Source organism: Thioalkalivibrio sp. ALE23 (assembly GCF_000378545.1).
Taxonomy (GTDB): domain Bacteria; phylum Pseudomonadota; class Gammaproteobacteria; order Ectothiorhodospirales; family Ectothiorhodospiraceae; genus Thioalkalivibrio.
In genome coordinates this window covers 284,538-340,369 of the sequence record NZ_KB900033.1, presented here as the reverse complement: position 1 = coordinate 340,369, position 55,832 = coordinate 284,538, and the positions used below count along the sequence as shown (strand labels likewise).

General features: G+C 68.1%; 50 protein-coding genes and 1 pseudogene (1 of these 51 only partly in view). 39 read left to right on the top strand and 12 right to left on the bottom strand.

Translation table 11 applies throughout. From position 1 onward, the window contains the following. Positions 1-224 precede the first annotated feature (224 nt). From msrP to F573_RS0108310, 4 genes are all read left to right on the top strand, one after another. Positions 225-1,190 carry a protein-methionine-sulfoxide reductase catalytic subunit MsrP gene (gene msrP / locus F573_RS0108325; protein ID WP_019022185.1) on the top strand — a complete coding sequence of 322 codons (966 nt, stop codon included), beginning with the start codon at positions 225-227 and terminating at the stop codon, positions 1,188-1,190. Continuing rightward, complete coding sequence (locus F573_RS0108320) at positions 1,191-1,823, top strand: sulfite oxidase heme-binding subunit YedZ (RefSeq protein WP_019022184.1); 633 nt, start codon at positions 1,191-1,193, stop codon at positions 1,821-1,823. 64 nt (positions 1,824-1,887) lie between these two features. Beyond that, complete coding sequence (locus tag F573_RS0108315; RefSeq protein ID WP_019022183.1) at positions 1,888-2,511, top strand: hypothetical protein; 624 nt, start codon at positions 1,888-1,890, stop codon at positions 2,509-2,511. A 32-nt stretch (positions 2,512-2,543) separates the two neighbouring features. Then, positions 2,544-2,858, top strand: coding sequence for a DUF2007 domain-containing protein (locus F573_RS0108310; protein WP_018869615.1), 315 nt, complete (start codon positions 2,544-2,546; stop codon positions 2,856-2,858). A 7-nt stretch (positions 2,859-2,865) separates the two neighbouring features. Here F573_RS0108310 and F573_RS0108305 read toward each other — a convergent pair whose 3' ends face one another. Continuing rightward, positions 2,866-3,642, bottom strand: coding sequence for a lytic transglycosylase domain-containing protein (locus F573_RS0108305; RefSeq protein ID WP_019022182.1), 777 nt, complete (start codon positions 3,640-3,642; stop codon positions 2,866-2,868). 99 nt (positions 3,643-3,741) lie between these two features. Here F573_RS0108305 and F573_RS0108300 point away from each other — a divergent pair, with 99 nt between their 5' ends. Genes F573_RS0108300 through F573_RS0108290 form a run of 3 tightly spaced genes read left to right on the top strand, consistent with a single transcriptional unit; the run spans position 3,742 to position 5,688 of the window. After that, on the top strand, positions 3,742-4,569 hold the full coding sequence (locus F573_RS0108300) for a biotin--[acetyl-CoA-carboxylase] ligase (RefSeq protein ID WP_026300860.1): 828 nt from the start codon (positions 3,742-3,744) through the stop codon (positions 4,567-4,569). Next, positions 4,559-5,461 (top strand): type III pantothenate kinase, encoded by a 903-nt coding sequence (locus F573_RS0108295; protein WP_019022180.1) that lies wholly within the window; start codon positions 4,559-4,561, stop codon positions 5,459-5,461. Before F573_RS0108300 ends, F573_RS0108295 begins: the two co-directional genes overlap by 11 nt. Next, complete coding sequence (locus F573_RS0108290; RefSeq protein WP_019022179.1) at positions 5,458-5,688, top strand: hypothetical protein; 231 nt, start codon at positions 5,458-5,460, stop codon at positions 5,686-5,688. Before F573_RS0108295 ends, F573_RS0108290 begins: the two co-directional genes overlap by 4 nt. A gap of 7 nt (positions 5,689-5,695) precedes the next feature. On the opposite strand, the gene F573_RS0108285 is transcribed toward F573_RS0108290, so the two are convergent. Then, a complete protein-coding gene (locus F573_RS0108285) occupies positions 5,696-7,261 on the bottom strand; it encodes a DUF255 domain-containing protein (RefSeq protein ID WP_026300859.1) in 1,566 nt (521 codons plus the stop codon). A 170-nt stretch (positions 7,262-7,431) separates the two neighbouring features. Between F573_RS0108285 and F573_RS0108280 the strand changes: the two genes are divergently transcribed. The 3 genes from F573_RS0108280 (at position 7,432) to lysS (ending at position 11,094) form a co-directional block, all read left to right on the top strand. After that, positions 7,432-8,412: a hypothetical protein gene (locus F573_RS0108280; RefSeq protein WP_019022177.1), complete on the top strand. Its 981-nt coding sequence runs from the start codon at positions 7,432-7,434 to the stop codon at positions 8,410-8,412. 75 nt (positions 8,413-8,487) lie between these two features. After that, positions 8,488-9,586, top strand: a protein-coding gene (prfB, locus tag F573_RS0108275) for a peptide chain release factor 2 (RefSeq protein ID WP_099049988.1) whose coding sequence is annotated in 2 segments (ribosomal slippage) — positions 8,488-8,559 and positions 8,561-9,586 — 1,098 coding nt in all. Because the reading frame shifts where the segments join, the coding sequence is not laid out codon by codon here. A 17-nt stretch (positions 9,587-9,603) separates the two neighbouring features. Beyond that, on the top strand, positions 9,604-11,094 hold the full coding sequence (gene lysS, locus F573_RS0108270) for a lysine--tRNA ligase (RefSeq protein ID WP_019022176.1): 1,491 nt from the start codon (positions 9,604-9,606) through the stop codon (positions 11,092-11,094). 51 nt (positions 11,095-11,145) lie between these two features. Here lysS and F573_RS14220 read toward each other — a convergent pair. After that, positions 11,146-13,249, bottom strand: a pseudogene (locus F573_RS14220) (putative bifunctional diguanylate cyclase/phosphodiesterase). A gap of 162 nt (positions 13,250-13,411) precedes the next feature. On the opposite strand from F573_RS14220, the gene F573_RS0108260 reads away from it, so the two are divergent. Then, positions 13,412-13,792, top strand: coding sequence for a DUF2237 family protein (locus F573_RS0108260; protein WP_019022175.1), 381 nt, complete (start codon positions 13,412-13,414; stop codon positions 13,790-13,792). Positions 13,793-13,814: 22 nt separating this feature from the next. Here F573_RS0108260 and F573_RS0108255 read toward each other — a convergent pair whose 3' ends face one another. Further along, the gene (locus F573_RS0108255; protein ID WP_026300858.1) at positions 13,815-14,381 is read right to left on the bottom strand and encodes a CPBP family intramembrane glutamic endopeptidase; all 567 of its coding nucleotides are present in this window, start codon (positions 14,379-14,381) and stop codon (positions 13,815-13,817) included. A gap of 89 nt (positions 14,382-14,470) precedes the next feature. Further along, complete coding sequence (locus F573_RS0108250) at positions 14,471-14,854, bottom strand: magnesium transporter MgtE N-terminal domain-containing protein (RefSeq protein ID WP_019022173.1); 384 nt, start codon at positions 14,852-14,854, stop codon at positions 14,471-14,473. Between the two features lie 532 nt (positions 14,855-15,386). On the opposite strand from F573_RS0108250, the gene alaC reads away from it, so the two are divergent. The 3 genes from alaC (at position 15,387) to thrC (ending at position 19,140) form a co-directional block, all read left to right on the top strand. Next, on the top strand, positions 15,387-16,589 hold the full coding sequence (gene alaC, locus F573_RS0108245; protein ID WP_018869602.1) for an alanine transaminase: 1,203 nt from the start codon (positions 15,387-15,389) through the stop codon (positions 16,587-16,589). Positions 16,590-16,652: 63 nt separating this feature from the next. Further along, positions 16,653-17,960, top strand: coding sequence for a homoserine dehydrogenase (locus F573_RS0108240; RefSeq protein WP_019022172.1), 1,308 nt, complete (start codon positions 16,653-16,655; stop codon positions 17,958-17,960). A gap of 37 nt (positions 17,961-17,997) precedes the next feature. After that, positions 17,998-19,140, top strand: coding sequence for a threonine synthase (gene thrC / locus F573_RS0108235; RefSeq protein ID WP_018869600.1), 1,143 nt, complete (start codon positions 17,998-18,000; stop codon positions 19,138-19,140). Between the two features lie 46 nt (positions 19,141-19,186). On the opposite strand, the gene F573_RS0108230 is transcribed toward thrC, so the two are convergent. Both F573_RS0108230 and F573_RS0108225 read right to left on the bottom strand, forming a co-directional pair. Continuing rightward, entirely contained in the window at positions 19,187-20,065 is an 879-nt protein-coding gene (locus F573_RS0108230; RefSeq protein ID WP_019022171.1) for a peptidylprolyl isomerase, read from the bottom strand. Further along, positions 20,066-20,362 carry a YciI family protein gene (locus F573_RS0108225; RefSeq protein ID WP_018945870.1) on the bottom strand — a complete coding sequence of 99 codons (297 nt, stop codon included), beginning with the start codon at positions 20,360-20,362 and terminating at the stop codon, positions 20,066-20,068. A 114-nt stretch (positions 20,363-20,476) separates the two neighbouring features. On the opposite strand from F573_RS0108225, the gene F573_RS0108220 reads away from it, so the two are divergent. Genes F573_RS0108220 through F573_RS0108205 form a run of 4 tightly spaced genes read left to right on the top strand, consistent with a single transcriptional unit; the run spans position 20,477 to position 24,585 of the window. Further along, positions 20,477-21,097 carry an L-threonylcarbamoyladenylate synthase gene (locus F573_RS0108220; protein ID WP_038033269.1) on the top strand — a complete coding sequence of 207 codons (621 nt, stop codon included), beginning with the start codon at positions 20,477-20,479 and terminating at the stop codon, positions 21,095-21,097. Positions 21,098-21,099: 2 nt separating this feature from the next. Further along, the gene (locus tag F573_RS0108215; RefSeq protein ID WP_019022169.1) at positions 21,100-22,470 is read left to right on the top strand and encodes a DUF945 family protein; all 1,371 of its coding nucleotides are present in this window, start codon (positions 21,100-21,102) and stop codon (positions 22,468-22,470) included. Between the two features lie 49 nt (positions 22,471-22,519). Further along, positions 22,520-23,740: a tryptophan--tRNA ligase gene (locus F573_RS0108210; protein WP_018869595.1), complete on the top strand. Its 1,221-nt coding sequence runs from the start codon at positions 22,520-22,522 to the stop codon at positions 23,738-23,740. 5 nt (positions 23,741-23,745) lie between these two features. After that, on the top strand, positions 23,746-24,585 hold the full coding sequence (locus F573_RS0108205) for a ScpA family protein (RefSeq protein ID WP_019022168.1): 840 nt from the start codon (positions 23,746-23,748) through the stop codon (positions 24,583-24,585). A gap of 47 nt (positions 24,586-24,632) precedes the next feature. Here the strand turns inward: F573_RS0108205 and F573_RS0108200 are convergent, their stop codons facing one another. From F573_RS0108200 to F573_RS0108190, 3 genes are all read right to left on the bottom strand, one after another. Further along, a complete protein-coding gene (locus F573_RS0108200) occupies positions 24,633-27,803 on the bottom strand; it encodes an efflux RND transporter permease subunit (RefSeq protein WP_019022167.1) in 3,171 nt (1,056 codons plus the stop codon). Then, positions 27,796-29,112: an efflux RND transporter periplasmic adaptor subunit gene (locus tag F573_RS0108195; protein ID WP_019022166.1), complete on the bottom strand. Its 1,317-nt coding sequence runs from the start codon at positions 29,110-29,112 to the stop codon at positions 27,796-27,798. Before F573_RS0108195 ends, F573_RS0108200 begins: the two co-directional genes overlap by 8 nt. Positions 29,113-29,295: 183 nt before the next feature. After that, complete coding sequence (locus F573_RS0108190; protein WP_019022165.1) at positions 29,296-30,279, bottom strand: sigma-54-dependent Fis family transcriptional regulator; 984 nt, start codon at positions 30,277-30,279, stop codon at positions 29,296-29,298. A 282-nt stretch (positions 30,280-30,561) separates the two neighbouring features. On the opposite strand from F573_RS0108190, the gene F573_RS0108185 reads away from it, so the two are divergent. From F573_RS0108185 to F573_RS0108085, 20 genes are all read left to right on the top strand, one after another. After that, positions 30,562-31,710 carry an efflux RND transporter periplasmic adaptor subunit gene (locus F573_RS0108185; protein ID WP_019022164.1) on the top strand — a complete coding sequence of 383 codons (1,149 nt, stop codon included), beginning with the start codon at positions 30,562-30,564 and terminating at the stop codon, positions 31,708-31,710. A 42-nt stretch (positions 31,711-31,752) separates the two neighbouring features. Continuing rightward, positions 31,753-35,625: an efflux RND transporter permease subunit gene (locus tag F573_RS0108180; RefSeq protein WP_019022163.1), complete on the top strand. Its 3,873-nt coding sequence runs from the start codon at positions 31,753-31,755 to the stop codon at positions 35,623-35,625. 33 nt (positions 35,626-35,658) lie between these two features. Beyond that, positions 35,659-36,351 carry a hypothetical protein gene (locus tag F573_RS0108175; protein WP_019022162.1) on the top strand — a complete coding sequence of 231 codons (693 nt, stop codon included), beginning with the start codon at positions 35,659-35,661 and terminating at the stop codon, positions 36,349-36,351. A gap of 563 nt (positions 36,352-36,914) precedes the next feature. Further along, positions 36,915-37,352, top strand: coding sequence for a sulfur globule family protein (locus tag F573_RS0108170; RefSeq protein ID WP_019022161.1), 438 nt, complete (start codon positions 36,915-36,917; stop codon positions 37,350-37,352). An 87-nt stretch (positions 37,353-37,439) separates the two neighbouring features. Beyond that, entirely contained in the window at positions 37,440-38,078 is a 639-nt protein-coding gene (locus tag F573_RS0108165) for an AAA family ATPase (protein WP_018869586.1), read from the top strand. Positions 38,079-38,081: 3 nt separating this feature from the next. Further along, positions 38,082-38,723, top strand: a complete 642-nt coding sequence (locus F573_RS0108160) for a hypothetical protein (RefSeq protein WP_019022160.1) — start codon at positions 38,082-38,084, stop codon at positions 38,721-38,723. A gap of 53 nt (positions 38,724-38,776) precedes the next feature. Further along, the gene (locus F573_RS0108155; RefSeq protein ID WP_018869584.1) at positions 38,777-39,325 is read left to right on the top strand and encodes a hypothetical protein; all 549 of its coding nucleotides are present in this window, start codon (positions 38,777-38,779) and stop codon (positions 39,323-39,325) included. Between the two features lie 45 nt (positions 39,326-39,370). Continuing rightward, complete coding sequence (locus F573_RS0108150; RefSeq protein ID WP_018869583.1) at positions 39,371-40,942, top strand: dynamin family protein; 1,572 nt, start codon at positions 39,371-39,373, stop codon at positions 40,940-40,942. Between the two features lie 336 nt (positions 40,943-41,278). Then, on the top strand, positions 41,279-41,752 hold the full coding sequence (locus F573_RS0108140) for a DsrE/DsrF/DrsH-like family protein (protein WP_018869582.1): 474 nt from the start codon (positions 41,279-41,281) through the stop codon (positions 41,750-41,752). 130 nt (positions 41,753-41,882) lie between these two features. Further along, a complete protein-coding gene (gene cysM / locus F573_RS0108135; RefSeq protein WP_019022158.1) occupies positions 41,883-42,791 on the top strand; it encodes a cysteine synthase CysM in 909 nt (302 codons plus the stop codon). 7 nt (positions 42,792-42,798) lie between these two features. Further along, the gene (locus tag F573_RS0108130; protein WP_019022157.1) at positions 42,799-43,590 is read left to right on the top strand and encodes a 3'-5' exonuclease; all 792 of its coding nucleotides are present in this window, start codon (positions 42,799-42,801) and stop codon (positions 43,588-43,590) included. Positions 43,591-43,594: 4 nt separating this feature from the next. After that, positions 43,595-44,920 carry a 23S rRNA (uracil(1939)-C(5))-methyltransferase RlmD gene (rlmD, locus tag F573_RS0108125; RefSeq protein ID WP_019022156.1) on the top strand — a complete coding sequence of 442 codons (1,326 nt, stop codon included), beginning with the start codon at positions 43,595-43,597 and terminating at the stop codon, positions 44,918-44,920. A 41-nt stretch (positions 44,921-44,961) separates the two neighbouring features. Continuing rightward, entirely contained in the window at positions 44,962-45,600 is a 639-nt protein-coding gene (locus tag F573_RS0108120) for a MotA/TolQ/ExbB proton channel family protein (RefSeq protein WP_019022155.1), read from the top strand. Further along, on the top strand, positions 45,597-46,034 hold the full coding sequence (locus tag F573_RS0108115) for a biopolymer transporter ExbD (RefSeq protein WP_019022154.1): 438 nt from the start codon (positions 45,597-45,599) through the stop codon (positions 46,032-46,034). The genes F573_RS0108120 and F573_RS0108115 overlap by 4 nt, the downstream gene beginning before the upstream one ends. A 5-nt stretch (positions 46,035-46,039) precedes the next feature. Then, on the top strand, positions 46,040-47,188 hold the full coding sequence (locus F573_RS0108110; protein WP_019022153.1) for a glycosyltransferase N-terminal domain-containing protein: 1,149 nt from the start codon (positions 46,040-46,042) through the stop codon (positions 47,186-47,188). A 28-nt stretch (positions 47,189-47,216) separates the two neighbouring features. Further along, positions 47,217-48,230, top strand: coding sequence for a tetraacyldisaccharide 4'-kinase (gene lpxK / locus F573_RS0108105; RefSeq protein WP_026300857.1), 1,014 nt, complete (start codon positions 47,217-47,219; stop codon positions 48,228-48,230). Between the two features lie 7 nt (positions 48,231-48,237). Then, positions 48,238-48,432 carry a Trm112 family protein gene (locus F573_RS0108100; protein WP_018869574.1) on the top strand — a complete coding sequence of 65 codons (195 nt, stop codon included), beginning with the start codon at positions 48,238-48,240 and terminating at the stop codon, positions 48,430-48,432. Positions 48,433-48,439: 7 nt separating this feature from the next. Further along, on the top strand, positions 48,440-49,207 hold the full coding sequence (kdsB, locus tag F573_RS0108095) for a 3-deoxy-manno-octulosonate cytidylyltransferase (RefSeq protein WP_019022151.1): 768 nt from the start codon (positions 48,440-48,442) through the stop codon (positions 49,205-49,207). Then, positions 49,204-50,541 carry an efflux RND transporter periplasmic adaptor subunit gene (locus tag F573_RS0108090; protein ID WP_019022150.1) on the top strand — a complete coding sequence of 446 codons (1,338 nt, stop codon included), beginning with the start codon at positions 49,204-49,206 and terminating at the stop codon, positions 50,539-50,541. Before kdsB ends, F573_RS0108090 begins: the two co-directional genes overlap by 4 nt. Further along, positions 50,538-53,642: an efflux RND transporter permease subunit gene (locus F573_RS0108085; protein ID WP_019022149.1), complete on the top strand. Its 3,105-nt coding sequence runs from the start codon at positions 50,538-50,540 to the stop codon at positions 53,640-53,642. Before F573_RS0108090 ends, F573_RS0108085 begins: the two co-directional genes overlap by 4 nt. 30 nt (positions 53,643-53,672) lie before the next feature. Here the strand turns inward: F573_RS0108085 and F573_RS0108080 are convergent, their stop codons facing one another. Both F573_RS0108080 and F573_RS0108075 read right to left on the bottom strand, forming a co-directional pair. Continuing rightward, positions 53,673-54,947 (bottom strand): HD-GYP domain-containing protein, encoded by a 1,275-nt coding sequence (locus tag F573_RS0108080; protein WP_019022148.1) that lies wholly within the window; start codon positions 54,945-54,947, stop codon positions 53,673-53,675. A 22-nt stretch (positions 54,948-54,969) separates the two neighbouring features. Then, positions 54,970-55,698 (bottom strand): HAD family hydrolase, encoded by a 729-nt coding sequence (locus tag F573_RS0108075; protein WP_019022147.1) that lies wholly within the window; start codon positions 55,696-55,698, stop codon positions 54,970-54,972. A 62-nt stretch (positions 55,699-55,760) separates the two neighbouring features. On the opposite strand from F573_RS0108075, the gene F573_RS0108070 reads away from it, so the two are divergent. Then, on the top strand, positions 55,761-55,832 hold the 5' portion of the coding sequence (locus tag F573_RS0108070) for a cytochrome c (protein ID WP_019022146.1). The gene runs 444 nt beyond the window's last position; the window shows 72 of its 516 coding nt (coding positions 1-72); the start codon lies at positions 55,761-55,763; the stop codon falls past the right edge of the window.

Here is a 55,832-nt window from a genome sequence, read left to right as displayed (position 1 = left end):
GCGATCTCCATCCGAAGCCGCCTGTGCCAGGGTGCAGGCATCTTTGGCCGATTGCCGCGTCGCCTTCGGCTCCTCGCAATGACGGGGTGGAGGGGAGGGCAGAGCTTCGGTTCCTCGCAATGACGGGGTGGGCGCTTCGCGGCTTGGTCGGTATTGTCCGGGCGCGCGAACTCACACGCCGCTGCGGGGTCGATTGGTTCAGATCCCCGGACGAGGAAGACCCCATGCTGATTCGTGTTCGCCGGCGCAGTGACATCCCGCGCAGCGAGGTGACGCCCGAGGCGGTCTACCGGCGCCGCCGCGAGTTCATGAAGGGCGGTCTGGCCCTCGGGGCGGGGCTGGGCCTGGGGGCGCTGGGGCTTGCGGGCCCGGCGGGTGCCGACCTGCGCGACGAGCTTAAGCCCCTGGACGCGGAGCCGGGCGAGTTCTCCACCGACGAATCGCTGACCCCGTTCGAGGACGCGACCACCTACAACAACTTCTTCGAGCTGGGTACCGGCAAGGAAGATCCGCACCGCCTGGCGGACAAGCTGCAGACCGATCCCTGGAGCATCCGTGTGGAGGGGCTCTGCGACAACCCCGGGGAGTATGCGCTGGAAGATTTCATCGACCCCTGGTCGCTGGAAGAGCGGATCTACCGCCTGCGTTGCGTGGAAGGCTGGTCGATGGTGATCCCGTGGATCGGTTTCGAGCTCAACCGCATCATCGACCGTGCCGAGCCGACCGGCAGCGCCCGCTATGTCGCCTTCGAGAGCATCCATGATCCGGACAACCTGCCGGGGCAGCGTCGCAGCGTGCTCGAGTGGCCGTACGTGGAAGGGCTGCGCATGGACGAAGCGCGGCATCCGCTGACGATCATTTCGGTGGGGATGTACGACCATGTGCTGCCCAACCAGAACGGGGCGCCGATCCGCCTGGTGGTGCCGTGGAAATACGGCTTCAAGAGCATCAAGTCGATCGTGCGCATCCGCTTCGTCGAGGACGAACCTCCGACCTCGTGGAACCGCATGCAGCCGAACGAGTACGGCTTCTACAGCAACGTGAACCCCGACGTGGACCACCCGCGCTGGTCGCAGGCCACCGAGCGGCGCATCGGCGAATTCCGCCGCCGGCGCACCGAGATGTTCAACGGCTACGGGGAAGAAGTTGCCTCGATGTATGCCGGAATGGACCTGACCGAGAAGTTCTGAGTGGAAAGGCGCCGGCGCGCATCGGCCCGGCCTCCGCGCGGGGTGTGGACTCTGGTGCTGGCGGCCTCGCTGGCGCCGGGGGTGTGGATCGCGCTGCGCGCGGCCGGGTGGTTCGGCGGTCTCGGGGTCAACCCGATCGAGCGGCTGCTGGCGGATACCGGCACCCACGCGATGATCGCGCTGCTGGTGGCACTGGCGGTCACGCCGCTGCGCCAGTGGACGGGCCTGGCCTGGATCAGCGCGCTGCGGCGGATGCTCGGGCTGGTGGCCTTTGCCTGGGTCAGCGCGCATCTGCTGGTCTGGGTCGGGCTGGATCTGTTCTTTGACTGGGTGCTGATCCTGGACGACATCCGTCACCGGCCGTATGTCACGGTCGGCTTTGCCGCCTGGCTGATCCTGCTGGTGCTGGCGCTGACCTCCACTCGGGGTGCGCAGCGGCGGTTGCGGCGCTGGTGGCCGCGTCTGCACCGCCTGGCCTATGCGGCGGGCGTTCTGGCCATCCTGCACGTGCTGTGGCTGACCCGCGGCGCGGACTACGTCGAGGTGGGGATGTATGCCGCAGTGCTGGCGGTGCTGCTCGGCTGGCGGCTGTGGCGGGCCCTGCAACCGGCGCGAAGGCCCCGGGCGGGATGAAAGATCTCCCCGCGGTCGGCGTCGCATCGCTACAATGGGGAAAACGTCAGACTGGAGCAGTTCCTTGGCCACCTTCACCCTCACCCTGCATGCCCCCGACGCCGAGCAGCCCGAGCTGCAGACGGTCTCGGTGGACGAATCCGGCGACGAGCTGCCCGAATACGGGCAGGTGTGGGTGTGGGACATCCTCTACGCGCAGCAGCTGTTCGCCCTGGGTGACACCCAGCCGGCGCAGGATCTCAAGGAGATCCTCGAGCTGTGGGCGGTGAACATGTCCAGCAAGGTGTTCCAGCCCCACCAGCACATCCTGAACAAGGGGTATCTGGATCTCTCCGAGAACCTGAAGCTGGTGACCGACGAGGCGGAGCGCCCGGCGCCGGCGGACGGCGACCGTGTGATTGAGGTGCAGGTCACCGGGCAGGTCGGGCAGATGCCGGAGGTCTCGGTGTCGCCCGAGTCGCTGGAGGCGAACGATCGGGTGCATCTGGTGCTGGGACTGGCGCAGCACTTCAACTACGCCAACGACAAGTTCGGTCGCGAGCTGCCGATCCACGTGCTGGCGCTTCGCAAGTACCACGCCGATATCCAGTTGCCGCACACCCGCGAGGCGATGGATGACGGGCCGATGTACGCCATCCAGAAGGCCATGGAGTACTTCCAGGCCGCCAACCAGGGCACGGTCCAGTAGCGCCGCCGGGCGGGCATGGGAAACACTGATCCATGAAGACCGTCTACCACAACGCCGATCCGGTGATGGCCGAGTTCATCGGCGGCATGCTCAACGACGCGGGGATCCCCGCCCACGTGCATCAGGCCGGGCTCTATGGCGCCTCGGGCGAGATCCCGCCGAACGAGTGCTGGGCGCGCATCGTGGTGGTGCACGAGGAGCAGGCCACCGAGGCGCGGGAACTGGTGATGGAATATCTCGAGGGCGATCCGGTGGGTGACGCCACCGAATGGACCTGCCCGAGCTGCGGCGAGCGGATCGAGCCGCAGTTCACCCAGTGCTGGAACTGCGGGCGCGAGCGGCGCTGAAGCGACGTCAGCCGGAGCCGGCGCGGACCAGCGGCTGGTCGCCGTTGTAGTGCCGACCGATGCGGCGGATGTATTCGCGGGTTTCCTCGTAGGGCGGGACGCCGCCATGGCGTTCCACCGCACCCGGACCTGCGTTGTAGGCCGCCAGGGCCAGGTCCAGGTCGCCGTCGAAGCGCTGCAGCATGGCGGCCAGATAGCGTACCCCGCCGTGGATGTTCTGGACCGGATCGAAACGGTCGGTCACACCCAGCTCCGCCGCGGTGGCCGGCATCAGCTGCATCAGCCCGTGGGCGCCCACCCGTGACACGGCCTCGGGATCGAAGCAGGACTCTACGTGGATCACCGACAGGACGAGTTCCGGATCCACGCCTTCGCGGCCGGCGGCGTCGTGGATGATGTCGGCGTATTCCCCGCCGCCGCTGGCCATCGCCCGTTGCGCGTTGCGGCCGCAGCGGGCGCGCGCCGGCGGACGGCCGTACTGGGCGATCAGCTCCATGCCGGGCCCCTGATTGCGCAGGTTGGTGACCAGACGTTCGCCGTCGGGCCCCTCGAAGACGAAGATCTCGGTCGGCGACCAGCCGTCGTCACCGCCGGTGGCCGTGTTGCCGCGCGTGGACGAGGGACCGGGAACGTCCTCGTAGTCGCCGTGTTCGGGCGGTTCGTCACTGATGACGCGAGCGCCATCGTCATCGATCCAGGTGTAGAAATCGGCCTGCGCCGGTACCGGGGCCGCGAGACCCCCTGTCAGGGCCAGTGACCCGACCACGAGGGTCAGGGCGGACAACCCCCTGCGCAACGCCGTAAGATGATGGACCGTGTTCAAGCCGGTTCTCCCGTCGATCTGCCGATCCCCATGACCGCCTTCTCTTCGACTGCCGCCATTATGAGGCCGGAAACCACGGCGCTGGAAGGCCTTTTGCGCGATGAATCCGCGCACGCGGGGCCGGCCCGGGTGGAAGTCCTGGATCGGGTGGATTCCACCAGCCGCTATCTCCTGGAGGACGTGTCCGCCGAGGCGCTGCCGCGGGCCGGACGGGTGTGTCTGGCGCGCGAGCAGACCGCCGGTCGGGGCCGTCGTGGCCGGGACTGGGTCGGGCACCCGGAAGACGGCATTGCACTGTCCGTGGCGTGGCCGCTGGAACCGGGTGAGCAGGTGCCGCCGGCGTGGCCGGTGGGCGCCGGACTGGTGCTCGGCGAGACCCTGCACGAACTGGGCTACGCCGCCGTCGGCCTGAAATGGCCCAATGATCTGGTGGTCGGCGAAGCCAAGCTGGGGGGCATCCTGGTCGAGCAGCAGGCGCCGCGTGTCGCGAACGGGGTCGGCGGGCGCCTGGTGGCGGGAGTGGGACTGAACCGCGCCGGGTCGCAGCGTCTGCAGCTGGGGCGTGCGGTGACGGACCTGGCCGCGCAGGGTGTCCCGCCGCCGGGCTGGCTGGAACTGGCGGGGCGCCTCGCCGCGAGTCTGCTCAGGGCGCATCCATGGCTGATGGCACACGGTCTGAGTCAGGCCGGCGAGCGGCTGGGTGCCGTGGATGTACTGGCGGGGCAGCGCGTGGAACGCCTGGAGACCGGCGAGCGATTCCTCGCGCTGGGGATCGATCCGCAGGCCGGCACGCTGCGGGTGCGCGACGAACAAAGCGGAGGACGGGGCGGGGAACAGGCTCTGCATTCCGGTGAGGTCAGCGTGCGCAGGTGGAATCATGCCGAGTGACGGGAACCCGAGTCTGACGCTACTGCTGGATCTGGGCAGCAGCCGCCTCAAATGGTCCCTGCGCGACGCGTCCGGGGTGGAACAGGCCAGTGGTGCCGACGCCGATATCGTGGCCGGCGTGGCGGAGCTGGCGCAAACGGTGTCGGTTCCGCCGGTGGCCGCATGGCTGGCGCGGGTCGGGGCACCGGAGCGCTCGCAGCGCCTGCGCGAGGCCCTGGCCACGGCCTGGCCCGGTCTGACGGTCGAGGAGGTGGAACCCCGTCTGGAGGCGGAGTCCGGCGTGGGCCCCGGGGCGGCGGCGCAGTCGGGCGTGCTGGTGTCGCGGTATGCCCACGGCCAGCTGGGCGTGGATCGCTATTGTGCCCTGCTGGCGGCGCGCGCGCGTGATCCGGGGCGGCCGGTGGTGCTGGTGGATGCCGGAACCGCCGTCACCGTGGACGTGCTGCGCGCCGACGGTGCGCACCTCGGGGGTTACATCCTGCCGGGGCTGCACAGCGGCTGGGCCGGGATGCAGAAGCTGCTGAGCGACCGCATCGTCCCGCGTGCGCCGGGCGCGGGTTTTGATCCGTGGCCCGAGCGCTTGCCGGGGCAAAGTACGGTCGCGGCACTGGACCGGGGCTGGGCCACGGCCTGGGCGGCGGGCGTGGCGGCCGTGGTGGCGGCCGGCCGTGAATCGCTCGCGGACACCCCGTACCCCGAGGAGGGGGGCACCGGCTCTGCGGGGGTGGCGCGCGTGCCGGTCTGTCTCCTGACGGGGGGGGATGCCCGGATGCTGATGGAGGATCTGCCGGGGCCGGTCAGAATGGATCCCCGGCCCGTGCTGGAGGGGCTGGCCGTGCTCGCCGGGCTGGATCAGGCGGATGAGTCACGGACGGGGAGGGCGGGCGAATGATGCGGTGGACGATTTTTGCGTTGCTGCTGGCCAACCTTGGCTATCTGGGCTGGGCCTACCAGAGCGGACACCTGGACCCGGATCCCTGGTCCGATGCTCCGCCCCCGGAGGCCGGGGGCGAAGGCATCGAGGTGCTGGAGGTGCGCACCGGGGCCGACGCGGAGCGTTTGCGCCAGCGCCTGGAGGCCCGGGAGGACCCCTCCGCGTCGGTCCAGGGCGGGGAATGATCGCTTCTTAATCCTCGCCCGGCATGCCGCGCTGCAGGGCGTCGAATCCGAGCGCGATGTCATCGGGGTCGGCACCGGGATGGATCTGCAGCTGGGCTTCCACGGCCGCCGGGTCCACGTGGCTGGCCGCCACCGCCTCCGCCGGCAGGTAATGCAGCCACCAGGCCAGTGCGGCCTGGGTGGGCACCTCGGTCCAGGGTTCGAGTTCCCCGCCCAGCCGTTCGGCATGAGCGTTCAGATCCTCGTTGAAGAACGGCTGCAGCCGGTCCAGGCGCGCCTGCGGGTCGGGTTCGCCGGCGGCGGTGTCCGTCGGATCGCGCTCCAGCGCCCGGGCGGCCCGGCGCAGTTCCAGACGGGCGATTTCCGGCCAGATCTGCGCGGGCAGATAGCCTTCCAGTTCGGGCTGGCCCTCGTCGGTGACCGCATGCAGGAAACCCGCCGGGATGCCCAGATAGGCATCCACGCCGCGCAGGGCGGTGTCGGACCACTCGAACAGCTCGTCATCGTCGAAGATCCGCGCACTGGCGGCCAGTGCCGCGATGGCCTGCCCCGAGGTATGGGCGTAGGTCGTGCGGTCGACCCGCGGCGGATCGGTGGCGCGGCGTTCATCCGGATCCAGTCGGTAATAGGCATTGTCGGCATACTGGGAGTTGCCGAAGCGCCGCTGGTCCTCGTCCCACATCGCATCGCGCAGCCAGCGGATCACGTCTTCCGCGATCTCGCGGTAGCGTTCATCGCCGGTTTCTTCCCAGGCGCGGGCGAACAGCCACAGGAACGCGGCATTCTGATCCAGGCGTTTGGAGGTCTCCAGGGCCCGGTCCGGGTCGCGCTGGTCGAAGTCATAGAAGAAAAAGAAGCCGCCATCCACCGGGTCGTGGAGGTCTTCGGCCACCTGATCCAGCAGACCCGGCATGCGCCCGGTCCATTCCTCCTGATCCAGCAGGAAGCGGTAGGTCCAGGGTTGCGGGCGCTTGCTCAGGGTGCCGAACAGCGCGCTGCCGCTGAGGCGGTCGGCGTCGGCGACGTACACCTGGTCGAGCATCTCAAGAAAACCGCCGACCGTGGTGATCGGCTCCTCGGCGGGGGTTTCCTCGCGCCCCGTCACCGACACCACCCGCTGCTGGCGCTCCAGGATCCGGTACAGGCCGTCGGCGCGGATATGCCCGGTGAAGCGCGAGATCACGTCATCGTCCGGGGTGGTGATGACCACGAAGGGCAGGCCGCGGCCGCCATAGCGCGTGAAGAGGTCGGCGCGCCGATCCAGGTCGATCAGGACCGGGATGTACTCCTCGTTCAGGATGTCCACGACCATGGGGTTTTCCAGCGACTCGTTCTGGAAGTCGATGCACCAGGTGCACCATTGCCCGTGGAAGTAGAAGAACAGCGGCTGGTTCTGATCCTCGGCCCGGTCGAACAGTTCGGGGTCGAAGCTGTTCCACTCGATCTGCGAATCCGCGGGGTAGTCTTCCGCCGGCGCCGCACCGACGAACAGCCACAGCGCCGCGATCAGCAGGGTACCCGCGGCGCGCAAGCCGTTGCGGGCGGATGAAACGTGTTGAGTTGCGGTTCCCATGTCGGGCTCCCGGACCGCGTTGCGGTCGATTCTTTCGTAAAGCATAGACCCTGGCTGCGGGGCTTCTCCATGATCGCCGCGCTCGGCTGCTACCATGCCCGGGTTCATCCGAGGGGGCCTTGCATGAGAGACGAAAGCGCGCGGTTGGCTGTTCCGCGGAGGTGGCTGCGATGAGCGACGTGCGGATTCTGGTGCCGGGGCTGCGCGATGCCCTGGTGGCGGCACGCGCCGCCGGGGGCGGCGGGCTGGCGGTACGCTGGCTGCGGCAGCTGCTCGCGCGTTCGCGCGCGGCGACGCCCGCTGAAACCGTCACGGGGGTGCGACCGGACGAACCGCCCGGCTGGGAGCGGACCCTTGCGCAGGCGCTGGGATATACGGAACCCGGAAACGGAGGAGAGACGGGGTCCGCCTTGCGTACCTGGCTGGCCAGTCCGGTAGCACTGAATGCCGGCATGCGGGACCTGACCGCCCGCCCGGTGGACGGGGTCGCCGATACCGATCGGGAGGCCCTTTGGGCGGCCGCCGCACCGGAGCTGGAAAAGGTCGGGGCGCGGCTGGATCAGTCGCCGCAGGGCTTGTGGCTGCTGTCGATGGCCGCCGCGGGTGCCGACGGCGCCCGCAGCCCGTCGGCGGGCTGGGGCCGGCCGATGCCGGCCGCCGGCCTGGACAGCGAGGCCGCCCGCAGCCTGCAGGTGCTGGGCAACGCGATCCAGATGGCCTGGTTCCAGCATCCGGTCAACCAGCAGCGCGAACAGAGTGGTCTGGACCCGGTGCAGGGGCTGTGGTTCTGGTCGCCGGGCGACCCGGCGCCCGTCGCGCCGGCCGTGCAGATCGCCGGTGGCGGCATCCACGCCCGCTGGCTGGCGGAGACCGCGGGGGCGGACTGGAATCCCGATCCGGCGTCGGGTGGCGACGTGATCGTGATGGATTCGCTGGACGGTCCGGCGAGCCCGGAACGCATGGCCGAGCTGCTGTCCTCGCTGGTGCTCGAGGTCATCGCCCCGCGCGCCGCCGGCCTGCGCTTCGGTCGCACCGGGCGTCTGGAGATCGAGGATCCGCTGCTGCCACCGGCGGAGGGCCCGCGTCGCATCCTGCGCGGACGCGATACCTGGGCGCTGTGGCGCCGGCGGATGCCGTGGCCCGGTCTGTAACTCCATGCATGAGTGATACCACGCAGGCGGCCGGGCTTGGTATACTCCCGGGCTTTTTCCGCACGGGGAAACACCATGGAACTGAGTCCGCTCTACAGCCGGATCGAAGACCTGCAAGGCCGCATCGACGGCCTGAGGGGGTATCTTTGACTACGCTGGCAAGGAAGAACGGCTGGAAGAAGTCCAGCGCGAGCTGGAAGAAAACCCGGACATCTGGAATCAACCGGAGCAGGCCCAGGCCCTGAACAAGGAACGGGCCCAGCTGGAGGGCATCGTCCTCAACATCCGCGAGATCACGGATGCACTGAAGGACAGTCGCGAACTGCTGGAGATGGCCGAGGCCGACGATGACGCGGAAACCGTGTCTTCGGTCGAGGCGGATGTCGCGGGGCTGACCGCGCGCGTCGAGGCCCTGGAGTTCCGCCGCATGTTCTCCGGCGAGATGGACGAGGCCAATGCCTACGTCGACATCCAGGCCGGTTCCGGCGGCACCGAGGCGCAGGACTGGGCCAACATGCTGCTGCGGATGTATCTGCGCTGGGCCGAGAGCAAGGGCTTCAAGGTGGAGGTCACCGAGCTCTCCGAGGGGGAGACCGCGGGGATCAAGAGCGCGACGGTGCGTGTCGAGGGCGACCATGCATTCGGCTGGCTGCGCACCGAGACCGGCGTCCACCGCCTGGTGCGCAAGTCGCCGTTCGACTCCGGCAACCGCCGCCATACCTCGTTCGCGTCGGTGTTCGTCTCGCCCGAGGTGGACGAGAACATCGAGATCGAGATCGATCCGTCCGACCTGCGCGTGGATACCTACCGTTCCTCCGGGGCCGGCGGGCAGCACGTCAACACCACCGACTCGGCGGTGCGTATCACCCACGAACCCACGGGCATCGTGGCCGCCTGTCAGGCCGGACGCTCGCAGCACAAGAACCGCGAGATGGCGATGAACCAGCTGCGGGCCAAGCTGTACGAGCAGAAGATCCAGGAGCAGAACGCGGCCAAACAGGCCCAGGAAGAGACCAAGTCGGACATCGGCTGGGGCAGCCAGATCCGTTCCTATGTCCTGGACCAGTCGCGGATCAAGGATCTGCGCACAGGCGTGGAGGTCGGCAACACCCAGGGCGTGCTCGACGGCAACCTCGATCCCTTCATTGAAGCCAGCCTGAAGAGCGGGCTGTAACCCCCGGAAAACCCTCGATGACCGAAACCACCGACGAGAACAAGCTGATCGCGCAGCGCCGCGCCAAGCTCGACGAGCTGCGCACGGCCGGCAACGCCTTCCCCAACGACTTCCGCCGTGATGCCCTTGCGGGCGAGCTGCATGCCGCGCACGGCGAGACCGAAGGCGAGGCGCTGGAGGCCGAGGGTATCGAGGTCTGCGTGGCCGGGCGCATGATCGGCAAACGGGTGATGGGCAAGGCCAGTTTCGTGCGCCTGCGGGACATGAGTGGCGACATCCAGCTGTTCGTGCAGCGCGATGCCCTGCCGGAAGGGGTTTATGCGGCCTTCAAGCAGTGGGATCTGGGCGACATCGTCGGCGCGCGCGGCACGCTGTTCCGCACGAAGACCGGCGAGCTGACCGTCAACCTGACCGAATTCCGGCTGCTGACCAAGGCCCTGCGGCCGCTGCCGGAGAAGTTCCACGGCCTGACCGACCAGGAGGCGCGCTACCGCCAGCGCTACGTGGACCTGATCACCAGTCCGGAATCGCGCGAGCTGTTCCGGCGGCGTACACGGATCATCCGCTTCATCCGTGACTACTTCGAGGACGCGGGTTTTCTCGAGGTGGAGACCCCGATGATGCAGGTGATCCCGGGCGGGGCCACTGCACGTCCGTTCGTCACCCACCATAATGCGCTGGACATGCCGCTGTACCTGCGCGTGGCCCCGGAGCTGTTCCTCAAGCGCCTGGTGGTGGGCGGGTTCGAGAAGGTCTTCGAGATCAACCGCAATTTCCGCAACGAGGGGCTGTCCACACGGCACAACCCCGAGTTCACCATGCTGGAGTTCTACGAGGCCTTCGTGGATCACCATGCGCTGATGGATCGCACCGAGGCGCTGCTGCGCGGGCTGTGCGAGCACGTGCTGGGGACCACCACCGTGGAATACCAGGGCGTGACCTACGAGTTCGGCCGGCCCTTCGCGCGCATGACCGTGCGCGAGGCGATCCTCGCCCACAACGACGACATCGCGGACGCCGACCTGGACGACATCGAGCGCGTGCGTGCGCACTGCGAGCGCAAGGGCATCGAGGTGAAGCCGGGGGTCGGGCTTGGCAAGCTGTGGACCGAGCTGTTCGAGGCCACCGCAGAGAATCAGCTGCACGACCCGACGTTCATCACCGCCTATCCCACCGAGGTCTCGCCGCTGGCCCGGCGCAACGACGACAACCCGTTCGTCACCGACCGCTTCGAGCTGTTCGTCGGCGGGCGCGAGATCGCCAACGGCTTCTCCGAGCTCAACGACGCCGAGGATCAGGCCGAGCGTTTCCGTGAGCAGGTCGCGGAGAAGGACGCCGGTGACGACGAGGCGATGCACTTCGATGCCGACTTCATCCGTGCCCTGGAGTACGGCCTGCCGCCCACTGCCGGGGAGGGCATCGGGATCGACCGCCTGGTGATGCTACTGACCGACTCCAGCTCCATCCGCGACGTGCTGCTGTTCCCGCACATGCGCCCGGAAGCCTGATTCCGCCGGCCGATGCTCGGGCGAGGGCGTGACCGGAGGGCGGTGCGCGGGTCAGGGTTTGTCCGGGGTAATGACGCCCCGCGCGAGCAGCCCGGCGCACTGTGCCGCGGGGGCCGGGCGGGCGAGCAGGAACCCCTGGAGCGTGTCCACAGCCGGCGGCTTCCAGGAAACGCTGCTGTCCGATGTTTTCCACCCCTTCGGCGACGGTCTCCAGGTTCAGGTTTGTGGCAAGGCTGAGGACCGTACGCACGATGGCCTCGCCGCTGCCGCCATTGTCGAGGTCGCGCACGAAGCTGCGGTCGATCTTGAGCACGTCCAGCGGGAAACGCTGCAGGTAGGCGAGTGACGAGTACCCGGTGCCGAAGTCGTCGAGGGCCACCCGCAGCCCCATGTCGCGAAATGCCCCCAGGGTGTGGATGACCCGCTGAATGTCGGCCATCAACATGCTCTCGGTCACCTCGAGCTCCAGCGCATCGGCCGGCGTGCCGGTTTCGGCGAGGATCCGGCGGATCCGCCGCGGCAGGTCCCGGTCACGGAACTGCGGGGCGGCCAGGTTGATGGAGATCCGCGGCGAGGGCAGTCCGCTGGCCTTCCAGCGCTGATGCTGGAGGCAGGCCTCGCGCAGGATCCATTCGCCCAGTTCCCGAATCAGTCCGGTTTCTTCCAGTACCGGGATGAAGGTCCCCGGCGACAGCACCTGTCCGTTGGGATCCTGCCAGCGGAGGAGGGCTTCGAGACCGGTAATGCGCCCGTTCCCGGCCTCGACCCGCGGCTGATAGTGCAGGAAGAAGCCTTCCTGCCGGTAGACGGCGCGCCGGAGCTGGCCTTCCAGGGCGACCCGTGCACGCGCCGTGGTGTTGCGTTCGCCGGAGCAGAAACGCAGTCCGTTACCGCCTTCCCGTTTGGCCTGATCCATGGCGGCACCCGCGCGGCGCAGCAGCTCCTCGGGTTCGCTGCCATCGTCGGGGTAGAGGGCCGCCCCGGCCGAGCCGGGAACGTAGACCTCTTCGCCATCCATCGCGAAGAGTTCCTTCAAATGATCCACCAATCCGGCCGCCTGGCGGACCAGGGTTTCGGCCTCGGCACTGTGGCCCAGCACGATGCCGAATTCGTCGCCACCGATCCGGGCCAGGGTGTCGTCTTCCTCGAGGGCGCCTGCCAGACGCTGGCTGACCCGCTGCAGCAGTGCGTCGCCGGCGGCGTGGCCGAGCCCCCCGTTGATCCCCTTGAAGCGGTCGAGGCCCAGATGGAGGATCAGCAACGGCGAACCGCGGTCGCGGGCGTATTCCATGCTTTCGTTCAGACGCTGCAGGAACAGTTCGCGGTTGGGCAGCCCGGTCAGGGGGTCGTGCCAGGTCAGGTATTGCAGCCGGTCTTCGGTCTCGCGGCGTTCGGTGATGTCGTGCACGATTCCGGCCATGCGCCGTGGACGGCCCTGCTCGTCGAAACGCACGGTGCCACGCTGATAGACCACCCGCGTGGTGCCGTCCGGGCGGCGAATGCGGTGTTCGATGTCATATTCCGGGCCGTCGGGGCGCAGGGCGGCATTGACGGCCTGCTGGACCCGTTCCCGGTCGTCGGGGTGAACGGCCGCCATGAACGACTCGTGGTTGGCACCCCACTGATCCCGGGTCATGCCGAAGATGCGATAGACCTCGTCCGACCAGCGGATCTCGTCGTTTTCGAAATCCGAGATCCAGGAACCCAGATGGGCGATGCGTTGCGCCTCGGCGAGTTCGGCCTCGCGCTGTTCCAGCGCTTCGCGGGCCTGGTGGCGCTCGGTGGAGTCGATGCCCAGGGTCTGCAGGTGGGTGAGCCGCCCGTGCTCGTCGAAGAAGGCGCGGGAGGTCCATTCGACCCAGCGCCGGGTACCGTCCGCCCGAATGACCGGGTTTTCGATGATCCGGACCGGCTGTTCCGGCGTGAAGCGCGCCAGGTCGGCGAGGTTGGCCTCCTGGTGTTCGGGGGGCAGATCCTCGATCCAGCGCCGGCCGACCAGATCCGCCCCGAAGTATTCCCGCGCCATGCGGTTGGCGAACAGGATCGTGGTGTCGGGCCGGTAGACCGTGATGATGTGCGGGTGGTCCTCGATCAGGCTGCGGTAATCGATGACCAGCGTATCGTCGGGCCCGTATTGATGTTGATCCGTTTTCATCCTTGATCCCTGCCTGGTGCCCGATCGCCATTGGCTCATTATGGCGATGGAAATTCGCCCGGTGCAATCGCGCCGGATCCGCCCGGCGAGTCCGGTTGCGCGAAACACCATGCGCAGATCGGGTATCCTTGTGAATCTGAATCCGTACTCAGGGAGCCATCAATGCAGCCCTTTGCCTCGCGCAATGTCTTCGGTGAGGAACTCGAGCCCTGTGGCCGCGACCCGGTGACCGGGTTCTATCGCGACGGGCGCTGTGCCACCGGGCACGACGACACCGGCATCCATACGGTCTGTGCCGAAGTGACGCAGGCGTTTCTCGATTATTCCCTGGCGCAGGGCAACGATCTGGTGACGCCGATGGAGGCCTTCGGCTTCCCCGGGCTCAAGCCCGGAGACCGGTGGTGCGTGTGCGCCGGCCGCTGGGTCGAGGCGTATCGGGCCGGTGTGGCGCCGGGGGTGTATCTGCGGGCGACCCACGAAGAAACCCTGGCGATCATCCCGCTGGACGTGCTGCAGGCGCACGCCCGCGATCCGGCAGAGTAGCGCGGACGCGTTCGCGGGCGCCTCAGACGGGGCGGGCCAGATACCAGCGGATGACCGCCCAGTCGTAGGCCGCGTGCGCGATCATCACCACCACCAGGTTCTCGGTCACGTGGTAGACCCAGCCGAGATAAAGGCCGATGAGGGTGGCGAAGACGAAGTACAGGTGGCTGACGTAGTGCGCCAGCCCGAACAGCACCGAGGCCAGCAGGATCGCGGCCCCGGGCGGCAGGTGCAGACCCAGCCACTGCTGTAATACGCCGCGTACCAGGAGCTCCTCGCCGACCCCGGCGAGCACCGCGATCAGCACTACCGAGCCGGCCGGGGCCCCGCGAAACAGCAGATCCAGGAATTCATGCAGCTGTGCCCGAATGTCGCGAAACGCCGGGTGGTCGGTCCAGCCTAGCACGGCGACCAGCAGGAACATCGGGGTGGTGACCAGCAGGCCCAGGGCCACGGCCTCGATGCTCCAGTCCATCGCGCCCAGAAGCGGCACTCCGGCGAGCGCCGCCAGCGCGAACGCCACGGGGATGAGTGCACCCTGGAACAGGGCTCCGGCGAGCAGTGGATGACGGGCGATGAACGGTCGCAAAGTGGCGGGAGGGGCAATGGTTGGTTGCGGGTGAGGGGGTCGGCCGGCCGGGCGATCGCCGCGGCCGGCCGTCCGCCCGGGGCTTTGCCTCAGGCCAGGCGCGCGCGGTGGTCGAGGATCACGCGCACGCCGTGACGCTTGCCGCCGGGCAGGGCACCGAGCACGTCACGGCGCTCGGACTCCGCCAGGTGTTCGCAGGCCTGCGCCAGACCATGGCTGGGCAGACGGTCGGCCAGCCGCGCCAGGGTATCGGGATCCAGCGCCTGCAGCACCTCGGCCTGCGCCCGTTCGGTCAGCTTGAGGAAGCGCATGCGGGCGGCGGCCAGCTGGCCGGCCTCCAGCGCGCCCAGGATACCCGCCACGGCGGGGTCGGGACGCATGTCGGCCCAGTGCACGCCCCCAGCGGCATGATCTCCGCGGAATTCAGTGGCCGTGGGGAAATCCTGCACGGTGTCCATTGCCAGTTCGGTCATCTTCGGTCTCCTCGCATCGATTCAGTGAAATCAACCAACAACACGATGCGAAGGCCGTCCGGAGGTCCCCGATCGGGGAGCGGGCGGTGGGGCAGGCACGACCCGGTCACTACCGGGATGTGCGGGAACCCGTGATCCGGCGTGTATCCAGGTCACGACGGACCGGGTTCCGGGGCCTCGTTCAGACGAGGAGGCGGCGGGTCCGGGTCCGACGGACAGCTGGATACACGTCATCCGCCGCGCCGGCGGCCTTCGTGCATCGGCAACTGCAACTGTCCATGGGTGTCGTCATACCTCGTATGGCTCAACATGCGCTCGTGGCACCCGGCCACGAACGGGCGCGAATCATAGCGAAAGCGCGGGTGGCGAAACAAGCCTTGCGGCGGTGTGCGTTGACAGGTTCCGATGCGGGTTATAGTTTGACCCGTTTCCCGGCGCGCGCCGGATCAGGGTGCGCGTATCCTGATCGCGCCGGTTGCCAGCGCCGCAAAGCCTACGCCCGGTGATCCCGGGCCCAATCAGGAATCGACCCGTGACCGACGTCTTTCCCCGCATCGAGCGACTGCCCCCCTACGTCTTCAACATCGTGAACGAGTTGAAGGCCGAGGCACGAGCTCGCGGCGAGGACATCATCGATTTCGGCATGGGCAATCCGGACCAGCCGACGCCGAAGCACATCGTCGACAAGCTTACCGAGGCGGTACAGCGCGGCGACACCCACCGTTATTCGGTGTCGCGCGGGATCCCGCGCCTGCGCCGTGCCGTCACCCGCTGGTATCAGGATCGTTTCGACGTGGAGCTCGATCCGGAAACCGAGGCGATCGTGACCATTGGCTCCAAGGAAGGTCTGGCGCATCTGGCGCTGGCCACCCTGGGGCCGGGAGATGCGGTGCTGGTGCCGAACCCGGCGTATCCCATCCACCCCTATGGCTGCGTAATCGCCGGCGCCGACGTGCGCCACGTGCCGCTGACGCCGGACGTCGATTTCTTTGCCGAGCTGGAGCGCGCGATCCGCGATTCCTGGCCCAAGCCGAAGATGCTGATCCTGAACTTCCCGGGGAATCCGACCACGCAGTGCGTGGATCTGGAGTTCTTTGAACGGGTGGTGGAGATCTGCCGCGAGCACGGGATCTGGATCGTGCACGATCTGGCCTACGCCGAGATCGCGTTCGACGGCTATCGGGCCCCGTCGATCCTCGAAGTGCCGGGCGCCAAGGACATCGCGGTGGAGTTCTACACCCTGTCCAAGACCTACAACATGCCCGGCTGGCGGGTCGGGTTCATGTGCGGCAATCCCACGCTGGTGGCGGCCCTGGCGCGCATCAAGTCGTATCTCGACTACGGCACCTTCACGCCCATTCAGGTGGCGGCGATCTCCGCACTGGAAGGGCCGCAGGACTGTGTCGACGAGATCCGCGAGACGTACCGCGTGCGTCGCGACGTGCTGTGCGACGGCCTGAACAAGCTCGGCTGGGCGGTGGAGAAGCCGAAGGCGACCATGTTCGTCTGGGTTCCGATCCCGGAGCCCTATCGCGAGATGGGGTCGCTGGAGTTCGCCAAGAAACTGCTGCGGGACGCGAAGGTGGCGGTCTCGCCGGGCATTGGTTTCGGTTCCTACGGGGATGATCACGTGCGCTTCTCGCTGATCGAGAACGAGCAGCGCACGCGCCAGGCCCTGCGGGGGATCAAGGCGATGTTCCGGGCGGATTCCGTCCTCGCCGATGCCTCCGCGTAACCAGGCATTCGAAGACCAAAACCCGGATGCGGTGCATCCGGACGATCAGGGAAACAGGATCATATGACGCCGGTAAAGATCGGAATTCTCGGACTGGGAACGGTGGGCTGCGGCACGGTGAACGTGCTGGCCCGCAACGGGACCGACATCGCCGGGCGCGCCGGCCGCGGCATTGAAGTGGTGGCGGCCGCTGCCCGCGACATCGAACGGGAGCGTGACTGCGACACCACGGGGATCCGCCTGACCACCGATCCGGCGGCGGTGGTGGACGATCCGGAAGTGGAGGTGATCGTCGAGCTGATGGGCGGGACTGATGCCCCGCGCGACCTGGTCCTGCGGGCGATCGACGCCGGCAAGCACGTGGTCACCGCGAACAAGGCGATGATCGCCCTGTACGGCAACGAGATCTTCGAACGCGCCCATTCGCGCGGCGTGATGGTGGCGTTCGAGGCAGCGGTCGCCGGCGGCATCCCGATCATCAAGGCGATCCGCGAGGGCCTGGCGGGCAACCGCATCGAATGGCTGGCGGGGATCATCAACGGGACCGGCAACTTCATCCTGACCGAGATGCGCGACAAGGGTCGTGACTTCGAGGACGTGCTGGCGGAGGCTCAGTCACTGGGTTACGCCGAGGCCGATCCGACCTTCGACGTGGAGGGTATCGATGCCGCCCACAAACTGGCGATCCTGGCGTCCATCGCGTTCGGCATCCCGCTGCAGTTCGACCGCGTGGCGGTCGAGGGCATCAGCGGGATCACCCGCGAGGACGTGGGCTTCGCTGCGGAGCTGGGGTACCGCATCAAGCATCTGGGCATCGCGCGTCGCATGCCGGACGGCTACGAACTGCGGGTGCATCCGACCCTGATCCCGGAACGCCGGCTGATCGCCAATGTGGACGGGGTGATGAATGCCGTGCTGGTGCAGGGCGACGCGGTGGGGCCCACGTTGTACTACGGCGCCGGAGCCGGTGCCGAGGCGACCGCCTCGGCCGTGGTCGCCGATCTGGTGGACGTGGTGCGCGCCCTGACCACCGACCCCGAGAATCGCGTGCCGCATCTGGCGTTCCAGCCGGACGCGCTGTCGGAACGCCCGGTGGTGGCGCTGGAGGACGTCCAGACCTCGTTCTACCTGCGCCTGCGTGCCCAGGATCGTCCGGGGGTACTGGCCGACATTACCCGGATCCTGGGCGAGCATGGCATCAGCATCGAGGCGATCCTGCAGCGCGAGCCCGACCCGGAGCGGGGCGAGGCGACCATCATCATGCTGACGCACGCCGTGCGCGAGGGCGCGATGAACCAGGCGATCACGGCGGTGGAACAACTGCCGCACCTGCTGACTCCGATCACGCGTATCCGCATGGAAGCGCTCTGAACAACCAACTGATCCGATCCACGACACGAGAATCCGCATGGCCCACGGACACCGCTACACCGGACTGATCGACCGCTACCGCGATCGGCTGCCGGTCCACGACGACACCCGCGTGATCTCCCTCGGCGAGGGAGCCACGCCGCTGATCCGGCTGAACAACATTCCCCGCGAGCTGGACAGCGAGGTGGAGATCTACGTCAAGTACGAGGGCCTGAACCCCACCGGCTCGTTCAAGGACCGGGGCATGACCATGGCGGTCACCCGCGCGGTGGAAGAGGGTTCGCGGGCGATCGTTTGCGCCTCCACCGGCAACACCTCGGCCGCTGCCGCGGCCTATGCCGCCCGCGCGGGGATCACCGCGTTCGTGGTCATCCCGGACGGCAAGATTGCGATGGGCAAACTGGCGCAGGCGATGATGCACGGGGCCACGGTGATCCAGATCGCCGGGAATTTCGACGACGGCATGCGGCTGGTCAAGGAAGTGGCCTCGAATACCCCGGTGACCCTGGTCAATTCGGTCAACCCGTATCGTCTGCAGGGGCAGAAGACCGCGGCCTTCGAGATCATCGAGGAGCTGGGCCGGGCACCGGATTATCACTGCCTGCCGGTGGGCAATGCCGGAAACATCACCGCACACTGGATCGGCTACAGCGAGATGGCCGCCCGCAGCAGCGAGGACGTGACCGACGCCTGCGCCTACTGCCAGGGGCACTGCAAGTACGCCGGGGGCGGCATGGTCGGGAACCGGCCGCACATGGTGGGCTATCAGGCCTCGGGGTCGGCGCCGTTCATGCGCGGGGCCATGGTGGACGACCCCGACACGGTCGCGACCGCGATCCGCATCGGTCACCCGCAGTCCTGGGACATGGCGTGGAAGGTGCGCGAGGAATCCGGTGGCTGGTTCGACGAATGCGCGGATGACGAGATTCTGGCCGCGCAGAAACTGCTGGCGGAAAAGGAGGGGGTGTTCTGCGAGCCGGCCTCCGCCGCCTCGCTGGCCGGCGCCCTGCGCGACATTCGCTCGGGGCGAATCCCGGCGGGGTCCACCGTGGTCTGCACGCTCACCGGCAACGGCCTCAAGGACCCGGACACCGCGATCAGTCAGAGCGTGGTCCAGCCGACGCGGGTGCCCGCGGAGCTGGACGCCGTGTCGCAGGCGATCCGCGACAACCTCGCCTGAAGCCGTCGGCCTGAACCCGGGGGCCGCTTCCGGCCCCCGGGCAGGGTCAGTTTGCCGGTCGTTCGGGGATCTCGATCCGGGCGGCCTCGCGCAGGCGTTCGATCTCTTCCTGAATCGCGCGGCTTTCCAGGATCTCGATCAGTTCGGCCCGCACGTCTTCCATGGGCGGCGGGTCGACCGGGCGCGTCTCTTCCAGCCGGATCAGGTGCCAGCCGAAGCGGCTTTCCACCGGATCCGTCGTCGTCTCGCCGGGTTCCAGGCGCTGCACGGCATCGCTGAAGGCCGGCACCATGCGGCCGGCTTCGAACCAGCCCAGGTCACCTCCGCGTTGGGCGGAGCCGGGGTCGGTTGAATGCGTTTCGGCCAGCTCGGCAAAGGAGGCCCCGTCCTCGAGTTCGGCCAGCAGGTCCCGGGCGGTCTCCTCGCTCTCGACCAGGATGTGGCGGGCGCGGTACTCCTCGGCGGCCATCTGCTCCACCTGCCGCTCGTATTCGGCGCGCAGGTCGTCCTCGGTGAGTTCCAGCTCGGCCGTCAGGCGTTCCATCATCTCGGAGGCGAGGAAATTGGTGCGGACCATCTCGAGGATCCGGCGCGTTTCTTCTTCCTCGTGCAGGCCACGCCGCTCGGCTTCCTGGCGCAGCAGCCGCAGGCTGATCAGCTCGTCGAGTACGCCATCATCGCCGGCCATCCCGGGGTCGTCGTCCAGGCCGGAATAGGTGAAGACATCGGCCCGGGTGATCGGTTCGCCATCGATGCGCGCGAGGATTTCGGCGTCTTCGGTCGTCGTGGCGGCATCGGTTTCGTGGCCATTGCGTTCGTCAGACGGACCATCGTTGCCGCAGGCGGCAAGCGAGGTGACGGCGGCCAGGATCGCGGCCGCGAGCAGGCCGCGGGGTGCGGGCAGTGGAAACGTTGATGCGGCCATTCAGAACACCTGCTTGAAGGGGCGGACATCCACCGAGGCATACACCCCGGCCCGGACATAAGGATCGGCATCGGCCCATTCGCGGGCCGCTTCCAGAGACGGGAATTCGGCGACGATCAGGCTGGCGCTGAAGCCGGCCGGCCCCGGATCGGGGCTGTCGATCGCGGGGCACGGCCCGGCCAGCACCAGGCGTCCGGTATCGCGCAGGGCCTGCAGGCGTTCCAGGTGTTCCGGACGCGCCGCCAGGCGGGCGTCCAGCGAATCGGGGGCATCGTGGCCCTGGATCATGTAGAGCATCGGCATTCCGTGTCGGGGGGACAGGCGGGCATTGTAACGTCACGGGCGGGTGCGGCGTGATGGTCGGGTCACAGTTGCGCTACACTGCGCGCTTTGTCCGATCTGCGGTTCCCCATGAGTACGTTCGCGATCCACCCCGAGAATCCCCAGCCACGGCTGATCCGCCAGGTCTGCGACCGGCTGCAGGAAGGTGCGGTGATCGCCGTGCCCACCGATGCCTGTTATGCGCTCGCGTGCCTGCCCGGTGACAAGACCGGCGCCGATCGCATCCGCCGCATCCGCGAGGTGGACGAGACCCATCATCTCACCCTTCTGTGCCGTGACCTGTCCGAACTGGGGGTGTACGCCAAGGTGGACAACAGAGCCTTTCGGCTGATGAAAACCCTGACGCCGGGGCCCTACACCTTCATTCTCCCCGCCACCCGCGAAGTCCCGCGGCGGTTGCAGCATCCCAGGCGCCGGACGATCGGACTGCGGGTGCCGGACAGCCCCATCGTGTCCGCGCTGCTGGCGGAACTCGGTACGCCGCTGATGTCCGCCACCCTGCAACTGCCGGGGGACGATACCCCGCTGACCGAGGTGTGGGAGATCGAAGAACGTCTCGCGCATGCGGTGGACGCGATCCTGGACGGCGGCGCGGGAACGCTGGAGGCCACCACGGTGCTGGACCTGAGCGGTGACGGCGTGGAAGTGGTGCGACAGGGCCTCGGGGACGTGGCCTTTCTGGAAGAATAGCCATGCGTAAATGGATCATCCTGGTCGCTCTGCTGGTCGCCATTGGTGCGGCGTGGCCCTGGTATGTCGGGGGACAGGTGGAAGGCACCCTCGACGCGCGCATGGATCTGCAGGCGGGTGGTCTGGAACTGCGTCACGAGCCCGTTCGCTACGAGCGGGGCTATCGCGAGGCGCGTGCGGAAGGAACACTGCACCTGCGTCGTGGCGAGGACGCTTACGAACTACCGGTGGTACACGAGGTGCAGCACGGGGTGCTGGGCGCGAGGATCGCCACCCGCCTGGATCACGCGGCCCTCGACGACGCCCTCGCGGAGCATGACGGGCTGGCCGCGATCCTGCAGCGTCTTGCGCCCGAGGCGGAGAGCCGGACCGGCCTGGGTGGCGGCGTCACGACCCGCCTGCGCGTGCAGGATGCGCGCCTGGATGTTGCGCAATGGCCGGCAGTGGCACCGCTCCGGGACGCGGAGGGCCCGCTGTGGCTGGAGTTCGAGGACGCGCTGGGGCAGTTCGCCTGGTCGGACGAGCAGGCGATGGCGAGTCTGTCGATCCCGCGTCTGCGACTCGATCAGGCGGACGGAACCCTGGTGTTCGAGGGGCTGCGGCAGGTCCTGGCGCTGGAGCCGGACGCTGACGGGGTCTATGGCGTGCTTCCGGATTATGAAGGCGGCGTGGCGGCCGACCGGATGGAATGGACGGGTCCGGGATGCGAGGGCAGTCTGCTTCTGGAGCGTGCCCGGATCAATGCATTCCAGAGCACCCATGGCGACCGGCTGGACTCCCGCGCGCGTCTGGAAATCGACCGGATGACGGTGACGCGGGGCACGCAGCGTCTCGTGCGTCAGAGCGGGCCGATGGATCTGCAGCTGGGGCTGGAGCGCTGGGACCGCGCAGCCATGGAGCAGCTCGCCGGAACCCTGCGTGACCCGGCGCACCGGCGCCAGGAGGCCGAGCAACGCCGCGATCTCACCCATGCCGCGATGATCGATGCCGTGAGCCAGTCGCTGGAACGCAGCCCGGCGGTGACGCTCGGGGCGATCATGAACGACGAGCCGGAGCAACGGCTGGAGCTGGAGGGCAACCTGGTCTTTTCCGGTACGCCCGAAGGCTTCCGCATGCGCCCGGTGGAGGCGATCGCGCTGGACATGCAGGCCGCGGTCGGGCTGCAATGGCCGGAGTCGCTGGCCGGGCTGACCGACCCGCAGCCGTTCGGCCGGGTGCTGGCCGCGGCCGAGGCGGATGCCTGGCTGGAACGCGACGGCGAGATCCTGAGCGGGACTCTGGCGATGCGTGACGGCCGCATCCACGTCAACGAGCGGGACCGCACCGCCAGTGCCCTGGGCCTGCTGTTCGCCGCCGCCGGCGGCATGTTCTGACACCGACCATCTCAGCCTCATCAGTCAACCATCAGGAAGGATCGCGACCGTGACCACCAATCAGGGGACGAATCAGCGTGTCATCTCGGGGATGCGGCCCACCGGGCGTCTGCATCTCGGGCATTATCACGGAGTCCTGAAGAACTGGATCGAGCTGCAGCATAACTACGAGTGCTTTTTCTTCGTTGCGGACTGGCATGCGCTGACCACGCATTACGAAGACCCGGGCGACCTGCAGCAATACGTGACCGAGATGGTGATCGACTGGCTGGCCGCGGGGGTGAGTCCGGGATCGGCCACCCTGTTCGTGCAGTCGCGTGTGCCGGAACATGCCGAGCTGCATCTGCTGCTGTCCATGATTACCCCGCTGGGCTGGCTGGAGCGGGTGCCGACCTGGAAGGACCAGCAGGAACAGCTGCGCGAGAAGGATCTGGCGACCTACGGGTTTCTCGGGTATCCGGTGCTGCAGAGTGCCGACGTGCTGGCCTATCGCGCCGGCATGGTGCCGGTGGGCGAGGACCAGGTCTCGCACCTGGAGGTCACGCGCGAGCTGGCGCGGCGCTTCAACCATCTGTACGGGCGCGAACCCGGGTTTGCCGAAAAGGCCGAGCAGGCCGTGGACAAGATGGGCAAGAAGGCAGCCAAGCGCTACCGCGATCTGCGCAAGCGCTTCCAGGAGCAGGGCGAGGACGAGGCCCTGGAGGTCGCCCGGGCGATGCTGGAATCACAGCAGAACATCTCGCTGAAGGACCGCGAACGGCTGTTCGGCTATCTCGAGGGCGGGGGCAAGATCATCCTGCCCGAGCCGCATCCGAAGCTGACGCCCACCGCGAAGATGCCCGGGCTTGACGGGCGCAAGATGTCCAAGAGCTATGGCAACACCATCAGCCTGCGGTCCGAGCCGCAGGAGGTGGAAAGCCAGATCCGGACCATGCCCACCGATCCGGCGCGGGTGCGCCGCACCGATCCGGGGACGCCGGAAAAATGCCCGGTGTGGGAGCTGCACCAGGTCTACACCGGCGAGGACAAGCGGGGCGAGCTCTACGAGGGCTGCACCACCGCCGGGATCGGCTGCCTGGACTGCAAGAAGCCCCTGATCGCGGCCATCCAGGAGGAGCTGGAGCCGATCCAGCAGCGCGCGCGCGAATACGCCAGTGATCCGGGGCTGGTGCGCTCGATCATGGTCGAGGGCTCGGAGGCCGCGCGCGAAGAGGCGCGCGAGACCCTGGAGGAGGTCCGGCGCGCGATGGGGCTGGACTACCTGCGGTAGAGCCGGTGAGCGAACACGCCGAAGACGCCAGCGTCGACCCCGTTGATCCGGCCGCCGCCGGGGAGGGCGAGCACGTCTGGCGTGTTCACGGCGAACCGGTCGCGGAGCTGCCCGAGGACCTGTACATCCCGCCGGATGCACTGGAAGTGTTCCTCGATTCCTTCGAGGGGCCGCTGGACCTGCTGCTGTACCTGATCCGCCGGCAGAACCTCGACATCCTGGCGATCCCCATCGCCGAGATCACGCGCCAGTACATGGCCTACATCGAGGTGATGCGTGCCCTGCGCCTGGAACTGGCGGGCGAATACCTGGTGATGGCGGCACTGCTGGCCGAGATCAAGTCGCGCATGCTGCTGCCACGCCCGGCGGAGGCGGACGCGGAAAACGCCGGTGATCCGCGCATGGCCCTGATTCGGCAGCTGCAGGAATACGAGCAGTTCAAGACCGCGGCCGAACGCCTGGACGCACTGCCGCGCATGGAGCGGGATTTCTTCGCCGCCGGCGCCGCGACCGACGCACTGGAAGGCCCGCCGCCCCCGGCGCCGTCGCTGGATGCCCTGATGGATGCGCTCGCCGGGGTGATGCGGCGTGCCAGCCTGAACGCCCACCACCACGTGGCCACCGAACAGCTGTCGGTGCGCGAGCGCATGACCCGGCTGCTGCACGAGCTGGACAGCGAGACCTTCACCGACTTCGTCGGCCTGCTGGAACGGGCCGAGGGCCGCCAGGGCGTGGTGGTGTCGTTCCTCGCCATCCTCGAGCTGGCCAAGGCGGGGCTGGTGGAGTGGGGGCAGAGCGAACCCTACGCCCCCATCCGCCTGCGTCGGCGCGGCGGCGACGCCTGACCCCGACGCGCCCCGCCACCCCGTGCCCCCCTTCCGCGGGGCTGCGGTCAGCTCGCGTGGTGGGTGGACGTGGCGCCGCGATCGAATGCCCCCTCGTACAGGCGCAGCAGCGCCGGGATCACGAACAGTACCAGCACCGTGGCCACTGCCAGCCCGAACACGATCGAGATCGCCATCGGGATCAGGAACTGCGCCTGCACCGAGCGCTCGAACAGCAGCGGGGTGAGGCCCGCGATGGTGGTGACCGAGGTCAGGATGACCGCGCGCAGGCGCTGGCAGGAGGCCTCGATGATCGCCTCGCGCAGGGCCAGACCGCTCTCCCGCAATCCCTGGTAGAAGCTGACCAGGATGATGGAGTTGTTGACCACGATCCCGGTCAGGCCGAACAGGCCGAACATCGACAGCACGGTCAGCTCCACCCCGAGGATCCAGTGGCCCAGCAGGGCCCCGAGGATGCCGAACGGGATGATGGCCATCACGATCAGCGGCCAGCCCCAGGAGGCGAAGACCCAGGCGAGGATGATGTACATCAGGCCCAGCGCCAGCACCAGGCCCGTGCGCATGTCGGCAAACGTCTCCTCCTGATCCGCCGCGCGGCCCTCGAAGGACCAGTCCACCCCGTGGCGCTCGGCGACCGCGTCCAGCGGACCGTCTTCCAGCGCGGCGCGGATGCGCGCGGCATTGTTTACCGAGCGGTCGACTTCGGTGGATACCTCGATCGCGAGGCGGGTATCGGCATGCCGCAGGGTCTCGAAGCCGGGACGGGATGCGAGTTCCGCCACGTTCTCCAGCGGGGTCAGCTCGCCGTCCGGCAGGCGGATCTGCAGGCGGTCCAGGCTTTCCGTCGCGTGGCGTTCGTCGTCGGGCAGACGCACGCGCACCTCGACCTCCTCCAGGCCATCCTGATAGATCTGCGCCAGATGGCCGTCGTAGGCGTCGCGCAGCTGCGCGCCGAGCTGCTCCGTGGTCAGTCCGAGGGCGCGGCCTTCCGGCAGGATGCGGAAGGTCAGCTGCTCGCGGCCGAACGGGGTGTCGTCCTGGGTGGCGAAGGTGCCCGGGAACTCGTCGAACAGATCGGCCACGTCCAGTGCCGCGTCCTTGAGGATATGCGGGTCATCGCCGGTCAGACGCACTTCGAGATCGCGCCCGGGCGGGCCGGCCTGACGCTCGTCAATAGAAAAGGTCTCGATGCCGGGGGCCTCGCGGACGTTGTCCCGCCATGCCTGGATGAACGCCCGGTTGCGCACCTCTCGGGCCTCCGGCGAGATCAGCTCGACCTGGATGTTGCCGAACTGGTCGCCCTGCGGGGCGTTGCCGTCGCCGGGGTCGATGCCGCGTCCGAGCCGGGTCACCGAGGCACGCACCAGGCCGCCGCCGAGTTCCTCGTCGGTTTCCTCCAGCGCCTGTTCGACGTGGATGAGGAATTCTTCGACCCGTTCCGGCGGGGTGCCGGCCACGAAGTTCACGCCGGCATGGACGACCGTGCCCTCGGGCGAGGGGAAGAAGGTGAAGCCGATGCGCCCGGATGCCGCGAGGCCGATGGCCAGGATCACCGCGCCCACCGCCAGGGCGAGGGTGACCCCGGAGTGGTCCACGGCGCGCGTGACGGCACGGCGGAACGGGCCGTTGCGCAGGTTTTCGAAACCCCGGTCGAAGCGCGCCCGCAGGCTGCCGGCCGGCGGTTCCTCGAGGCGATCCATCACGCCCTTGAGATGGGCTGGAAGGATCAGGAAGGCGATCAGCAGGGTGGCCACGATCACGCAGATCACCACCAGCGGGATGTCGAACAGGATATTGCCGATGATCCCGCCGATCAGCATCAGTGGCATGAAGGCCGCGACGGTGGTCAGTGACGCGGCGACGACCGGGCCGACCATGCGCTGGGCGCCCTGACGCGCCGCCCGACTGGCCGACAGGCCCCTCTGATGCAGGCTGTAGGCGTGCTCGGAGACGACGATGGCATTGTCGACGATGATCCCCAGCGACATGATGAAGCCGAACAGCGACATCATGTTGATCGAGCCTCCCACCAGCCACAGCACCACGAATGCGGCGGTGAAGGCGATCGGGATGCCGAGGGCGACGCGCAGGGCGATGTGGCGGTTCAGGAACAGGAACAGGATCCCGAGCACCAGCAGGAGTCCCCCGGCACCGTTTTTCAGCAGCAGGGTGATGCGCTCGGACAGCAGCTCCCAGAAGGCATCGGTCTCCTGGAGCTGGACACCCGGGGGCAGGGCGGGCCGGGTGCGCTCCAGCCACTGTTCGAGGGTGCGCGCGGATTCCAGGGCGTCGCCGGTCTCGCTGCGCATCAGCTGCATCTCGATGGCCCGCGTACCCTGGGAGCGGACACGCACCTCGCCGTCGCGGGGGCGCAGGTCGATGTCGGCGATGTCGCCCAGCAGCACCCGACCACGTTCGGGGTCGCCCTGCAGCACCAGGCGTTCGAAAGACACGATGTCGCGAGCCTGTTCCAGGCTGCGCAGCTGTCGGGCGGTGTCGTCGCGTCCGACCGAGCCGGCGGGCATGTCGCGGCTCATGCCGGCGATGGCCGTGCCGATGTCGGCCAGGGTCATGTCCAGGCGGTAGAGATTGAAGGCCGGCACCTGGATGGCCATCTCGTCTTCCGTGAGGCCGGTGAACTCGACCCGCGCGATGCCGGCGTCCAGCAGTTCGCGTTCGTACTGCCGGGCCAGCGTCCGCAGCTGCTCCGGGTCGTCGGGGCCGGTGATCAGCAGGCGCGAGACCGGCTCGTAGTTGATCACCTGATTGACGATCGGGGTCTCGGCATCCGCCGGCAGGTTGCGCTGCTGATCGACCCGGTCGTTGACCTGTTCCAGCGCATGCGACATGTCGGCGCCGGGTTCGAACTCCAGGGTGATGGTCGCCACGCCCAGCGCGGAGGTGGAGGTCATCTCGCGCAGGTCGTCGACCGTGCGCAGGTCCTGCTCCAGCGGGTCGGTGATCGACTGTTCCACGTCTTCGGCGGCAGCACCCGACCACACGACCTGGACCGTGATGATGTCGAGATCAAAATCGGGGAAGAACTGCGAGTTCAGCTGGTTCAGGGCATAGGCGCCCGCCAGCAGCATCAGCGCGATCAGCAGGTTGGCGGCCAGGCGGTGTTCCAGGAACAGCCGGATCGGACCGCGCCCGGCCGCGCCCTCCGCATCGCCCCCGGCCGGGGCGCCGCCCGGCATGGGTGCGCTGGTTTCACTCATCGCCGGCGTCCTGCGGCTGGAGGTCCGGGTCGCCTTCGCGCACGGCTTCGGCCGCGGTGGGCAGGTCCTCGCGGTCCTCGACCTCCACGCGCAGGCCATCCACCGCATTGGGCAGGCGGGTGGCGATCAGGACGTCGCCGGCCGACAGGTCCGGATTGCGAACCAGCGCCAGGGTGTCCCCGGCCTCGCTGCGGTATTCGCCCAGACGTTCGACGTTCAGGGACTGCAGGCGGCCGTCGATTACGCGGAACATGGTGTCGCGCCCGTACAGGGCCTCGAACGGAACGGCCAGGCTGTCGTCTTCCTCGGGCAGGCGCAGGTTCAGCTCAAGGAAGCGGTTCAGACCCAGCGAGCGCCCGCCTTCGCGGATCGCGAACACACCGTGCGAAGCGCTGGCGCCAGGCCGGGTTTCGCCTTCGATGCGGACCAGTTCGCTGGTGATCTCGCGCCCGCCGTTGCGGGCCGAGGCTTTTAGCGTTGCCCCATCGGCCAGCAGCGCCTCCAGCCGCGGTTCCAGCGACACGGGAAGTCCGGCCCGGATCTCCAGGTCGTCGACGTCGAACAGGCGTACCAGTTCGTCGCCCACCCGGGCGCGTTCGCCCGGCGAGGTCCGGACCGCGGTCACGCGGGCATCGAACGGGGCGCGGATCTCGGTGCGTTCCAGGTCCAGTTCCGCCTGTTCGGCCGCGGCCCGCGCCCGGTTCAGCCGGGCCTCGGCCCCGGCCAGCCGCATGGGGGCGTCGGCGATCGCCTGTTCCCGGTTCTGGATGGTGAGTTCGGCCTGCTGCAGCCGCTCCTGGGCTTCATCCACGTCACTGTCGGATGCCATATCGCGTTCGCGCAGGTTGCGGGTGCGTTCGAGGTTGCGGCGAGCAATCTCGCGCAGTTCGCGTTCGCGCACCAGGGCCTCGCGATCGAATCGCGCGCGCAGCTGTTCGCTTTCCAGCGCGCCTTCGAGTTCATCGACCTCGGCGCGCGCCTGCCGCAGGGCCAGGCGCGCCTCGGCGGGGTCGATCCGGATCAGGACGTCGCCCCTGGCGACCCGCTGGCCTTCGCGCGCGGAGACCCGGGCCACGTCGCCCTGTACTGCGGCTCGCAGGGTCGCGTCGTGGGCCGAGGCACTGCGCCCGTAGAGCATCACCGAGGGCTCATGGGTCCCGGGTTCGGCGACGAAGCCGCGCACCGGCCAGGCACGTTCCTCGCCCTCGGGGGCGGGGGCCTCCGGGCCGGTGGCGCGCAGGATCATGAATCCGGCCACGCTGAGCGCGACGATCAGTACGGGGATGAGGGCACGGCCGACTCGCGGCATGACACGGGACATGCAGTTCTCGCTCGGGTCCTGGGCTGGATGGGGCGCGGGCCTGATGCCCGGGCCTTGGAGACGGTGCACCGGATGAAGTTCCCGTCCGCGGGAGACCGGTATCAGTGTCTCCTGATATGGCCAATCCTAACATCGGCGGCACGAGGGCCGCAGGCGTGGGGAATGCCTTTCTCAGGCCAGGTTATAGCGATGCAGCTTGCGCCACAGGGTCGTACGGTCGATTCCGAGACTGCGCGCGGCCCGCGAGCGGTTGCCATTATGAGCGGCAAGGGCCTGACGCAGGCGCCGCGCCTCTTCGGACTCCCTCGGGGATACCTGCGGGGCCGCGTCCGTGGGGGGCCCTTCCGGGAAAGCCGTTGCCGGGGCGGCGGCCTCCGGCTGTGGTGAAACGGTCCCGGGAGGGCGGCCTTCGGGCAGGGGAAAATCCTCCACGCGACCGTTGACCGCGTGCAGCTGGAGGCAGGCGAACACGTTTTCCAGTTCGCGGAAATTGCCGGGCCAGGGGTGGGCTTCCAGTTTGCGCCTTAACGCCGGCGCCAGCTGCAGCGCGTGTTCCTCGACGAAGCGGTCGAGGGTGGCGGCCAGGTCACGCGGCCGGGTCCTCAGGGGCGGCAGCTCCACCGTGGCGACAGCCAGGCGGTAGAACAGGTCGGCGCGGAACTGTCCCGCATCCACGCGGGCCTGGAGGTCCTGATTGGAGGCGGAAAGGATGCGTACGTCCACCTGCCGCGTGGTGTTCTCGCCCACGCGTTCGAACTGTCCGTCCTGCACCGCGCGCAGCAGCTTGGCCTGCAGACGCAATGGCAGTTCGCCGATCTCGTCGAGGAACAGGGTGCCGCCGTGGGCGGATTCGAAACGGCCCTCGCGATCGTTCACCGCGCCGGAAAAGGCCCCGCGCACATGGCCGAACAGCTCCGATTCCAGCAGCTCGTCGGGGATGGCCGCGCAGTTGACTTCGACGAACGGTCCGGCGGCACGCGGGCTCCATTCATGGATGCCGCGGGCCAGGCGGGTCTTGCCGGTTCCCGACTCCCCCAGCAGCAGCATGCGAATGTCGCTGCCCGCCGCCCGGCGGGCGAAGACCATCTGATGATGGCATTCCGGATCGGCCGAACGGAACGCGTCCGGCAGCCCCTCCCCACGATTCATTTTCATGGCCTTCCTCTCCGGGAAACTCACCGGGAGTATGGCAGCGGCGTTGCAACGCCGCCACCGCTGTTGCAACAAAAAAATTTCTGCAGCAACAGATGCTTATATTCGAATTCCCGGGTAGCGCGTGTTGCAACACCCTGAGTGCGCGGTGTTTTTTTCACGAGGACAAATATCTGAAATTTAATAATATTCTAATATTGGCATTTCTCTTGCTTGTATCGGGGCGTGCTTTTCTCTACAACGAAAAAAGACCAACGGAACAGGCACGCTGTCGGGGAGGTGCGAATGACGCTCATGCGAACGGCCAGCCTGATGCTGTCCATGGTCATCGTGGTTGGCACGGCCGGTGCACAGACCGCCTGGACGCCGGCCCAGAGCCCGGGAACCACGAGTCCGGGCAACACCGGGGTCCATGTTGCGCAGCCGCTCGCCGCGGAGCGCCACACCGTCAGCGGCACGGTGATCCCGTTCAGTGAAGTGACCCTGCGGGCGCAGTCGGGTGGCCGGGTGATCGCGGTCGAAGGGGTCGAGGGCGACCGCTTCGAAGCGGAAGAAGAACTGGTCGCGATCTCCGACGATCGCCTCCAGGCTCAACGCCAGGCGGCGCTCGCCGAGATGCGCACCACCGAGGCGGCGATCCGCGAAGCACGCATGCAGTACGACCGCGAGGTCATTTCTCCGCGTTCGCAGGACATCGGGCAGATGCCGGGCATGGGCATGCCGTCGATGTTCGACCAGATGTTCACGCGCAACATGGGGCAGTTCATGGGATTCGGTGACCCGACCCTGGACCGCACCACGGATCTCTTTTCCCGTCACATCGGCGTCGATCAGGCCCGAGCACGCTGGGAGCAGGCCCGGGCCCGAGTCGAGGAGCTCGACGTCGCGCTGGAAGACACCCGCTCCCGCGCTCCGTTCGACGGGGTGATCATGCACAAGCACGTGGAACAGGGCGATACCGTCCAGCCCGGGCATCCTCTGGTCACCTTCGGGCACCTGGATTATCTGCGGGTGGAGGCCGCCGTGCCCGTTCGCCTGGTGCGTCAGCTGGACGTGGGCGACATCGTGCCGGTGACGCTCGACGGCCATGCGGAAGAAGTCAGCGCGCGGGTCTCGCGGATCTTCCCGCTGGCCGACCCGCAGCGCCATACCGTAACCGTGAAATTCGATCTGCCGCAGGAGGTCCGCGGCGGCCCGGGCATGTACGCCGAAGTGCATCTGCCGGGCGAAGTGACGCGCGAAGACCGGGTGGTGATCCCGGAGAGCGCGATCATTCCGGGCGGGGCCCTGCCGCGCGTGGCCGTGCTGGATGCCAATGACGAGGTGCGCATCCGCATGGTCCGGCTGGGGGCGTCGCGTGATGGGGGCGTGGTCGTGACCTCGGGGCTGGAGCCCGGAGCGCGGGTGTTGCAGCACCCCGGCGGCCGTCATTGATGCGCTTCGAACACGGACAATGACAGGACGTTCGCGCCAGACATGAGCGATCAGGAACCTCGCAATCAGGAACGGCCCGGCGCTCACGCGACCGATCCCGGCATCGCCGGGCGCATGGCCCGCGCATTCGTCCATTCGCCGCTGTCGCCGCTGCTGCTGCTGGCCAGCATCGCGATCGGCATCCTCGGCCTGATCGTGACGCCACGCCAGGAAGACCCGCAGATCTCGGTCCCGATGGTCGACATCATGGTGGAGTATCCGGGCGTACCGTCGGAGCAGGTGGCCAGTCTGGCCGCGCGGCCGCTGGAACGCCTGATGAGCGAGCTCTCGGGGGTCGACAACGTATATTCGGTGTCGCATCGCGGCGAAGCCATGGTCACTGTGCAGTTCGACGTCGGCGAGGAGATGGAATCCTCGGTGGTGAAGGTCCACGACAAGCTGATGTCGAATCGCGACCTGATGCCCCCTGGCGTCAGCGAGCCGATGGTGAAGCCCAAGGGTGCGGACGACGTGCCGGTGGTCACGCTGACCTTCTGGTCGCACGAGGTCGATGACGCGATGCTGCGCCAGATCGCCCTGGACGCGAAGCAGCAGCTCAACGAGGTACCGGACACCGCGCAGAGCTTCGTGGTCAGTGGCCGCGAGGAAAAGCTGCGCATCGAGGTGCGGCCGGAACGGCTGGAAGGTTACGGGGTTACCCTGGATCAGATCGCGGGCGCGGTGCGGCAGGCCAATTCCGAACGCGGCGCGGGCGCGATCGAGGCGGGTGGGCGACACATGTCGGTGCACACCGGCTCGTTCCTGACCAGTGCCGAGGATGTCGAACGCCTGCTGATCTCGGTGGAAGACGGTCGCCCGGTCTATCTGCGCGACGTGGCCGACGTGAGTTATGGCCCGGGGGAGGTGGATCGCTTCGTGCGTCACTATTCCGGCCCGGCTGCCGAGGCACCCGATGCCGCACCGGAGGGTGCGTCCGCCGTGACCCTCGCGATCGCCAAGAAGCCCGGCAGTAACGGGGTCACGGTCGCCAATGGCGTGCTCGAACGCCTGGAGCGCCTGAAGGGCTCCGCCATCCCCGACAACGTGGGCGTCGAGATCTCGCGCGACTACGGCAAGACGGCCAACGAAAAGGTCAATGAGCTGATCTTCAAGCTCTTTGTCGCGACCTTCGCGGTGACTCTGCTGGTCGCGCTGTTCCTCGGGCTGCGCGCCGCGCTGGTGGTGCTGATCGTGATTCCGGTGGTGATCCTGTTCACCGTGTTCAGCGCGTGGCTGCTCGACTACACCATCGACCGGGTGAGCCTGTTCGCGCTGATCTTTGCGATCGGGATCCTCGTGGACGATGCCATCGTCGTGGTGGAGAACATCTACCGTCGCTGGCTGATGAAGCGCGGCCTGGATGCCGAAACCAACGTGGACGCGGTACGCGAGGTCGGCAACCCGACGATCCTGGCGACCTTTACCGTGATCGCGGCGCTCCTGCCCATGGGTTTCGTGTCCGGGATGATGGGTCCCTACATGCAGCCGATCCCGGTTCTGGGGTCGGTCGCCATGCTGTTCTCGCTGGTCGCGGCCTTCGTGTTCACCCCGTGGCTGACCCAGCGGCTGCGCCCGAGCATGTCCTACCTGGAGAAGGCCACCGAAAAGGAACACCGGCAGGCCGAGCGGCTGGGCACGTTCTTCCGCCGGGTGATCCCCGGGCTGGCGGACAATCCCGCCCGGGGCTACGCGTTCCTGGCCGGGATCGTGGTGGTGTTCTTCCTGATGGCCAGCCTGTTCTACACCACGGATGTCCGGGTGAAGATGCTGCCGCTGGACAACAAGCCCGAATTCCAGGTGATGATCAACTTCCCCGAGGGCACGGCGCTGACCGAGACGGCCTCGCTCAGCGAAGCGATGGTGGCGGAACTGCGGGAGTTCGAGGAAGTGACCGGGCTGCAGGCATATGTCGGCACTGCGGCGCCGTTCAATTTCAATGGTCTGGTGCGTCATTACTACCTGCGCCAGGACCCCTGGCTGGGCGATATCCAGGTTCAGCTGGTGGACAAGGGCGATCGTGCGCGCTCCAGCCACGAGATCGCCACCGAGGCCCGTGAGCGCCTGACACCACTGGCCCGCGAGGCCGGCGCGCGCATCGAAGTGGTGGAGATGCCGCCGGGGCCGCCGGTCCTGCAGTCAGTGGTCGCCGAGGTTTATGGCCCGGATGCCGATACCCGGCGTCAGGTCGCGCGCGACCTGGAAGAAATGTTCCGCGGGGCCGAACACGTGGCGGACGTTGACAGCTTCCTGCAGGCCCCGCATGACGTCTGGCATTTCGACGTGGACCGCGACAAGGCCCTGCGCCGTGGTGTCACCGTGGAGACCGTGAACCAGACGCTGGAGGCCGCGATCGTTGGCCGGGTCCTGGGCGACATCAAGGCGCGTTCGCTGGTGGAGCCGCACCTGATCGAGCTGCGCCTGCCACGTCCCACGCGCTCCGATATCGGGCGTCTGGAACAGCTGCCGGTGGCCTCGCAGCATGGCGGGACGGTCAGCCTGGGCGAGCTGGGCCGGTTCGTCGAGCGCCCGCAGGACGAACCCATCTATCACAAGAACCTGCGGCCGGTGGAGTATGTCACCGGCGAAGTGGTGGGGCGTCTGGCGGCACCGGTCTACGGGATGCTCGAGGTACAGGAGCAACTCGCCGATTACGAGCTTCCCGACGGCAGCCGGGTGCAGCCGCACTGGCTGGGGCCGCCGCCGAACGACGGGTCCACGGCGTTCGAATGGGCCGGCGAATGGACGGTCACCTACGAGACCTTCCGCGACATGGGTATCGCGTTCGCCATCGCCCTGATTCTCATCTACATGCTGGTGGTCTGGGAGTTCGGCAACTTCGTGCTGCCGGGCATCATCATGGCCCCGATCCCGCTGACCCTGATCGGGATCATTCCGGGCCACTGGCTGTTCAACGCCGAATTCACCGCGACTTCGATGATCGGGTTCATCGCCCTGGCAGGGATCATCGTGCGCAATTCCATCTTGCTGGTCGATTTCGGCCGCCAGGCGGTGGATCAGGGACATGACGTCCGCGAGGCGATGATCCTCGCCTGTCAGGCGCGCACGCGGCCCATCGTCATCACCGCGTTCGCACTGCTCGCCGGTTCCAGCGTCATCCTGTTCGACCCCATTTTCCAGGGCATGGCGATCTCGCTGATGTTCGGGACCATCGTGGCCACGCTGCTGACCCTGGTCGTCATCCCGCTGGGCTGCATCTCCGGGCGGCGCGCGTTCTGTCCCGCCTCACTGGAAGACGGCGACGGCACCAACGGCTCCGGCTGTGCTACCCCGACGAATGGCAGTGCCGGGACCGGCCGTGACGACAATCCCTTCGGCCCGGCCGAGGGCGGACCGGTCACGCGCGCAGTCCAGTACTTCGGGCTCTACCTGCGCTGCCTGGCGGTCGCCTTCGTCGAGGGCATGCGCGACCTGTTCCTGGCCTTGCTGAAGCTGGTGCGCGGACGTTTCGGGACGCGCCCGGGGCCGGGCGGTGGCCCGGGATCCGGCGGTTCCGGCTCGGGCTCCGGGCCTTCTCCAGCCCCGTCGTCCGGTCCTGCGCCGGGTCCCCCCGCGTCGGGGGCCTCGGACGGCCCCTCCGGCCGTGAAGGGGACGCGGGCGCGAACGCCGAATCCACGCCGGACGACGGGCTTGGATCGAAGGAGGGAGATACGGAGGCGCCGCGGAAATCCGGAAGCGATTCCCGTTCCGCCGGATCGGAGAACTCCGGGACGAGTGCGCCGCCGGATCACGATTCCACCACGACGGACCAGAAGTCGGACTCGGGGGAAGACCAAAAAGACGCGTCGTCTCCGGAGGACGGTCCCGGTGCACGCCAGTCGGGTGGCCGCCGACGCCGGGGTATTCGGCTGAAATGAGCAATCACTGAAAGAACCTCAAGGAGGTTAATGATGAAGAAGCGATTCAACGCACGCATTCTCGGTCTGGCCATGGCCGGCGCCGCAGTGGTCTCGATGTCCGTGCTGGGCGCGGCCCAGGCGGAAGAAGGGAACCAGGGCGCTCAGGGGCAGCCGATGGCCCAGCATGCTCCGGTTCCCGGGCCCTGGGGCCAGCCGGGTCCGTATGGACAGGGCATGGGCGGGCATCAGGGCGGCGAAATGATGCAGCGTCGCGATGCCTCCGGTGACTTCAGCTTCGGCATGTCCGGGCGCAGCCACGGGCAGGGCTACGGTCAGGGCCGCGGTCATGGCTACGGTCACGGCTATGGCCCCGGCCATGGGTACGGGCCCGGTCATGGTCCCGGCTACGGCTACGGTCCGCAGCAGGGCCATGGTCCCGGCATGATGCACGGCCCCGCGTACGGGCCCGGCCATGGTGCCGGCATGCACGGTCCCGCAGGCCACGGCCAGATGCAGGAATTCGATCCCGAGAATCTGCCGGAGGACATGCCGGAAGAGATGCGCGAGCGCATCGAGAAGATGCATGCCGAGCGGCAGGAACGCATCGAGGAAATGGAAGCCATGCGCGAGGCCCGGATGGAGGCGATGAAGAAGGGTCGCCAGGCCTACATGGAGGAGATGGAACGCCAGCGCGAGATGCGCATGGAGCAGATGGAAGAGCGTCGCGACTCGGGGAACTACTGAGCGCCGGGTGACGCATGGGAGCGAGGCGAATGGCGTTCGTAGGTGACGGCATGCAGCGGGGAGCAACGGCGGGGCGGAGCGTCCTGCTGGTCGCCCTGGTGACGGTCGGGGTGATGGTGGCCGCTGCGGCTGCCGAGGCCCGGGAACGTCACAATCCGTGGCATGCCGGACCGCCATCCGCGGCCGATGCGGGAGAGCCGGGAGGCTTCTCCCGGGGCGAACCCCGGTCGGCCGGATCGTTCCCTCCGCCGGACTACGATCCGGCCCGGCGGGGACGCGAGGAGCGCTCGCGCGTTCCCGCAGGTGAAGCACGCCCGGCTCCGGGGATGTCGCCCTACGGTTACGGGTTCAGTCCGTATCCGTATGGCGGCCACCGGGGACCGGGGGCAAGTGAACCGGGCATGTCGGGGTACGGATTCCCGTTCTTTGGCGGCCCGGGCGCATGGGGACCCTTTTCGGGGCCCTGAATCACCTGCCTTCGGGCAGGGTCCGGTGCGTGATCGCCCTCCGCGCATCGGTGGCAGAAATGGGAGGGCATGTCTCCGATAGGAGGAGGTAACACTATGAGCAAGTTTCTGAAAGCAGCCGTTCTTGCGGCATCCATGGCCGGTCTGGCCGCTGCCCCGATGATGGCTTCCGCGCAGTGGGGCGGGCCGGGCTATGGTGGTCCGGGCTACGGGGCTCCCTACGGTCCCGGTTATGGCTACGGCCCCGGCTACGGTGGCATGCCGTTCTTTGGCGGTCCGGGTTACGGCCGCGGCCACAACATGGGCGACATGTTCGGCGACATGATGGGCGATTTCGACTTCTCCGCCCGCGGTCGCGGTCATGGTCACGGCTACGGTCACGGCCGTGGTGACGGCTACGGCTATGGTCGTGGTCATGGCTACGGTCCCGGCTACTATGGCCATCCGGGCTACGGTTACGGCCCCGGCCACGGCTATGGCCCGCAGCAAGGTATGCCGCAGCAGGGCATGCCGCAGCAGCAGCAAGAGCAGTGATCTGCTCGCACGGGCTCGCCCGTGCATGATCGGCTGCCCGGTTCGCCGGGCAGCCCGTTTTAGATTTCAATGGATCCGGGAGCCGCAATGCTGACCGTGGTGGCCAACCTCAAGGGCGGAACGGGCAAGAGCACCGTCGCTTTCAATCTCGCGCTCTGGCTGCTCGCGAAAGGGCACCGCGTACAGGCCGTGGACCTGGATCCGCAGGGGACTCTCGGCGATGTCCTGGAAGTGCGGCAGGAGGAGGGGTACAGCCCCGCGCTCCCCGCCACGACCGATGCCGATGTCGCGCTGGGTCGGCAGGGGGAGTTCGATCACTGGCTGGTGGACGTCGGGCCCTCCGCCATGGACACCCTGATGCGGGCGGTCGCCGCGGCAGACCGGGTGCTGATCCCGGTGCCGCCGAGTCAGGCCGACGTCTGGTCCACTCACCGTTTCGTGCGCGAGATCCAGGAGCGTCGGACCGATCGTGACAGCGGTCCCGGCATCGAGGTGTTCATCAATCGCGCCGACACGCACCAGTTCGTGCGCGAGACCGAGGAGACTGCGGAGGCCCTGCAGCAGATCGAGGGTATCCGTTTTCTGCGCCCTCGGCTGAAGCAGCGCACGGCCTTCCGGCGGTCGTTCAGCGAGGGTCTCGCGGTGAACGAGCTGGAGCCTTCCGGCAAGGCGGCGGAGGAGCTGGACCGACTGGCCCGGGCGATTTTCGGACAGGAAACGAGGTGACAAATGGAATCAGGTGAAGACAAGCCGCGCCACGGTTTCATCAATCGCTACTGGGTGCTGATCGTGATCGTCCTCTGGTTGATCGCCTGGTCCGCCCGTGACTGGCTGGCGCCGGCCGAGCCGGAGGACCCGCCCGCGGAGTCCGGCGTGGTCCTGGAGGAAGAGCCTTCTGCCGAGGACCAGGAAGCTGCTCGGGGGGAAGCTGCCCGGGAAGAAGCGGCTCGGGAAGAAGCGGACAGGGAAGAAGCGGACAGGGAAGAAGCGGACAGGGAAGAAGCGGACAGGGAAGAAGCCGCCAGGGAAGAAGCCGCCAGGGAAGAAGCCGTGGAGGAGCCGGTGGAGGTCGAGGCGCTGCTGACCGAAGCACGGGAGACGTACTGGCGCGAGGGTGCCGCAGCCGCGTTGACCGTCCTCGAAGGCGGGCTGGAAACGCAGGCGTACGAAAGCCGGGAACGGGCGGACATCCTCGGGGAACTGGGCAATCTGCAATACGCCACCGGCGATGTTGAAGCCGCCATCGGAAGCTGGGACCGGGCGCTGGAGAAGCTTCCGGAGGGCGAACGCCGGGCGATGATGGCCCCACTGCGTCCGATCTATTCCCGGCATCATCCGCAAGGGGCGGACCACCTGGAACGGTTCCGCTGAGGTTTGCGGCACCCTCCACATCACGTGTGCTGTAGTCACCGACCGGAGGAACGATGGGTGCGAAAGACAGGCCAGCTGACGGCGACAGTCAGTATTACGAGGTCAAGGAAGAGGCGGACGATGCGCAACGACGGGCCAGGCGGCTCGAACTGATCGTCTATGCTTCCCTGGTCGCATTCGTCGTGCTGGCGGTGTACGGTTTCTGGTTGATCACCAGCCTGACCCGGGACGTGTCACAGCTGACCGAGGAGATCTCCTCGATGACCCGGGTGGTGGACCGCGACATGTCGGCGATTGTGCGCCACATGGAGGCGATGGAGGGCCGCATGGTGGATATTGCCGGATCCACGGCCGAGATGGAGCAGAGCGTTGCATCCATCAGCGAGGACACCGGCCGCATGAGCACGGACATCGGGTCGATGACCCGGGATACCGAGGTGATGGCCGGGTCCGTGATCGGCATGCAGCGCGACATGTGGAGCCTGAATCGCAACGTGGGCGGTCCCATGGGTATGATGAACATGTTCAACCCACTCTCGGGGCAGGGCGGTCCCTATCCGGGGTCGGGCGGTCCCTACCGTCCGCCGTCGGCGCCGCGCTAGCCGTGCGCGCGGTCTGCCCGGGCCCGAACCAATACGGAGATCGGAATGTTCAATCGACCTGGCAGCCGCGTCCGCAAGCAGCTCAAGCTCCTGAGTGACCGTCTGGCGGAGGAAAACCCGGTCCTCGAGGGCGTGGTCAATCCGTTCCGGGAGCTGGATCGGGTCGGATATGCCTCGGGCCTGCTGGATCCGGAAGAAGAGTCCTACGCCTTCACCATTTCCTGGTGGCCGATGATCTCGGTCCTGGGGACCTTCTCCTCGGGCAAGTCCACGTTCATCAACGAGTTCGTGGGCGATACCGTGCAGCGCAGCGGCAGCCAGGCGGTGGACGACAAGTTCACCGTGATCTCCTACGGCGGCAGCGAACGGGTGCAGGAACTCCCCGGGCTGGCGCTCGACGGAGACCCGCGCTTCCCGTTTTATCGGGTGTCCGACGAGATCGAACGCATCACCGATGGCGGCGGGCGCACGGTGGATCATTTTCTGGCGATGAAGACCGCGCGCGCGGAGCAGCTGCGGGGCCGCATCCTGATCGACTCGCCCGGGTTCGATGCCGACGAGCAGCGCACCACCATCCTGCAGCTGACCGACCACATCATCGATCTGTCGGATCTGGTGCTGGTGTTCTTCGACGCACGGCACCCCGAACCCGGCGCCATGCGCGACACCCTGGAACACCTGGTCAACCGGGTGGCCGAGCGCAACGACTTCACCAAGCTGGTCTTTATCCTGAACCAGATCGACACGACCTGGCGCGAGGACAACCTCGAGGAAGTCGTCGCGGCCTGGCAGCGCGCGGTGGTGCGCCAGGGGAATGCAACCGGGCGTTTCTACTGCATCTACAACGAAAGCGGCGCGGTGGAGATCGGCGACGCGCAGGTGCGCGAGCGCTACGAGGAAAAATCCGCGCACGACCGCGAGGAGATCCACGCCAAGATCCGCGAGATCAGTTCTTCACGGTCGTACCGGATCATCGGGGCCCTGCAGGCGATCGCCGAATCCATCGAGATGGACGCCCTGCCGGCGATCAAACGCAGTCTGGATCGCTGGCGGCGCCGTGTACTGCAGTTCGACGCCGGCATGATGGGGGTGCTGGTGGCGGTGCTGGCCGTGATCGGCTATCAGGCGACCGACGGTGTCCGCCCGTGGATCGATGGCCGGGTGTGGCAGACCCTGCTGGACAACCCGTGGTGGACGTCGCTGGGGGTGGTGCTGGTTCTCGGCGCGCTGGGCGGCATCCATTTCTTCAACCGTCGCTGGCTCGCACGGCGGATTGCACGCGAACTGCCGAAGGAATCGGCGGCCGGGAACTGGCAGGCGGCCTTTCTCAAGAGTACCCGGCCGATGCGTTCGCTGTTTGCACGCGGGCCGCGCGGTCTGGGGCGGCGGAGCCTGGCACGGCTGCATCGCCTGCGTGATCAGGCCGAGGCTTACATCCAGAAGCTCAACAACCAGTTCGTGGACGCGAGCCCCGTGGACCCCGGCAGTGGCCGGGCCTCGGCGGCGGATGTTCATCGACCGGCGGAGGCGGCCGAACGGCGGCCGGCGCCGGAATCCGGGCCGGGTCAGGAGGGTGCGGCCGAGGGCAGTGATGCAGGGAGCAGCGGAACGCGGTAGGCTTCGGTCGGCTTGAGCCGGTGCCTGTCTGCCGCCGACAACAAGCGAATCGGTCACCGGATGCGCACGGACCGCGTGCCATCCGCACCGAAGGAGGAGAGCAATGACCGTACTGGCGTGGGTCATGTTTGGGCTGGCAATGATTCTGGTACCGATTTCGGTCTGGGCCAGCCTTGCCGCCCTGGGTGTTTGCGCGGGTTGCGCCCTGATTCGGGACTGGCGACGAGCGCGCCAGGGCTCCGGACACTGAAAATCCGCACTTCACGCCATTCGGAGCCGGGTGGTGCAGGGGGCGCCACCCGGCTTCGCCATGTATAACAACAGGAGGAAAACTCAATGAGCGACGAACAGAAGAAAATGGCCATCATCGCGACCAAGGGCAGCCTGGACTGGGGGTATCCCCCGTTCATCCTGGCCTCGACCGCAGCGGCCCTGGGCTATGAGTGCGAGATCTTCTTTACCTTCTACGGCCTGAAGCTGCTGGAGAAAAAGCTGGATCTTCAGGTGACCTCACTGGGCAATCCGGGCATGCCCATGCCCATGCCGATGCCGGTTCTTGTGCAGGCCCTGCCGGGGATGCAGAAGATGATGACCGTGATGATGAAGAAGAAGATGAAGGCGAAGGGCGTCTCCGATCTGGAGGATCTGCGCGAGCTGTGCCAGGAGGCCGAAGTGCGCATGATCGCCTGCCAGATGACGGTGGACCTGTTCGAAATGGACACCAGTCACTTCATTGATGGCGTCGAATATGCCGGGGCGGCGGCGTTCTTCGAGTTCGCCGGAGATTCCGACATCTGCCTGTTCATGTAAACGGGCGGGGCGTTTGCGCCATCCGGGCCCCGGAGCCGAGCTCCGGGGCCTTTTTGTTGGCGGGGTTCACGTCGCATTCGTCGTGCCCGCGGACCCGCAAAGCCTGCGTGAGTCGTTATACTCTGCGGCCATGAAACGACTGCATCCCGATTCCTTTCCGACCCTCGAGGATTTCGTCGGCAACACGCCGCTGGTGCGCCTGCAGCGCCTGGCCGCGGATCTGCCGTCGACCGTGCTGGTAAAGCTCGAGGGCAATAACCCCGCCGGTTCGGTCAAGGACCGGCCCGCGGTCAACATGATCCGTGCCGCCGAGCAGCGCGGCGACATCCGTCCCGGCGATACCCTGATCGAGGCCACCTCCGGCAATACCGGCATTGCGCTGGCGATGGCGGCCGCGATCAAGGGCTATCGCATGATCCTGATCATGCCGGACAACATGTCGGCCGAACGGCGTGCGTCGATGAAGGCCTATGGCGCCGAGCTCAAGCTGGTCACGCGCGAGGAAAGCATGGAAGGGGCGCGCGACCTCGCTCAGCGCATGGCGGACGCGGGAGAGGGCTTCCTGCTCAACCAGTTCGGCAATCCCGACAATCCCGATGCGCATTATCAGGGCACCGGGCCGGAGATCTGGCGCGACACCGAGGGCACGGTCAGCCATTTCGTGTCTTCCATGGGGACCACCGGGACCATCATGGGAGTCTCGCGGTACCTGAAGGAGCGCAATCCGGAGATCGAGATCGTCGGCGTGCAGCCGGGAGAAGGGGCTTCCATCCCGGGGATCCGGCGCTGGCCCGAGGCCTATCTGCCGACGATCTTCGAGGCCGCGCGGGTGGACCGCACCGTGGACGTGACCCAGGAAGAAGCGGAGACCACCATGCGCCGGCTGGCGGCAGAGGAAGGCATCTTTGCCGGGGTGTCGTCCGGCGGCGCGGTGGCAGCCACCCTGAAGCTCGCCGCAGAGGTCGAAGGCGGAACCTTCGTGGCCATTATCTGCGATCGCGGCGACCGCTACATTTCCACCGGCGTCTACCCCGACTGAGGCTGGCATGTCCGCTCCCGTACTGGTTTTTGACCTGGAAACGGTGCCCGATATCGAGGGCGCGCGCCGGCTGTACGATTTTGATGGCCTCACCGACCGGGAGGTCGCGGATGCGCTGTTCGCGATGCGCCGCGCGCAGACCGGCTCGGAATTCCTGCGCCATCCGCTGCATCGCATCGTATCCATCGGGGTGCTGTACCAGGGCGGGGAAGCGCTCAAGCTGTCGGCCTTCGGCCGCGACGGCGAGGACGGGCACACGCCGGACGAGGCCGAACTGCTGCGCCAGTTCTTCGGCGTGATCGACCAGCGCACGCCCACGCTGGTGAGCTGGAACGGCAGTGGCTTCGACCTGCCGGTGCTGCACTACCGCGCGCTGGTCAATGGCGTGCAGGCGCCGCGGTACTGGGAGCAGGGCGACGACGACCGCGAGTTCCGCTACAACAACTACCTGTCGCGCTTCCACTGGCGCCATGTCGACCTGATGGACGTGCTCGCCGGCTTTCAGGGCCGCGCGGTGACCGGACTGGACACCATGGCCAGCCTGCTGGGCTTCCCCGGCAAGCTGGGAATGGACGGCTCCATGGTCTGGCCGGCATGGCGCGACGGACGCGCGGGCGAGATTCACGACTACGTGGAGCACGACGTGCTCAATACCTACCTCGTGTGGCTGCGCTTCGAGCACATGCGGGGCCACCTGACCGACGATGCGCTGAAGTCCCGCCAGGACCAGCTGGCGGATTACCTGGCCGCCAGCGCGGCGGAGCACCACCTTGAATTTCTCGAAGCCTGGCGGGGCTGACGGCATGGGCAAGAAGATCGACCGCACACCGTTCGAGGCCGTGATCGAGGACGTGACCCTCGATGGCCAGGGCGTGATCCGGCGTGACGGCAAGGCCTGTTTCGTGCACGGGGCACTGGCCGACGAGCGGGTGCGCGCGGTGCAGACCGGGCGCAAGCGCCGTTTTGATATGGCCGAAGTGGTGGAGGTGCTGGAGCCCGCGGCCGGTCGGGTGGATCCGCCCTGCGCATTCTTCGGTCTGTGCGGCGGCTGCAAGCTGCAGCACGCGTCGATCGACCTGCAGCGCGAGATCAAGGAACAGGCCCTGTTCGATGCGCTGGAGCGGATCGGGCACGTGACGCCCGAGGCGCGGTTCGAGCCGCTGACCGGGGCGACCCTGGGCTATCGGCGAACGGCCCGGCTGGGCGCGAAGCATGTCCCGAAGAAGGGCGGGACCCTGGTCGGGTTTCGTGAACGGGGCAGCCCCTATCTGGCGGAGATGGACCACTGCGAGGTGCTGCATCCGGCGGTGGGGCACCGCATCCGTGCGCTGCGGGAGCTGCTGGACGGCCTGCAGGCGCGTGACCGGATCCCGCAGATCGAGGTCGGCGTGGATGACGACGACCGCGTGGCGCTGGTGTTTCGTCATCTCGATCCGCTGGCCGATGCCGATCGGGCGCGGCTGGCGGCCTGGGCCGACGAGGAACGCATCGGTGTATTCCTGCAGTCGGGCGGGCCGGAGACCGTGGTCCATCTGGCGGGGCCGGATGCCCCACTGGTCTACCGGCACCCGGATTTCGGCGTGGAGGTCGGTTTCACGCCCATGGATTTCGTCCAGGTCCACCCCGAGGTCAACCGTGCCATGGTGCGTCAGGCGGTGGCCGCCATGGAGCTGGAGCCGGAGCACCGGGTGCTGGACCTGTTCTGCGGGCTGGGCAACCTGACCCTGCCGCTGGCCACCCGGGCGGCCGAGGTGACCGGGGTCGAGGTGGATGATGCGATGCTCGCGCGGGCGGCGGACAGCGCGCGCGGGCAGGGCATCGACAACACTCGCTATGCCCGCGCCGACCTGGACGACGCCGAGGCACTCTCGCGGGCCGACTGGCTGCACGAGGACTGGGACCGGGTCCTGCTCGATCCCCCGCGCACCGGGGCGGCCGCCGCCGTGGAGGCGCTGGGCCCGCGCCGGATCGAGCGCATGGTCTACGTGTCCTGCAACCCGGCGACCCTGGCCCGTGACGCCGAACGTCTGGTGCATCATCATGGCTACCGGCTGGAACGGGCCGGGATCATGGACATGTTCCCGCACACCGCGCACGTGGAATCCATGGCCGTCTTTTCCCGGGCCTGAGGGCGCAGCCGGACCGCGCCGTAACTCCAAGGAGGCAGTGAATGCTCGAGATCGTGAAAAGTGGCGGCTGGCTGATGGTGCCGATCCTGCTGTGTTCGGTGCTGGCCGTGGCGATCATCCTGGAACGTTTTATCTCGCTGCGGCGAGGCCGGGTAGTGCCGCAGGGCCTTCTGGGGCGCGTATGGGAACAGATGCGCGAACATGGCCTGTCGATGGAAGACATCGAGCGCCTGCGTGAAAACTCCCCGCTGGGATCCGTGCTGGCCGCGGGTCTGGCGACCCATGACCGTACCCGCCAGATCACCCAGGAAAGCATCGAGGAGGCGGGCCGGCGGGTGGCGCATGAACTCGAACGCTACATGAACACCCTCGGTACCATCGCGATGATCACGCCGCTGCTGGGGCTGCTGGGCACCGTGGTCGGCATGATCGAGGTCTTCACGGTGGTCACCGAGATCGGTGTGGGCAGCCCGCGGGATCTGGCCGGTGGCATCTCGCAGGCGCTGATCACCACCGCCACCGGCATCGGGATCGCGATTCCGGCGCTGATCTTCCATCGCTACTTCCGCGGCCGGATCGATGAACTGGTGCTGGAGATGGAGCAGGAAGCCACCAAGCTGGTCGAGATCATGCACGGCGAGCGCAGCGCCAGCAGCGTCGAGGCCGGAGGCCGGGCGTGAAATTCCGGCCCCATCGACCACCCGAGGAGCCCGGCGTCAATCTCACGCCGCTGATCGACGTGGTGTTCCTGCTGCTGATCTTCTTCATGGTCTCCACCACGTTCGACCGGCATGCCGACATCGACATCACCCTGCCATCGGCCGACCGGGAAGCGGAACAGGTGGACGACCGCGCCTGGATCGACATCGTGGTGGATGCCGACGGCCGCTACTTCGTGGACGGGCGGGAACTGGTGAACCGTCGGGCCGAAACCCTGGAACAGGTGCTGGGCGAGGTCCTCGAGACCCGCGGCGATGACCCCGTGGTGATCCGCGCGGACGCCAGCGCCAGCCATCAGTCGGTGGTGCGGGCACTGGACGTGGTGGGCCGCCTCGGTGTCAGCGCGGTGTCGATCGCCACGCTGGGCGATGACGGCCGGGCGGCGGACGACTGAGCGGCATGTACACGACTGAACCGGGATACGGCGCCGGGCTGGCGGAGGTCTGGGGCGCGGTCGGGCGGGACTGGCGCCGCGGAGACCGTGCACGGGCACTCGCGCGGCTGGGATTCCTCAGTCCGCCGCAGGACCGCGGCCGCCTGATCTGGATCCGGGCCGGGGCCGACCCCGAGAGCCTGCGCCTGGGGATCGAACTGCTGGGATTCGTGCGCCACAAGCGTCAGGACGTGCGCCTGGTACTGACCTTCGAACGCGACTGCCCCGAACTGTTCGAGCAGCACATGCAGCCGTTTCGCAAGGTGGGCGTGGGGTACGGCCCCTGCGATCGGCCACGGGTCGTGCGCCGCGTGCTGGAACGCTTCCAGCCCGCGGGCATCATCCTGGCGGGCGGCGTGACCCCGCCCAACTTGCTGGAAGCCACACAGGCCCCGGTGATCGCGGTGAACGCGGCACCGCCGGCGCGGCCGGCAGCGCGGGGTCTGGAGCTGGCCTGGCCCCGCGATCCGGAAGAGAGCCGGCGCTGGAACGAGCACGCCGGCGAGGGTGGTGCCGCGCGGTGGCTGGAACCGGCGGATCCGATGGCGCGTTTCGTCGAAGCGCAGGCGGATGTGGTGCTGCGCTCGCTGGTGGGTGGCGAGGTACGCCGGCTGTGGTGGTGGCATGGCACCGCGGCCGGCTGGCCGGCCTGGCGCGCCGCCTGGGAGGCCTCCGGTTTCGCGGAGGAGGACATCCTGCTGGCCAGTCTGGAAGAGGACCCCGGTCACCCGCTGCCGGGGCGTTCATTGCGGGTGAGCGGATGGGATCGCAATGCGCTCGCGCCCGGGAATGTCGTGCAGCTGGACGACCCGCGCTGGTTCGCCGCGGCGGCCAGCGCGGCGCAGGCGGTGCATCTGGATGCCCCGGGATCGCGGGTGCTGTGGCAGGCGCTTGCGGGAGGGACCGCGGTCAGTCTCGGGCGCGAAGGGACCCTGGAACTGCCGGTGGAGGTGCACGCCGATCCGCAGGCGGTGCTGGCCCGCTGGACGGCGTTGCGCGACGATGCCGCCGTCCGCCGGCAGCTTGGGGATGCCGCCCGCCGCCGGTTCTGGGACGAGCGCCGGCGGGTGGATGACCATTTCGAGACGCTACTGGCCGAGGTCTGGGACTGGTGAGCCCGTTGCCGGGGAACGGAGGCCGCGCATGAATACGGCCTGGCTGAGTCGATGGTGGTGGCGACACTGGAGCCACCGCGGCCCGGTGGCCGCGACGTTGTACCCCCTGTCGCTGGCCTACGCCGGACTTGCGGAATATAACCGCATGCGCCTGGAAGAGATCCGCCGGAATACCCGACTGCCGTTGAAGGCGGTGATTGTGGTCGGGAATCTGACGGTCGGCGGCAGCGGCAAGACCCCGATGACGGACTGGCTGGCGCGGCGTCTGACGGAGGCGGGATATCGTCCGGGCATCGTGTCCCGTGGCTATGGCCGGCGTGGCGAGGCGGGGCAGGCGGTGCATCCGGATTCGGATCCGGCCGAGGTCGGGGACGAGCCCGTGCTGCTGGCCCGACGGACCCGGCTGCCGGTCCAGGTGGACCGCGATCGCGTGCGTGGCGCACGCGCGCTGGCCGACCGCGGCGCGGACGTGGTGATCGCTGATGACGGCATGCAGCACCATCGACTGCCACGGGATCTGACCGTGTTGATGGTGGACGGGCGCCGGGGCCTCGGCAACGGTCTGTGTCTGCCGGCCGGGCCGCTGCGCGAGCCGAAGGCGGCACGTGCGCGGGCCGATTTCGTCGTGCGGACCGGTGGCGAGGCTGGTGTCGACGAGATCCCGATGCAGCTGGTACCGGCCTCGCGCCTGCGGCGGGTGGACGGCAGTGACGAGACCATGCGCCCGAGGCTTCTGGGCGGGCAGGAGGTCCATGCGGTCGCCGGCATCGCCGACCCGGAACGTTTTTTTTCCATGCTGGAGCAGCGCGGCATCTACGTGATCCGGCACCCGTTTCCGGACCATCATCGCTTCCGCGCGCGTGATCTGGCGTTTGATGACGACCTGCCGGTTCTGATGACCGAGAAGGATGCCGTAAAATGCCGGTCGTTCGCGCAATCCCGCCACTGGTACTGGCCCGTGGCGGCCAGCCTTCCAGCCACTTTCGAGCCGGCCCTGCTGCAGCGTCTGACGACCAGCATCCGGCTCCGCCATCTGGGGTAAGTACAACATGGACAACCGCCTTCTCGACATCCTCGTCTGCCCGGAGACCAAGGGCCCGCTGAAATACGACCGCGAGAATCAGGAGCTGATCTCGGTTCAGGCCGGTCTGGCGTACCCGATCCGGGACGAGATCCCGGTGATGCTGGTGGACGAGGCCCGGCGCCTGTCGGACGAGGAAAAGGAACGCTGGCGCGACGTCTGAGGGCGCCGTGGAACCCTTCGTTGTCGTCATCCCGGCGCGGCTGGCCTCCAGCCGTCTGCCGGATAAGCCGCTGGTGCCGGTCGCGGGCCGCCCGCTGATCGCGCATGTCGTCGCGCGCGCGCTGGAGAGTCGTGCCTCCCGCGTCATCGTGGCGGCCGACGATGAACGGGTGCTGGCCGCAGCCCGCGAGGCGGGCGCTGAGGCGGTGTTGACCGCCGCGGACCTCCCGTCGGGCACCGACCGCATCGCCGCCGTGGCGGCGACGGAGGGCTGGGGTGACGAATCCCTGGTGGTGAACCTGCAGGGGGACGAGCCCCTGACGCCCGGCGGGCTCCTCGACGAGCTGGCGGCCCTGCTGGCGGAATCGCCGGAGGCCGGGATGGCGACCTTCGGGGTGCCGCTGGGCAGTGCGGCCGATCTGCACGATCCGAACCAGGTCAAGCTGGTGACCGATGATCACGGGCGGGCGCTGTACTTTTCCCGCGCGCCCATTCCCTTCGACCGTGAGGCCGCGCGCGACGGCCGCGACCCCGACACGTCGGCGGCCGTGCGTCACCTCGGACTGTACGCGTATCGCGCCGGGTTCCTGCGGCGCATGAGTGCGACCCCGCCGGCGCGCCTCGAACGCCTCGAGCAGCTGGAGCAGCTGCGAGCCCTGGCGATGGGCGCGCATATACAAGTGGGGCTGCGCGCGGAGGCGCATCCGCCCGGTGTCGATACCCCGAGCGATGTAGAACGCGTGGAAGCCGCGCTGGCGCAGGGTCGGGGATCATGACCGGCGAGTGGCCGCGTCGCCGGACGGCGCGTTACGCCGCGGGTGTCCTGATACTGGCGCTGGTGTTGACCGGATGTGGCGAGGGGCCGTCGGAGGCGCCCGCACCCGAGCGGCCCGTCAAGCTGGTCACCGTGAGCGAGCGGGACACTCTGATCGAGCGCCGCTTCTCCGGGCGTACCCAGGCGGCGGAACGCGCCTGGCTGGCGTTTCGCGTCGGAGGTGTGGTCGAGTCGGTGGCGGTGGAGCGCGGCGAACGCGTGGACGAGGGCGACCTCCTGGCCCGTCTGGACCCGCGCGACTTCCAGCGCCGGGTGCGTGAACTGGAGGGCGGTCTGGTGGAGGCCCGCGCGGAGCAGCTGATGCTGGAGCGCGGCGCACGCGAGGAAGAACGGCGCCAGCTGGAGGCGCGGCTGGAGGCGGCCGGGGCCCGCGAGGAACAGGCCGAGTCCGAATACCGCCGGGTGGCGCGCATGTACGACGACGGTCATGTGAGTCAGTCGGAATATGACCGCGCCCGCCGGGCCCTGCGCGAGGCCGCGGCGGACCGGCGTTCGGCGCAGGAGGCGCTGACCATCGCGCGGGCCGGCGGCCGCGAGGAGGAGCGCGAGGCCGCCCGGGGCCGGATCCGGCGCATCGAGGCGCAGCTGGAGCAGGCGCGCGACGCACTGGAAGACAGCGAACTCAGGGCCCCGTTCACCGGTTACGTCGCCGAACGCGATCTGGAACCGCATGAACCGGTGCAGGCGCATCACCCGGTGGTTCTGTTCGAGGATCTGGAATCCATCGAGATCGAGGTCGGCATCCCCGAGGGGCTGCTGGTCTGGCGGGACCGGCTGGAGGCGGTGGAGGTACGCATTCCGGCGCTGGACGACGCGCGTTTCTCCGCCAGCATCCGGTCGGTCGGGGTGGACGTGCTGCCGGGACGGCAGACCTATCCGGTCAAGGTGCGGCTGGAGACCCCCGACCCGCTGACCCTGCCCGCGACGGCGCTTGACCCCGACCGGGTCCTGCCGGGGATGACCGCCGAGGTCGCCTTCCGGGCGCGCCCCGAACCCGGTGTCGGCGTAGTGCTTCCGCCGTCCGCTCTGGTGGAACACGCGGAGGGCTACGCGGTGTGGGTGCGGGACCCCGAGGACGGCCGCGTCGCCCCGCGCCAGGTGGAAGTGCTCGGCGCGGACGGCCACGGGGTGCGCGTGCAGGGCGACCTGGAGCCGGGTGACGAGGTGGTCTCCGCGGGCGCCGGACGGCTGCGCGAGGGCCAGCGTACCCGTCGGTTCAATGACGAGGCCCCGGCTTCGGGACGCGACACCGGGGCCGGGGGCAACCGGCCGTGAACCCGCCCGGCGGCGACAACGCCGGGTCCGGGTTCAACGCCGCGACCTGGGCCATCCAGCGGGCCCGGCTGGTAGTGTTCCTGACGGCCCTGCTGGTCCTCGGCGGGACCTGGGCCTTCATCGACATGGGCAAGCTCGAGGATCCCGAGTTCACCGTCCCCACCGCGCTGGTGCAGACCGGCTACCCCGGGGCCCGGGCCACCCGGGTGGAGGAGGAGGTCACCGAGGTGCTGGAGCGGCATATCCAGCAGCTCGACGAGCTGGATGAACTCGAGTCGGTCAGCCGCCACGGCGAGTCGGTGATCTTCGTCCACGTCGACGAGGCCCTGGGGGATCAGGCCCAGCGTCAGGTCTGGGACGAGCTGGAACGCACCGTGCGTGCGGCGGTGCCGGATCTTCCCGACGGGATCCGCGGGCCGCTGGTGGACGACGACTACGGCGACGTCTTCGGCACCCTGCTGGCGATCCACGGCGAGGGCTACAGCCACCGCGAGCTGCACGACTACGCTGATGAACTGCGCCGTGAACTGCTGCGCCTGCCCGGGGTGGCACGAGCCGAGCTGTTCGGCGATCGCGGCGAGCGGATCTTCGTCGAGACCCGGCGTTCGCGTCTGGCCGCACTGGATCTGCATCCGGGGGTGATCATCCAGGCTCTGGAGCGCCAGAACGTGGTGGCGCCCGGCGGGGCGATCGAACTGGAGGAGGACCGCGTACGGCTGTTCGTCTCCGGGGTGTTCGAATCGGTGGACGACGTTCGCAACCTGGCCATCCACAACCCCGAGACCGGCGAGCGTTTCCAGCTGCGCGATGTGGCCGAAGTGCGCCGCGGTGACGCCGAGCCGCCGGAACGCATGCTGCGCTACAACGGCCAGCCGGCGGTCGCGCTGGGGGTGAGTCCGACCGAAGGGACCAACGTGGTCGCCCTGGGTGACGACGTCCTGGAGCGAATCGAGGCGTTGCGCGGGGATCGCCCGGTGGGGATCGACATCGACACGGTCAACTTCCAGCCGGAGACCGTGCGCGCGGCCATCCTGGATTTCGGCGGCAACCTGGCCACGGCCGTGGTCATCGTGCTGGGGGTGCTGCTGGTGGCGCTGGGCTGGCGCACCGGCCTGATCGTCGGCATGGGCGTGCCGCTGACCATCCTGGCGACCTTTTTCGTGATGTGGGTGGCCGGCATCGAACTGCACCGGGTCTCGCTGGGGGCCCTGATCGTGGTTCTGGGGATGCTGGTGGACAACGCGATCGTCGTTGCCGAACTGATGATGACCCGCATCCAGCGCGGCACCGAGCGGCTGCAGGCGGCGCGCGAGGCGGTCAGCGAGACCGGCGGGCCGCTGCTGATCGGGACCCTGATCGCAGCGCTGGCATTCTCGCCGATCAGCATGACGCCGACCCTGGTGGGCGAGTTCACCCGCTCGCTGTTCTGGGTGGTGGCGATCGCGCTGGGCCTGTCGTGGCTGCTGGCGGTGACCCTGACGGCCCTGCTGGCGTGGCGCTGGTTGCCGGCTCCGGCGAATGGCGACCCGACCGGTACGGAGACGCCCGGAATCGGCACGCAGCTGCTCGCGTTCTATCGCCGGGCGCTCACGGCCATGCTGCGCCATCGCCGCCGGACCCTGGCGTCGGTGGTCGGCCTGATGCTGGTCGCGGTCGCGTCCTTTGCGCTGGTACCGCAGATCTTCTTCCCGCCGGCCGACCGGGCGCAGTTCATGATCGATCACTGGCGGGGAGAAGGGACGCGCATCGAGTCCACCGCAGCCGATGTGGCGCGTCTGGAATCCTGGCTGTCGCAGCACCCCGAGGTGGAAAGCTACACGGCCTTTATCGGCGAGGGGTCGCCGCGGTTCTATCTGCCGATGATGCCCGAACTTCCCAATCCGGCGCTGGCCCAGATCCTGGTGCAGGTCGAAGACGTGGATCGACTGCATGACATCATCGCGGAGACCCGCGAATGGATGGACGGTCGCTTCCCCGGGGCGGAACCTCGGGTGCGGCCGATGCAGCTGGGGGAGCCTGTGCGCTTTCCGGTGGAGCTGCGGCTGTCCGGGCCGCAGGACCGGGCCGAACTGCGCGCCACCGCCGACCGCGTGCTGGAATGGATGGAAGGTCACCCCGACCTGGAACGGCCCCGGCATGACTGGCGCGAACGCACACTGACGCTGGACGTACAGGTGGATCAGGACCGGGTCCGAGCGGCCGGGCTGTCCAGCGCCGAGGTGGCCGAGACCCTGGAGGCCGGAGTCAGCGGCATGCCGATCGGGGTCTTTCGCGATGGCGATCAGGCCCTGCCGGTGCTGTGGCGCTTTCCGGAGGATGAACGCCGGGATCTGGCACAGCTGCACACCCTGGAGATCTGGCCGCGCGACGGCGGTGCCGCGGTGCCACTGGGCCAGGTAGCCGAGGTGGAGCCCGTGTTCGACGAGGCGGTGATCTGGCGCCATGACCGGCGCCCCACCGTGACCCTGCAGGCGGACCTTGCCCCCGGTGCCACCGCCAGCGGTTTCGTGCGCGAGGCCGACCCGGTGATCGACACCTTGCTGCAGGGCACCGGGAATGCGGGGCAAGTGGAGCGGGAATGGGGCGGCGAGTTCGAGGCGGCCGTTGATGCGCAGGCCAGTGTGCTGGCGCCGGTGCCCATTGTCCTGGGACTGATGGTGGTGTTACTGCTCTGGCAGTTCAACAGCTTCCGGAACACCCTCGTGGTGGCACTCAGCGTCCCGCTGGCGGTGGTGGGCGTGGTCGCGGGTCTGCTGCTGTTCCGGCAGCCGTTCGGTTTCATCGCCCTGCTGGGGGCAATGAGCCTGGGCGGAATCCTGCTGCGCAATGCGATTGTGCTGGTGGAGCAGGCCGAGCTGGAACGCCGCCGCGGACTGGAACCCCTGGAGGCCCTGATCGAGGCCGCGGTCAATCGTTTCCGCCCGGTGCTCCTGACCGCCCTGACCACCATCCTCGGCATGATCCCGCTGGCGCTGTCCGGACCGTTCTGGGCGCCGCTGGCCATTGCCGTGATGAGCGGCCTTGCCGCCGGTACGGTGCTGATCCTCGGCGTGGTGCCGGTGCTCTACGCGACGCTGCACCGGCTCCCGCGTCCGGAGTAAAACGGCCCGAGCGGGCCCGGCCCGGACGAATTAGCCGGCAGCTTCTCGCAGTCGTCGGGTCCAGTCGCGCAGGGCCTCCGGCAGTTCTTCGTCGGTGTCGGGCAGTTCCCGTGCCAGCAGCCGCAGGCGATAGCGCACGTCGTTCTGCAGCGCGGCGGTTTCCACGCCGAGGGATGCATCCTCGGCGATGCTTTCGCGGATCAGGTCCAGGGGCAACCCGCGCAGCCCGGCCCGGTCCAGCAGGCGGGTCAGCGGCTCCAGGTGACGCCGGAGGATGGCCTGCGACGCCGGATCGAGCTGTTCCATGCGCTCGAGGCCCTGTTCCACACATTCGATCCCGGCACGCAGGGCTTCCCAGTCGACCGGAAAGCCGGTCTCCTGCGGGGCCGATTCGGCGACGGGGCAGTGGTCCATGGCCTGCAGCAGGACGCGAAGAGCGTCGCCATCGAGCTGGCCGGCGTGGCCCTTGAGGATCGCCGAGAGGGCCGCGGGATCCTGCCGGCCGCACAGTGCGGAGGCAAGCTCCATCACCGCCAGGCAGCGACCCGCCGGCTCCAGCGTCTCGCCTGCGTGACCGCGTGGGTAGCCGCTGCCATCGAGGCGCTCATGGTGCTGCAGGACCGCATGGCTGGCCCCCGGGTGGCACGCGGGAAAACGCTTGAGCGTGAGCCAGGCGATCACCGGATGGCTGCGCAGCTGGCGTTCCTGTTCGGGCGTCAACGGGGCGCGGGATTCGAAGATCGCCGGGTCGATATGCAGATAGCCGATGTCATGGAACAGCCCGGCCGTGGCCAGATCGCGGGCAAAGGCGGTGTCCGGCGGGCGCAGCTCCATCCCCAGCAGCGTGGCGCCCAGCGACACCTGGATGGCGTGTTCGAACGCCTCCGGCATGCGTTCCTGCAGAATGAACAGTTTGCCTGCCAGCGCCGGGTCCAGGGCCAGGGAGGAGGGCACCGCGACGGCTTCGCGGGGCCGCGAGGCCACGGCCATCAGGGCGCGGGTCAACGGGTCTTCTTCCGCGATACGTTCGCACGTGGCGCGCAGGGCCGCCCGGTCCACCGGTTCGGCGACGTCGATGCTGGCGTCCAGCGGGCGCAGCAGTTTGTGTGTGGTGAGGCGCTCGAACAGCCGCCGGTCCAGAGGCTGGCCGGCCTCGATGAGCTTCTGGCCGTGAGCGTTGTAGATGGCCTCGCTGGTACGCATGTCGCGCACTTCGCCGGCTTCGGTCACGTGGGTGACGAAATGGGCGGTGTCGGGCGGGCCGCCGTGTTCCTCCGTGCCGGCATGTTCGGGGCGCTGTGGCATGGGAGCCGATTCTAACAACAAGTCAGTCGTGCAAGCCGAGTATGCGCGGGAGCTGCCCGAGACGGCCCAGACGCGGCGGGGCGGGAACCGGGTGTTCCCAGGGCAGCGCGTCGGGGTTGTACCAGGCGGCGTTGAGACCCGCATCCAGCGCCCCGAGGATGTCCGCCACGGGGTCGTCGCCGACATGGAGGATGGCCGGTGCCGGTACGCCGGCACGCCGTCGCGCCTGTTCGAAGATTCGCGGATGGGGTTTGGCCACGCCCGCTTCGGCCGCGGGAACGGCGAAATCGAAATAATGGCCCAGGGGCGTGCGGAACACGTCGGCGTTGCCGTTGCTGATGGCGCCGAGGGTGAATCGGCCATGCAGGCGGGCGAGCACGGCGTCGGCCTCCGGGAACGGGGTCACCTCGTTGCGGGCATGCCAGAAGACCGCGAAGCCTTCCTCCTCGAGGGTGTCCGGACAGACCTGGCAGCGTTGTGCAAGACCGCGCAGCCATCGTTTGCGCAGGCGGGTCAGGTCGTGGCGCTCTTCCTCGGGTGCGGCCCGCATGAAGCCCGCGCGGTCGGCCACCAGCTCTTCGGGCTCGAAGCGGGCGCAGACTGCGGGCGCGCGTTCGCGCAGCCAGGCGTAGAAACGGTCTTCGGCATGACGGATGACCGGCATCACCGGCCAGAGGGTGTCGTCCAGATCGAACGTGATGCATTCGATCGAATGATCGGGTGCCGCGGCGGGTCGAGATTTCGATTTCATCGAACGTTATTGTCGGAGTTTTGCGTCGAGCGTCGCTTTTCCGAACCTCAAGCAGGTGTAAAATGAAGGGGAATTTCAATCGTGCAGCTTTCATTCTGCCCGAAAAGGAGAATCACAACATGAAGAAGCTCTTT

Coding starts and splice junctions, on each gene's coding strand:
- msrP (WP_019022185.1), top strand. CDS start 225: ATGCTGATTCGTGTTCGCCGGCGCAGTGACATCCCGCGCAGCGAGGTG.
- F573_RS0108310 (WP_018869615.1), top strand. CDS start 2,544: ATGAAGACCGTCTACCACAACGCCGATCCGGTGATGGCCGAGTTCATC.
- F573_RS0108300 (WP_026300860.1), top strand. CDS start 3,742: ATGAGGCCGGAAACCACGGCGCTGGAAGGCCTTTTGCGCGATGAATCC.
- F573_RS0108295 (WP_019022180.1), top strand. CDS start 4,559: ATGCCGAGTGACGGGAACCCGAGTCTGACGCTACTGCTGGATCTGGGC.
- F573_RS0108290 (WP_019022179.1), top strand. CDS start 5,458: ATGATGCGGTGGACGATTTTTGCGTTGCTGCTGGCCAACCTTGGCTAT.
- F573_RS0108285 (WP_026300859.1), bottom strand. CDS start 7,261: ATGGGAACCGCAACTCAACACGTTTCATCCGCCCGCAACGGCTTGCGC.
- F573_RS0108280 (WP_019022177.1), top strand. CDS start 7,432: ATGAGCGACGTGCGGATTCTGGTGCCGGGGCTGCGCGATGCCCTGGTG.
- lysS (WP_019022176.1), top strand. CDS start 9,604: ATGACCGAAACCACCGACGAGAACAAGCTGATCGCGCAGCGCCGCGCC.
- F573_RS0108260 (WP_019022175.1), top strand. CDS start 13,412: ATGCAGCCCTTTGCCTCGCGCAATGTCTTCGGTGAGGAACTCGAGCCC.
- F573_RS0108250 (WP_019022173.1), bottom strand. CDS start 14,854: ATGACCGAACTGGCAATGGACACCGTGCAGGATTTCCCCACGGCCACT.
- F573_RS0108240 (WP_019022172.1), top strand. CDS start 16,653: ATGACGCCGGTAAAGATCGGAATTCTCGGACTGGGAACGGTGGGCTGC.
- thrC (WP_018869600.1), top strand. CDS start 17,998: ATGGCCCACGGACACCGCTACACCGGACTGATCGACCGCTACCGCGAT.
- F573_RS0108230 (WP_019022171.1), bottom strand. CDS start 20,065: ATGGCCGCATCAACGTTTCCACTGCCCGCACCCCGCGGCCTGCTCGCG.
- F573_RS0108225 (WP_018945870.1), bottom strand. CDS start 20,362: ATGCTCTACATGATCCAGGGCCACGATGCCCCCGATTCGCTGGACGCC.
- F573_RS0108220 (WP_038033269.1), top strand. CDS start 20,477: ATGAGTACGTTCGCGATCCACCCCGAGAATCCCCAGCCACGGCTGATC.
- F573_RS0108215 (WP_019022169.1), top strand. CDS start 21,100: ATGCGTAAATGGATCATCCTGGTCGCTCTGCTGGTCGCCATTGGTGCG.
- F573_RS0108200 (WP_019022167.1), bottom strand. CDS start 27,803: ATGAGTGAAACCAGCGCACCCATGCCGGGCGGCGCCCCGGCCGGGGGC.
- F573_RS0108195 (WP_019022166.1), bottom strand. CDS start 29,112: ATGCCGCGAGTCGGCCGTGCCCTCATCCCCGTACTGATCGTCGCGCTC.
- F573_RS0108190 (WP_019022165.1), bottom strand. CDS start 30,279: ATGAAAATGAATCGTGGGGAGGGGCTGCCGGACGCGTTCCGTTCGGCC.
- F573_RS0108185 (WP_019022164.1), top strand. CDS start 30,562: ATGACGCTCATGCGAACGGCCAGCCTGATGCTGTCCATGGTCATCGTG.
- F573_RS0108180 (WP_019022163.1), top strand. CDS start 31,753: ATGAGCGATCAGGAACCTCGCAATCAGGAACGGCCCGGCGCTCACGCG.
- F573_RS0108175 (WP_019022162.1), top strand. CDS start 35,659: ATGAAGAAGCGATTCAACGCACGCATTCTCGGTCTGGCCATGGCCGGC.
- F573_RS0108170 (WP_019022161.1), top strand. CDS start 36,915: ATGAGCAAGTTTCTGAAAGCAGCCGTTCTTGCGGCATCCATGGCCGGT.
- F573_RS0108165 (WP_018869586.1), top strand. CDS start 37,440: ATGCTGACCGTGGTGGCCAACCTCAAGGGCGGAACGGGCAAGAGCACC.
- F573_RS0108160 (WP_019022160.1), top strand. CDS start 38,082: ATGGAATCAGGTGAAGACAAGCCGCGCCACGGTTTCATCAATCGCTAC.
- F573_RS0108155 (WP_018869584.1), top strand. CDS start 38,777: ATGGGTGCGAAAGACAGGCCAGCTGACGGCGACAGTCAGTATTACGAG.
- F573_RS0108150 (WP_018869583.1), top strand. CDS start 39,371: ATGTTCAATCGACCTGGCAGCCGCGTCCGCAAGCAGCTCAAGCTCCTG.
- F573_RS0108140 (WP_018869582.1), top strand. CDS start 41,279: ATGAGCGACGAACAGAAGAAAATGGCCATCATCGCGACCAAGGGCAGC.
- cysM (WP_019022158.1), top strand. CDS start 41,883: ATGAAACGACTGCATCCCGATTCCTTTCCGACCCTCGAGGATTTCGTC.
- F573_RS0108130 (WP_019022157.1), top strand. CDS start 42,799: ATGTCCGCTCCCGTACTGGTTTTTGACCTGGAAACGGTGCCCGATATC.
- rlmD (WP_019022156.1), top strand. CDS start 43,595: ATGGGCAAGAAGATCGACCGCACACCGTTCGAGGCCGTGATCGAGGAC.
- F573_RS0108120 (WP_019022155.1), top strand. CDS start 44,962: ATGCTCGAGATCGTGAAAAGTGGCGGCTGGCTGATGGTGCCGATCCTG.
- F573_RS0108110 (WP_019022153.1), top strand. CDS start 46,040: ATGTACACGACTGAACCGGGATACGGCGCCGGGCTGGCGGAGGTCTGG.
- lpxK (WP_026300857.1), top strand. CDS start 47,217: ATGAATACGGCCTGGCTGAGTCGATGGTGGTGGCGACACTGGAGCCAC.
- F573_RS0108100 (WP_018869574.1), top strand. CDS start 48,238: ATGGACAACCGCCTTCTCGACATCCTCGTCTGCCCGGAGACCAAGGGC.
- F573_RS0108090 (WP_019022150.1), top strand. CDS start 49,204: ATGACCGGCGAGTGGCCGCGTCGCCGGACGGCGCGTTACGCCGCGGGT.
- F573_RS0108080 (WP_019022148.1), bottom strand. CDS start 54,947: ATGCCACAGCGCCCCGAACATGCCGGCACGGAGGAACACGGCGGCCCG.
- F573_RS0108075 (WP_019022147.1), bottom strand. CDS start 55,698: ATGAAATCGAAATCTCGACCCGCCGCGGCACCCGATCATTCGATCGAA.